The sequence below is a fragment of the Leucobacter massiliensis genome, from assembly GCF_002982315.1.
Lineage (GTDB): Bacteria > Actinomycetota > Actinomycetes > Actinomycetales > Microbacteriaceae > Leucobacter > Leucobacter massiliensis.
In genome coordinates, this window is sequence record NZ_MWZD01000022.1 from 57,672 (window position 1) to 114,890 (window position 57,219).

48 protein-coding genes, 1 tRNA gene and 1 pseudogene (2 of these 50 running past the window's edge) are annotated in these 57,219 nt (G+C 71.7%); 36 read left to right on the forward strand and 14 right to left on the reverse strand.

Annotated features, from left to right (window positions below; genetic code table 11):
* Together rfbD and rfbB are read right to left on the reverse strand one after the other, a co-directional pair.
* Positions 1-618: the start of a dTDP-4-dehydrorhamnose reductase gene (gene rfbD, locus B4915_RS12500; protein WP_105806151.1), read on the reverse strand. The gene continues 783 nt to the left of window position 1, outside the view; the window shows 618 of its 1,401 coding nt (coding positions 1-618); its start codon is at positions 616-618; the stop codon falls past the left edge of the window.
* A 2-nt stretch (positions 619-620) separates the two neighbouring features.
* Positions 621-1,610 (reverse strand): dTDP-glucose 4,6-dehydratase, encoded by a 990-nt coding sequence (gene rfbB / locus B4915_RS12505; RefSeq protein ID WP_105806152.1) that lies wholly within the window; start codon positions 1,608-1,610, stop codon positions 621-623.
* Positions 1,611-1,756: 146 nt separating this feature from the next.
* Between rfbB and rfbA the strand changes: the two genes are divergently transcribed.
* Positions 1,757-2,620: a glucose-1-phosphate thymidylyltransferase RfbA gene (gene rfbA, locus B4915_RS12510; RefSeq protein ID WP_105806153.1), complete on the forward strand. Its 864-nt coding sequence runs from the start codon at positions 1,757-1,759 to the stop codon at positions 2,618-2,620.
* Positions 2,621-2,702: 82 nt separating this feature from the next.
* On the opposite strand, the gene B4915_RS12515 is transcribed toward rfbA, so the two are convergent.
* Positions 2,703-4,610 carry a DUF6541 family protein gene (locus B4915_RS12515; RefSeq protein WP_105806154.1) on the reverse strand — a complete coding sequence of 636 codons (1,908 nt, stop codon included), beginning with the start codon at positions 4,608-4,610 and terminating at the stop codon, positions 2,703-2,705.
* A 157-nt stretch (positions 4,611-4,767) separates the two neighbouring features.
* Between B4915_RS12515 and glf the strand changes: the two genes are divergently transcribed.
* Positions 4,768-5,907, forward strand: coding sequence for a UDP-galactopyranose mutase (glf, locus tag B4915_RS12520; protein ID WP_105806265.1), 1,140 nt, complete (start codon positions 4,768-4,770; stop codon positions 5,905-5,907).
* A gap of 156 nt (positions 5,908-6,063) precedes the next feature.
* On the forward strand, positions 6,064-8,400 hold the full coding sequence (locus tag B4915_RS12530; protein ID WP_146120112.1) for an S-layer homology domain-containing protein: 2,337 nt from the start codon (positions 6,064-6,066) through the stop codon (positions 8,398-8,400).
* A 220-nt stretch (positions 8,401-8,620) separates the two neighbouring features.
* On the opposite strand, the gene B4915_RS12535 is transcribed toward B4915_RS12530, so the two are convergent.
* The 3 genes from B4915_RS12535 to B4915_RS12545 form a co-directional block, all read right to left on the reverse strand.
* Positions 8,621-10,525, reverse strand: a complete 1,905-nt coding sequence (locus B4915_RS12535) for a glycosyltransferase (RefSeq protein ID WP_105806157.1) — start codon at positions 10,523-10,525, stop codon at positions 8,621-8,623.
* 134 nt (positions 10,526-10,659) lie between these two features.
* Positions 10,660-11,016, reverse strand: coding sequence for a hypothetical protein (locus B4915_RS12540; protein WP_105806158.1), 357 nt, complete (start codon positions 11,014-11,016; stop codon positions 10,660-10,662).
* A gap of 2 nt (positions 11,017-11,018) precedes the next feature.
* Positions 11,019-12,401 carry an O-antigen ligase family protein gene (locus B4915_RS12545; RefSeq protein WP_105806159.1) on the reverse strand — a complete coding sequence of 461 codons (1,383 nt, stop codon included), beginning with the start codon at positions 12,399-12,401 and terminating at the stop codon, positions 11,019-11,021.
* A 71-nt stretch (positions 12,402-12,472) separates the two neighbouring features.
* Here B4915_RS12545 and manA point away from each other — a divergent pair, with 71 nt between their 5' ends.
* The 18 genes from manA (at position 12,473) to B4915_RS12635 (ending at position 32,457) form a co-directional block, all read left to right on the forward strand.
* On the forward strand, positions 12,473-13,777 hold the full coding sequence (gene manA / locus B4915_RS12550) for a mannose-6-phosphate isomerase, class I (RefSeq protein ID WP_181158589.1): 1,305 nt from the start codon (positions 12,473-12,475) through the stop codon (positions 13,775-13,777).
* A gap of 142 nt (positions 13,778-13,919) precedes the next feature.
* Positions 13,920-14,333: a hypothetical protein gene (locus B4915_RS12555; RefSeq protein WP_105806267.1), complete on the forward strand. Its 414-nt coding sequence runs from the start codon at positions 13,920-13,922 to the stop codon at positions 14,331-14,333.
* Positions 14,333-15,271: a bifunctional riboflavin kinase/FAD synthetase gene (locus tag B4915_RS12560; protein WP_105806160.1), complete on the forward strand. Its 939-nt coding sequence runs from the start codon at positions 14,333-14,335 to the stop codon at positions 15,269-15,271. Before B4915_RS12555 ends, B4915_RS12560 begins: the two co-directional genes overlap by 1 nt.
* A gap of 204 nt (positions 15,272-15,475) precedes the next feature.
* Positions 15,476-17,686, forward strand: coding sequence for a DEAD/DEAH box helicase (locus tag B4915_RS12565; protein WP_425436374.1), 2,211 nt, complete (start codon positions 15,476-15,478; stop codon positions 17,684-17,686).
* 91 nt (positions 17,687-17,777) lie between these two features.
* Positions 17,778-18,815 (forward strand): 6-phosphofructokinase, encoded by a 1,038-nt coding sequence (locus B4915_RS12570; protein ID WP_105806161.1) that lies wholly within the window; start codon positions 17,778-17,780, stop codon positions 18,813-18,815.
* Positions 18,816-19,045: 230 nt separating this feature from the next.
* A complete protein-coding gene (locus B4915_RS12575; RefSeq protein ID WP_105806162.1) occupies positions 19,046-20,368 on the forward strand; it encodes an inorganic phosphate transporter in 1,323 nt (440 codons plus the stop codon).
* Positions 20,365-20,664 (forward strand): hypothetical protein, encoded by a 300-nt coding sequence (locus B4915_RS12580; protein WP_425436376.1) that lies wholly within the window; start codon positions 20,365-20,367, stop codon positions 20,662-20,664. Before B4915_RS12575 ends, B4915_RS12580 begins: the two co-directional genes overlap by 4 nt.
* 84 nt (positions 20,665-20,748) lie before the next feature.
* Entirely contained in the window at positions 20,749-22,149 is a 1,401-nt protein-coding gene (locus B4915_RS12585; protein WP_105806163.1) for an aldehyde dehydrogenase family protein, read from the forward strand.
* Between the two features lie 70 nt (positions 22,150-22,219).
* A complete protein-coding gene (locus B4915_RS12590; protein WP_245907496.1) occupies positions 22,220-23,425 on the forward strand; it encodes an AI-2E family transporter in 1,206 nt (401 codons plus the stop codon).
* Entirely contained in the window at positions 23,422-24,666 is a 1,245-nt protein-coding gene (ilvA, locus tag B4915_RS12595; RefSeq protein ID WP_105806164.1) for a threonine ammonia-lyase, read from the forward strand. The genes B4915_RS12590 and ilvA overlap by 4 nt, the downstream gene beginning before the upstream one ends.
* Before the next feature lie 63 nt (positions 24,667-24,729).
* The gene (locus B4915_RS12600; RefSeq protein ID WP_105806165.1) at positions 24,730-25,410 is read left to right on the forward strand and encodes a response regulator transcription factor; all 681 of its coding nucleotides are present in this window, start codon (positions 24,730-24,732) and stop codon (positions 25,408-25,410) included.
* A gap of 166 nt (positions 25,411-25,576) precedes the next feature.
* Positions 25,577-26,950, forward strand: a complete 1,374-nt coding sequence (locus tag B4915_RS12605; protein ID WP_105806166.1) for a sensor histidine kinase — start codon at positions 25,577-25,579, stop codon at positions 26,948-26,950.
* The gene (locus B4915_RS12610) at positions 26,947-27,915 is read left to right on the forward strand and encodes a TAXI family TRAP transporter solute-binding subunit (protein ID WP_245907497.1); all 969 of its coding nucleotides are present in this window, start codon (positions 26,947-26,949) and stop codon (positions 27,913-27,915) included. The genes B4915_RS12605 and B4915_RS12610 overlap by 4 nt, the downstream gene beginning before the upstream one ends.
* A gap of 225 nt (positions 27,916-28,140) precedes the next feature.
* Entirely contained in the window at positions 28,141-28,887 is a 747-nt protein-coding gene (locus B4915_RS12615) for an amino acid ABC transporter ATP-binding protein (protein WP_105806167.1), read from the forward strand.
* 103 nt (positions 28,888-28,990) lie between these two features.
* The gene (locus B4915_RS12620; RefSeq protein ID WP_105806168.1) at positions 28,991-29,884 is read left to right on the forward strand and encodes a glutamate ABC transporter substrate-binding protein; all 894 of its coding nucleotides are present in this window, start codon (positions 28,991-28,993) and stop codon (positions 29,882-29,884) included.
* 67 nt (positions 29,885-29,951) lie between these two features.
* Positions 29,952-30,608: an amino acid ABC transporter permease gene (locus B4915_RS12625; RefSeq protein ID WP_105806169.1), complete on the forward strand. Its 657-nt coding sequence runs from the start codon at positions 29,952-29,954 to the stop codon at positions 30,606-30,608.
* Positions 30,605-31,543 (forward strand): amino acid ABC transporter permease, encoded by a 939-nt coding sequence (locus tag B4915_RS12630; RefSeq protein ID WP_105806170.1) that lies wholly within the window; start codon positions 30,605-30,607, stop codon positions 31,541-31,543. The genes B4915_RS12625 and B4915_RS12630 overlap by 4 nt, the downstream gene beginning before the upstream one ends.
* A gap of 161 nt (positions 31,544-31,704) precedes the next feature.
* Positions 31,705-32,457 (forward strand): TSUP family transporter, encoded by a 753-nt coding sequence (locus tag B4915_RS12635; protein ID WP_105806272.1) that lies wholly within the window; start codon positions 31,705-31,707, stop codon positions 32,455-32,457.
* Between the two features lie 86 nt (positions 32,458-32,543).
* Here B4915_RS12635 and greA read toward each other — a convergent pair whose 3' ends face one another.
* Positions 32,544-33,029: a transcription elongation factor GreA gene (gene greA / locus B4915_RS12640; RefSeq protein WP_105806171.1), complete on the reverse strand. Its 486-nt coding sequence runs from the start codon at positions 33,027-33,029 to the stop codon at positions 32,544-32,546.
* A gap of 260 nt (positions 33,030-33,289) precedes the next feature.
* Entirely contained in the window at positions 33,290-33,802 is a 513-nt protein-coding gene (locus B4915_RS12645; RefSeq protein ID WP_245907498.1) for a DUF4307 domain-containing protein, read from the reverse strand.
* Positions 33,803-33,887: 85 nt separating this feature from the next.
* Between B4915_RS12645 and mca the strand changes: the two genes are divergently transcribed.
* The 3 genes and pseudogenes from mca (at position 33,888) to recQ (ending at position 37,210) form a co-directional block, all read left to right on the forward strand.
* On the forward strand, positions 33,888-34,754 hold the full coding sequence (gene mca / locus B4915_RS12650; RefSeq protein WP_105806173.1) for a mycothiol conjugate amidase Mca: 867 nt from the start codon (positions 33,888-33,890) through the stop codon (positions 34,752-34,754).
* Entirely contained in the window at positions 34,751-35,092 is a 342-nt protein-coding gene (locus B4915_RS12655) for a hypothetical protein (protein WP_146120113.1), read from the forward strand. Before mca ends, B4915_RS12655 begins: the two co-directional genes overlap by 4 nt.
* A 7-nt stretch (positions 35,093-35,099) precedes the next feature.
* A pseudogene (gene recQ, locus B4915_RS12660) lies at positions 35,100-37,210 on the forward strand (DNA helicase RecQ).
* Between the two features lie 78 nt (positions 37,211-37,288).
* Here recQ and B4915_RS12665 read toward each other — a convergent pair.
* Entirely contained in the window at positions 37,289-38,227 is a 939-nt protein-coding gene (locus B4915_RS12665; protein ID WP_105806176.1) for an NAD-dependent epimerase/dehydratase family protein, read from the reverse strand.
* A 129-nt stretch (positions 38,228-38,356) separates the two neighbouring features.
* On the opposite strand from B4915_RS12665, the gene B4915_RS12670 reads away from it, so the two are divergent.
* A complete protein-coding gene (locus B4915_RS12670) occupies positions 38,357-39,061 on the forward strand; it encodes a TetR/AcrR family transcriptional regulator (protein ID WP_105806177.1) in 705 nt (234 codons plus the stop codon).
* Here B4915_RS12670 and trhA read toward each other — a convergent pair.
* Positions 39,049-39,837, reverse strand: coding sequence for a PAQR family membrane homeostasis protein TrhA (gene trhA / locus B4915_RS12675; RefSeq protein ID WP_105806178.1), 789 nt, complete (start codon positions 39,835-39,837; stop codon positions 39,049-39,051). The genes B4915_RS12670 and trhA overlap by 13 nt on opposite strands.
* Positions 39,838-39,951: 114 nt before the next feature.
* On the opposite strand from trhA, the gene B4915_RS12680 reads away from it, so the two are divergent.
* The 3 genes from B4915_RS12680 to B4915_RS12690 all read left to right on the forward strand — a co-directional run bounded on the left by B4915_RS12680 (position 39,952) and on the right by B4915_RS12690 (position 43,060).
* Complete coding sequence (locus B4915_RS12680) at positions 39,952-40,737, forward strand: isoprenyl transferase (protein ID WP_105806179.1); 786 nt, start codon at positions 39,952-39,954, stop codon at positions 40,735-40,737.
* Between the two features lie 35 nt (positions 40,738-40,772).
* Positions 40,773-41,615: an SDR family NAD(P)-dependent oxidoreductase gene (locus B4915_RS12685; RefSeq protein WP_105806273.1), complete on the forward strand. Its 843-nt coding sequence runs from the start codon at positions 40,773-40,775 to the stop codon at positions 41,613-41,615.
* A 98-nt stretch (positions 41,616-41,713) separates the two neighbouring features.
* Positions 41,714-43,060, forward strand: a complete 1,347-nt coding sequence (locus B4915_RS12690) for an amidohydrolase (protein ID WP_105806180.1) — start codon at positions 41,714-41,716, stop codon at positions 43,058-43,060.
* A gap of 80 nt (positions 43,061-43,140) precedes the next feature.
* On the opposite strand, the gene B4915_RS12695 is transcribed toward B4915_RS12690, so the two are convergent.
* The gene (locus tag B4915_RS12695) at positions 43,141-43,632 is read right to left on the reverse strand and encodes an S-ribosylhomocysteine lyase (RefSeq protein ID WP_105806181.1); all 492 of its coding nucleotides are present in this window, start codon (positions 43,630-43,632) and stop codon (positions 43,141-43,143) included.
* 105 nt (positions 43,633-43,737) lie between these two features.
* Positions 43,738-44,040, reverse strand: a complete 303-nt coding sequence (locus B4915_RS12700) for a hypothetical protein (RefSeq protein ID WP_105806182.1) — start codon at positions 44,038-44,040, stop codon at positions 43,738-43,740.
* Between the two features lie 272 nt (positions 44,041-44,312).
* Here B4915_RS12700 and B4915_RS12705 point away from each other — a divergent pair, with 272 nt between their 5' ends.
* From B4915_RS12705 to B4915_RS12720, 4 genes are all read left to right on the forward strand, one after another.
* Complete coding sequence (locus B4915_RS12705; protein WP_105806183.1) at positions 44,313-44,891, forward strand: phosphorylase family protein; 579 nt, start codon at positions 44,313-44,315, stop codon at positions 44,889-44,891.
* Positions 44,888-45,901 (forward strand): DUF808 domain-containing protein, encoded by a 1,014-nt coding sequence (locus B4915_RS12710; RefSeq protein WP_105806184.1) that lies wholly within the window; start codon positions 44,888-44,890, stop codon positions 45,899-45,901. The genes B4915_RS12705 and B4915_RS12710 overlap by 4 nt, the downstream gene beginning before the upstream one ends.
* 35 nt (positions 45,902-45,936) lie before the next feature.
* On the forward strand, positions 45,937-47,664 hold the full coding sequence (locus tag B4915_RS12715; RefSeq protein ID WP_105806185.1) for a bifunctional 3'-5' exonuclease/DNA polymerase: 1,728 nt from the start codon (positions 45,937-45,939) through the stop codon (positions 47,662-47,664).
* A gap of 106 nt (positions 47,665-47,770) precedes the next feature.
* Positions 47,771-48,433: a phosphatase PAP2 family protein gene (locus B4915_RS12720; protein WP_105806186.1), complete on the forward strand. Its 663-nt coding sequence runs from the start codon at positions 47,771-47,773 to the stop codon at positions 48,431-48,433.
* Between the two features lie 135 nt (positions 48,434-48,568).
* Here B4915_RS12720 and B4915_RS12725 read toward each other — a convergent pair.
* Positions 48,569-48,656, reverse strand: a tRNA-Ser gene (locus B4915_RS12725).
* A gap of 27 nt (positions 48,657-48,683) precedes the next feature.
* The gene (locus B4915_RS12730) at positions 48,684-51,251 is read right to left on the reverse strand and encodes a helix-turn-helix transcriptional regulator (RefSeq protein ID WP_146120114.1); all 2,568 of its coding nucleotides are present in this window, start codon (positions 51,249-51,251) and stop codon (positions 48,684-48,686) included.
* A 345-nt stretch (positions 51,252-51,596) separates the two neighbouring features.
* Between B4915_RS12730 and B4915_RS12740 the strand changes: the two genes are divergently transcribed.
* The 4 genes from B4915_RS12740 to B4915_RS12755 all read left to right on the forward strand — a co-directional run.
* The gene (locus B4915_RS12740) at positions 51,597-54,869 is read left to right on the forward strand and encodes a choice-of-anchor G family protein (protein WP_245907506.1); all 3,273 of its coding nucleotides are present in this window, start codon (positions 51,597-51,599) and stop codon (positions 54,867-54,869) included.
* 173 nt (positions 54,870-55,042) lie between these two features.
* Positions 55,043-55,939, forward strand: a complete 897-nt coding sequence (locus B4915_RS12745; RefSeq protein WP_245907499.1) for a DUF5819 family protein — start codon at positions 55,043-55,045, stop codon at positions 55,937-55,939.
* On the forward strand, positions 55,936-57,063 hold the full coding sequence (locus B4915_RS12750; protein ID WP_105806190.1) for an HTTM domain-containing protein: 1,128 nt from the start codon (positions 55,936-55,938) through the stop codon (positions 57,061-57,063). The genes B4915_RS12745 and B4915_RS12750 overlap by 4 nt, the downstream gene beginning before the upstream one ends.
* 73 nt (positions 57,064-57,136) lie before the next feature.
* A protein-coding gene (locus B4915_RS12755; protein WP_105806191.1) for a DNA repair protein RadA crosses the window boundary here: on the forward strand, positions 57,137-57,219 show its 5' end (the start). It continues 1,300 nt past the right edge of the window; 83 of the gene's 1,383 nt are visible here — the first part of the coding sequence; the start codon lies at positions 57,137-57,139; its stop codon lies beyond the right edge, outside the window.

Here is a 57,219-nt window from a genome sequence, read left to right on the forward strand (position 1 = left end):
GAACTCCGCCGCGAGCGCCCGCCCGAGCTGGCCGTTCGCGCCGAGCACGAGGGTGCGGCGCGGCCGCATCGGCACGACGTCGGGCAGGAACGGGTGCGCCAGGTCCTTCTCCGAGCGCTCGGCCTCGTCGAGCGGGATCGGCCACGGGATGGCGGCCGTCGGATCGGCGAGGTTGAGGAAGGTGTACTCGCTCTGCGCCTCGGCGCTCCAGTGGTCGTTCACGAGGTAGACGTAGGCGGTGTCGTCCTCGAGGGTCTGGTAGGAGTTGCCGACCCCGCGCGGGACGAAGATCGCGGTCGAGGGGTCGAGCTCGGCCGTGAAGACCGTGCCGAAGCTGGGCCCCTCGCGCAGATCCACCCAGGCGCCGAAGATCCGGCCGCTCGCCACCGACACGTACTTGTCCCACGGCTCCGCGTGGATGCCGCGCGTCGCGCCCCGCGCATCGTTGAAGGAGACGTTGTTCTGCACGGGTCCGAAGTCGGGCAGCCCGAGCGCGAGCATCTTCTCCCGCTGCCAGTTCTCCTTGAACCAGCCGCGGTTGTCGCCGTGTACGGGGAGGTCGAGCAGCAGCAGGCCCGGGATCGTGGTCTCGCGCAGGGCGAGCGGCTTGGCGGCCACCCCTACTGCCCCTGCTCGCGGTACTTCGCCTCCGTGGCGGCCTTCTGGGGCCGCCACCAGTCCTCGTTCGCCCGGTACCAGTCGATGGTGGCGGCGAGGCCGCGCTCGAAGTCGCGGTAGGCGGGCTCCCATCCCAGTTCCTCGCGCAGCTTCGTCGAGTCGATGGCGTAGCGCAGATCGTGTCCGGGGCGATCGATCACGTGATCGTAGGCGTCGGCGGGCTGCCCCATCGCGGTGAGGATCAGCTCGAGCACCTCGCGGTTGTTCTTCTCGCCGTCGGCACCGATGAGGTAGGTCTCGCCGATCCGGCCGTCCTCGATGATGCGCAGCACCGCGGAGGAGTGGTCGTCGGCGTGGATCCAGTCCCGCACGTTGAGCCCCTCGCCGTAGAGCTTGGGGCGCTCGCCCACGAGGATGTTCGTGATCTGGCGGGGGATGAACTTCTCGACGTGCTGGCGGGGGCCGTAGTTGTTCGAGCAGTTGGAGATCGTGGCCCGCACGCCGAAGGAGCGCACCCAGGCGCGGACGAGCAGATCCGATCCCGCCTTCGTCGAGGAGTAGGGGCTCGACGGGTTGTAGGGCGTGGACTCGGTGAAGCGCTCGGGATCGTCGAGTTCGAGGTCGCCGTAGACCTCATCGGTGGAGATGTGGTGGAAGCGCGTGTCGTGGCGGCGCACGGCCTCCAGCAGCGTGTAGCTGCCGACGATGTTGGTGTCGAGGAAGGGGCGCGGATCGTGCAGCGAGTTGTCGTTGTGCGACTCGGCCGCGTAGTGGACCACCACGTCGGCCTCCGCCACCAGCTCGTCGACGAGTGCGGCGTCGCAGATGTCGCCGCGCACGACGCGCACGCGATCCGCGGGGAGGCCCGCGAGCGAGGCCTCGTTGCCGGCGTAGGTGAACTTGTCGAGCACGGTCACCGTGTCGTCGGTGCGGGCGGCGAGGTAGTGCACGAAGTTCGAGCCGATGAAGCCGGCGGCTCCGGTCACGAGCATGTGGCGAGTCAAGCGATTCCTCCAGTGGTGCGGGGCTGCGCGGAGCGTGATCTGCACGGGCGGCGCTCCGCCGTCAGTGTAGTCGCCCGCCGTCGCGCGTTGCGTGGAATAGGCTGGAGGGCAATCGACGAAAGGCAGTGTCTCGCGTGAAGGGCATCGTTCTGGCCGGGGGATCCGGCACCCGGCTGTGGCCGATCACCAAGGGCATCTCGAAGCAGCTCATGCCCATCTACGACAAGCCGATGATCTACTACCCGCTGTCGACGCTGATGATGGCGGGGATCCGGGAGATCCTGATCATCACCACCCCCGAGCACCACGAGCAGTTCCGCGCGCTGCTCGGCGACGGATCGCAGCTGGGGATGCGCCTCGACTATGCGGTCCAGCCCTCGCCGGACGGGCTGGCCCAGGCCTTCACGATCGGCGCGGAGTTCATCGGCGATGACCGCGTGGCGCTCGTGCTCGGCGACAACATCTTCCACGGGACCGGCCTCGGCACGAACCTGCGGCGGCACACCGACGTCGACGGCGCGGTCGTGTTCGCGCACCACGTCGCGAACCCGCGCGCCTACGGGGTGGTCGAGTTCGACGAGCAGATGCGGGCCGTCTCCATCGAGGAGAAGCCGGAGCACCCCAAGAGCAACTACGCGGTACCTGGCCTCTACTTCTACGACAACGAGGTGGTGCGGATCGCGCAGACGATCGAGCCGAGTGCGCGCGGCGAGCTGGAGATCTCCACCGTCAACGAGGAGTATCTGCGAGCGGGGCGGCTGCAGGTGCAGACCCTCGACCGGGGAACCGCCTGGCTCGACACCGGCACCGTCGACTCGATGATGCAGGCCGCGGAGTACGTGCGCGTGATCGAGGATCGCCAGGGCTTCAAGATCGGCTGCGTGGAGGAGGTCGCCTGGCGCAACGGCTGGATCGACGACGCCGGTCTCGCCGCGCTCGCCGCCCCGCTGCGTAAGAGCGGCTACGGCGCCTACCTCGACCGCCTGCTCGGGGAGTAGCAGCCCTTCCCTTCCCCGCCCGTCCTGCCCCGGCCGCCCTGCCCCGGGGAAGGATTGGGGGGTCGCTCCGGCCCCGGCGTGATCAGTCGCAGGCGGTGAGGCGGAAGAGGCGGGCGTCGCCCTGCTGGTCCACCAACTCGAAGGCGCCCGAGTCCTCGAGGTTGTCGATCCCGGCGTAGTCGTGGTCGCCGCCGTGCACCTCGCGGTCGCCGAAGTCGAGCACGAAGCGCACGCCGAGCCGGTCCGCGGCGTCGCACACTGCGGGATCGCTCTTCGCGTCGTCGAGGTGCTCCATGACGAGGCTCCGGTCCTTCCCCACCTCGTTCATGAGAATGTGCGGCAGCACCACGCGGCGCTCGGCGAAGGCGAAGGCGAGGGAGGTGCCGGTCCACGGATTCCCGGCGATCACCTCGTCCTCGCCCACCTCCTGCGGCAGGCGCTCCAGCAGCTTCAGTTCGTCGGTGGAGAGGAGCGCCGAGTCGGCCTTCGCCGTGTAGCCGTCGCGCATGCCGCGCAGCAGTTCCGGGTATCCCGCCGTGGAGAGCGCCACGGCGGAGACCACGAGCAGCACCACGGCCTCGGGCACCCAGGCGCGCGGCGCCCGGCGCGAGACGAGGTCCACGAGCCAGCGGACCGCGAGCACCGCCAGCGGGACCACCACGATCGGGTAGAGCGCCGCCAGCCGGGGCGCGTCCCCGTACCACACCCACGTCGGCAGGCGGAGCCAGTAGTTCGACAGGCCCGCTGTCACGAAGAACAGGACCGCGGCCACCAGCCACATGCCCACCGCCGCGGCCCCCACCCGGTCGCGGCGGCGCACCGCGAGCACGATCCCGAGCACCATGAGCGCAGCCGTGAGCAGCGGCATGCCGTACCCCCACAGCGACAGCGACACGGTCTGCCAGGCCGCCTCCGCCGGGGACATGCGCGCCCCCCACCAGTCGCCCTGCCGCAGCCCGATGAGCATCGCCAGGCCGATCGCGAAGAACACCGCGTATCCGGCCGCGCGCCACAGCCGCCGCCGCGTCCCGATCCCGCGCCAGCCCGCGCACAGCGCCACGGTCGCAACCGGCACGGTCACCGCGAGCACCGCGAGCATCGCACCCGGATGCGCGATCGAGATCGCGAAGGCGACGCCCGCGAGCAGCACGATCAGCGGCGCGATCGTGCTCACCCGCCGTTCGCGCGAGGTGCCCAGCAGGTTGAGCACCACCGCGAGCGTCGCCGGCGCCAGCGCCATGCCGAAGAAGAAGGGGTAGAGCACGCCGTAGTGCAGCAGATTGACCGGCACCGCGGGGAAGGCGGCCGCGAGCACGCCCGTCGCGAGCGTCGCCGTGCGCGAGGATCCCGCGACCTGCCGCGACAGCAGCAGCATGCCGAGCGGCCAGACGATAGCGACGACCGCGAGATTGAAGGCGTTGATCGCGAGCGGGATGCTGCCGCCGCTGAGCTGCTGCGTGAGCTGCACGAGTGCGTGCCAGCCGTTCGGGTAGAACTCGCCGCCACCGTCGGGTGAGGTGAGCCGGGCGATCTCGAAGGGCGAGGCGTTGCCGGTGTCGCCGATGAGCGCGATCGCATTGAGGTGGAAGACGTTGTCGAAGGTCTGCGAGAAGTTCGACGGCGCGCCGATGCCCGAGACGGTGATCCCGAGCAGCATCACGGCGCAGAACGCCCACGCCACCACCGTCGGCCAGCGACGCCCGCTCTCGGCCTCGGGCGCCGCGAAGCGCGCGCGCAGCACGAATCGGAAGAGCAGCACCACGAGCGCGCCGAAGACCGCGGCGAAGAGCAGCGCCCAGAGCGGAGTCCACGAGAGCCCGAGCAGCGGCAGCACTACCGAGCCCGCGCACAGCAGCGTCACCGACACGGCGGGCGCGAGCGCCCACAGCCAGAGGCGGCGCAGGCCGATGCACCAGCCGGTCAGAAGGCCCGGCACGAGGAGGAGCGCGGCGGCCGCGAGCGCGGCGAGGACGGCGGTGAGCCAGGTCATGGGGGCGATGGCCTTCTTCCGTGATGCGTACGAGGTTTCGAGTGTACCGGCGTACATGAGCATTGAGGTTGCGACCCGGAGGATGCTGCGATTCCGGCGGTGAGGGTGCCTCGCCCTGAGTTCTACGCGCTTCGGTCGCACCCGTATGCTGGTCGGCATGGATCTTCTTGTCGTCGGGTCGGGTTTCTTCGGGCTTACCATCGCCGAGCGCACAGCCAGCGCGGGCAAGCGGGTGGTCGTGATCGACCGGCGCTCGCACATCGGCGGCAACGCCTACTCCGAGGCGGAGCCCGAGACCGGGATCGAGGTGCACCGCTACGGCGCGCATCTCTTCCACACCTCGAACGAGACCGTGTGGGAGTACGTCAATCGCTTCACCACCTTCACGAACTACGTGCACAAGGTGTACTCGAACTTCAAGGGCGAGGTCTACCCGCTGCCCATCAACCTCGGCACCATCAATCAGTTCTTCCGCGCCGCATACTCGCCGGACGAGGCGCGCGCGCTCATCGCGGAGCAGGCGGGCGAGTTCGACACGAAGTCGGCCCGCAACCTGGAGGAGAAGGGCATTTCGCTGATCGGCCGCCCCCTCTACGAGGCGTTCATCCGCGACTACACCGAGAAGCAGTGGCAGACCCCCACGACCGAGCTGCCCGCCGAGGTGATCTCCCGCCTCCCCGTGCGCTACACCTACGACAACCGCTACTTCAACGACACCCACGAGGGCCTACCCACCGACGGCTACACGGCGTGGCTGGAGCGCATGGCCGACCACCCGAACATCGAGGTCCGGCTGAACACCGACTTCTTCGACGAGAGCCAGCCGCTGAACAAGCGCGCCGTCGTGGGCACCGTGCCGATCGTCTACACCGGCCCCGTCGACCGCTACTTCGACTACGCCGAGGGCGAGCTGGGGTGGCGCACGCTCGACTTCGAGCAGGAGGTCGTGCCCACGGGCGACTTCCAGGGCACCAGCGTCATGAACTACGCCGGATCCGAGGTGCCGTACACGCGCATCCACGAGTTCCGCCACTTCCACCCCGAGCGCGACTACCCGAAGGACAAGACCGTCATCATGCGCGAATTCTCGCGCTTTGCGAGCCGCGAGGACGAGCCCTACTACCCGGTCAACACGCCGGAGGATCGCGACCGCCTGCTGAAGTACCGTGAGCTCGCCGCCGCCGAGGATCGCGTGCTGTTCGGAGGCCGGCTCGGGACGTACCAGTACCTCGACATGCACATGGCCATCGGCTCGGCCCTCTCCATGTGGAGCAACAAGCTCAGCGAACTGCTCTGAGTCGCGGCGTCGCCACACCGGGCCGAGCGGACGCCGGGTCGGCTCGTCGGCACGGGCGCCGGAACGGAATCTTGGTCGCCGGCGCCGGGGCACCCTAGGATGAACGCAGTGCGCGCATAGGGTGCGCTGTGGTGCCGGTGAGGAGACCCGACGACCATGACCAAGCATTCGATCGTGAGGTCCGCATCGGCAGCGCTGATGGTGCTGCTCCTGTCGGTGAGCGCCTCGCCCGCCGGGGCGCTGGAGTCACCCGTGGCCCCGGACCCGGGCACCGTGGCGGAAGAGGGGGGCGCCGCCGAGCAGCAGGCGCCGGAGACCGACGGAGAGCCCGGCGCGGGCGACCCCGCGGCGGAACCCGAGGCTCCCGGCGGCGAGACGCCCGCCCCATCCGAAACGCCGGCTCCCGAGCCCGAGGGAGATCCAGCGCCCGAGGCTCCTGCCGTCCGCGAGGCGCCCGGCCACTCCGCGGAGGCGGACCCCGAGGAGCAGCAGCCGCTGACCGAGGCGCCGGAGGCCATCGACGTCACCGGCACGGTGGTCGTGATCCCCGACGAGGCCGAGGCGATCACAGCGGACGCACTCGGCGGGGAGCCCGCTGAGGAGCCCGGCGTGCGCCCCGGGACGGTGCTGGTCGCCACCGACCAGGCCGGGCTGGTGGAGCTCGACACCACGAACTCGGGTGGCGTGCTCGAGGCGGGGAGCGCCTTCAGCGGTGAAGTCGCGCTGCCGCAGCCCGCCATCGAGGCCGTCGAGGAGCAGATCGCGGCCGAGGGTGAGCTCTCGACCGAGGAGGTGGCCGAGACGGCGCACGAGGCGGCGGCGGCGGCCGGCACGGCCCTCGAAGCCACGGGGACCGGGATCGACGCCCCTGTCGCCGAGGCGGCGGCGGTGAAGAGCCACCCAGTCGATATCCGGTACATGGGCGGATCGGCGCAGGCGACGCCCTCCCGTTCGGCCCTCCAGAAGATCATCACCGATTCGGGGGCGTTCTGGAAGGCTCAGAGCAATGGTGCGATCAGCTCCATGCCCATCGCGAGCTACAGCACACTCTCCCCGAATGGGAGCCGCTGCGACGCCGCAGGGCTCTGGAACCAGGCCATCTTCAGCATGGGGTGGACGAACGCCAACGACTATCTGAGGAGCGGGCGGCACCTGGTCGTCTTCGTCAACCAGGGCTGCGGCGACGGCGTTGCCGGACTCGGAAGCATCGGCTCGCTGCACAGCGGCGGCGTCACCTGGGTCAACCTGGGCCTGAGCGGGGAGGCGGGTCACCTCACGAACGCGACCGCCCACGAGCTCGGCCACAACCTCGGCCTCGGTCACGCCGATGCCCGGCTGTGCGCCAGCCCGGCCGTCGACTCCAGCACCAACTCCTCCGGTCTGCCGACCGCCACGGGGTGCTCCGACCTCGAGTACGGCGATCTGTGGAACGTGATGGGCATCTCGGTGCTGACCGAGGACGGGAAGATCCCCGCGCTCGGCCTGCCGCAGAAGAAGATGCTCGGGGTGCTCGCGAGCGGGCAGATGCGCGAGGTGCGAGTCGACGCCGGATCCTCGCAGACCTTCACGATCAACGCGGCGAGCGCGTCCAGCGGCCTGCGCGGCCTGCGCGTGTCGACGCTGAGCCCCGGCACGACCTTCTTCGTCGAGTACCGCAACGGCACGGGAACCGACAGCGGGCTGCCGTGGTCGGACGGGAGCACGAGCTGGTCGGTTTCCGGGTATCCGAGCCCGGCCACGGGCGTGCGGGTGCTCAAGGGCTATGATTCGGGGGTGGCTGCGGGCGCCAAGCGCAGCGCGGTGCTCTCGCGGTGGAGCAACGGCAGGGCGCTCCAGTACCTGAGGGCCGGCGACCGCATCACCCCCTACGGCGGCACCGCTCGCGTGGTCGTCCAGGCGGCCTCTGGGTCCACGGCCCGCGTGACGATCCAGGGCCCGCCCTTCACCGACGTCCCCTTCGGGGCGAAGTTCTTCAAGGAGATCGACTGGATGAAGTCGGAGGGCATCTCCACCGGCACGAAGACCAGCAGGGGGCCGAAGTACCAGCCGAAGTCATCGGTGACGCGCGAGGCGATGGCTGCGTTCCTCTTCCGCATGGAGGCGCCGGGCAACTTCAAGGCCCCGGCCAGCTCGCCGTTCGCCGATGTGCCGACGAATCACAAGTTCTACAAGCAGATCGCCTGGATGCGCGAGGCCGGGCTGTCGACGGGCACGGTCAGGAACGGAAAGCGCTACTACGATCCCTCCGCCGGGGTGACGCGCGAGGCGATGGCGGCCTTCATCTACCGCCTGGAGGACTCGAACGCGAAGGGGCCGGCGTCCTCGCCCTTTGCCGACGTTCCGCGCACCCACAAGTTCTACAAGGAGATCGCGTGGATGCGCTCGGCGGGTCTGTCCACCGGGACCGTGAGGAACGGAAAGCGCTACTACGATCCGAGCAGCAAGGTGACGCGCGAGGCGATGGCGGCCTTCCTGTACCGTCTCAAGCACTAGGGCGTGCTGCCAAACCCCGCGCGCGCTGCGGCGCGCCCGTGACGCGCTCGCCGCGTTGTCGTCGGTCATCGATGCTTCCGGCATCGACTCCCTCCTCCGCCTTGCGATCACGCGCCCCGGACACGTCCTCGCTACCCGCACGGGGTTTGGCAACACACCCTAGCGGGGCCGGGGGCCGGGCACCGACGGTCCCGGTCCCGGCCTCGGCGCTTCCCCGGCCTCAGCGGCCGTCGAAGGTCTTGCGCCACTCCTCCACGGAGGTGATGCGCGGCAGTGCGGCGCGGTAGCGCTGAGCGAGATCGTCCCAGTGCTTCTCGATCTCCGCCGTCAGCTCCCGGCTCTCGCGCAGCAGGCGGCGGAACTTCGTCCGATCGTAGCGGTACCAGGCCTTGCCCGCGCCGTCCGCGGTGCCGACGATCACGCTGCGGTGGTGCGGGATCCGCCACCAGTGCGCGTCGCGCTTGGCGTACTCCAGCTCCGGATCCGGGGCGTCGCGCTCGTCGCCGTCGCGGCGCCAGTGCTGGGGCACCATCTTGAGCGTGAACAGGGCGAGGCTCAGGCCCTTCGGCGATTCTGGTGTATCGCCGAGGAAGGGCAGGGCACGGCCGCCGCGCGCGACCGGGGTGTCCGGGTCGCCGGGGCGGTACACGCGGGTCTCCGGGAAATCCGCGGCGAGGGCGCGTGCTCGCGGCATGTCCTCCGAGATGCTGCGGTGCAGCGCCTCCGGGCCGTCGAGCACGGAGCGCAGCGCGTCGACGGCGAGCTGCACGGCGTAGTACTGCATGTTGAGCAGCTTCTTGAGGTCCTGCCGTCCGCTGTTCTGCATGAGACGCCCGCCGCGCCGCTGCGTCGAGTGCAGCAGTCCCGCGATCACCCGGTTGCGGGTGTGGAAGAACGCCTGCCAGTCCTGCGTGTCGTCCTTGTCGAGCCACGACACGTGCCACAGCGCCACGCCCGGCAGCGACACCGTGCGGTAGCCGGCGTCACGGGCGCGCAACCCGTACTCCGCGTCGTCCCACTTGATGAAGACGGGCAGCGGCAGGCCGATCTCGGCGATGATCCGCTTCGGGATCATGCACATCCACCAGCCGTTGTAGTCGGCGTCGAGACGGGAGTGCATCCACTTCGTCTGGCGCAGATTCTGCTTGCGGAAGTCGTGCCGGTGCTGTTCCTCGAAGGAGGGCCCCCACAGGAAGGGCTCGGGACGGACGACCTCCGCCCAGGCATGGATGACGGGCTTGTCGAGCAGGTCGAACATGTGCCCGCCCACGATCACCGGCTCACGGCTGAAGCGACCGAACTGGTGGGCGCGCAGGGCGCTCTCCGTCTCGAACTCGACGTCGTCGTCGAGCAGCAGCAGGAAGTCGGTGTCGTCGAGTTCGAGGGTCTCCGCCATCGAGCGCGCGAAGCCGCCCGAGCCGCCGAGGTTCGGCTGCTCGATCACGCGCAGCTTCTCGCCGAGCCGCGCCGCCACCTCGGCGAAGCCGGTCTCGTCGCGCACCTTCTGCGTCCCCTGGTCGACGAGCAGGATCCGGTCGATGGCTTCGGTGAGCGCCGGGCTGTCCGCGATGTTGCCGAGCGTCGCCACGCAGTAGTCGGGCTTGTTGTAGGTGGTCATGCCGAGGCTGAGCTTGCCGGGGGTGGCCGGCTCCGCTTCGGTCGTCCAGCTGCCCTCCTCGAGCACGAGGTCCTCGTCGCCCGCGATGAGATCGAACCAGTACCAGCCGCCGTCCCCGAACGCCGTGAGCGGCAGCTCGAAGCTCGTGGTCTCGGAGCCGCCGACGGGGTGCGAGGTGACCCGCTGCTGCGCCCCGCTCGCGTTGGAGCGATAGACGAGCACGGTGCCCGGTCCGGTGGTGCGCAGCGTGAGGGTGACGCTCGTCACCACCGTCCACCGCTGCCAGTACGCGGCCGGAAAGGCGTTGAAGTAGGTGCCGTAGGAGACGCGTCGCCCGGCGCGCACGCGGACGCTCGAGCGGGAGAGCACATTGTCGATGCTCGCCACCGCGCTGAGCCGCACGGGCTTCCCGCCGATCGACGACCAGGTCTCGGGGTCGGCGTAGAGCGGGAGCACGTCGGGATCCTGATTTCCCGGGAAGACGACGTTCTGCAGTGTGGTCGGCATCGAAAGCGCGCCTCTCTGAGTGACGGAAGCCGGCGGACCCGGCGCGTGAACCGCACTCAGTCTACCGATCGCAGGATCGGCGGAGCCCGGGGAGGCGGGCCGGCCGCCGGGCTCCGTGCCGCGGATCTCGCGTCTCAGCCCACGTCGAGACGGTGGCTCAGCCGCCACACCGCCACCGTGAGCGAGGGGGCTGCGGCGGCGATCTCGCGCATCAGCTCGAACTCCACCCGGTCGGCGTTCCGGCGGTGCACGCCCGCATCCGGACTCTGCGAACCACCCGCGAGCCGGGCCAGGCCGAACTCGGCGAGCTGGCCGCGATCCTCCAGGAGCTCGTCGCGCAGCGCGAGCACCACCAGCTCGTCGATCTCCGGCACCTCGGCGTAGGCGGTCGCGGGATCTTCGCCGTCGCGCACCCGGTGCTCCAGCATCGTCTCCCGCTCCAGCCGCGCCTCGCCGCGCAACTGCAGCAGGTGCTCCGTGGTGAGGTGCACGCTCAGCTCCCCGCCACCGCGACCGTCGCCGTGTCGCGCGGGATCGGCACCCGCCGCCAGGGCAGCTTCGTCGGCTCGGTGTCGGGTGAGGGCAGCTGGAAGTCGAAGCGCGACTTCACGGCGAGCAGGATCAGCAGCACCCAATTGCCCTCGATCAGCAGCCGGCTCTCCGTGAGCGACTGCACGAGCAGCGCCACCATCACGAGGAACGGCCACAGCGCGCTCGTCGCGTAGGGGAGGGGCGGGCCGTAGCCGCGGCGGGGCGGGTCGACCGCGCGGAACCACACGCGCCACATCGTCAGCACCACGATCGGCGCGAAGGCCAGGACGCCCACGATCCCGAGCTGCAGCCACACGTCGAGCCACGCATTGTGCGCGCTCATCACCGTCACGCCGGCCTTCACGTCGAGCGAGGCGAAGGGCTCCGCCCACGGCGCCCAGTAGCTCACCCAGCCCCAGCCGAACCACGGCCGCTGCTCGGCGAGTTCGATGACCTTGTGCCAGGTCTCCAGGCGCCCGGTCAGGTCGCCGCTCTTGCCGAGCAGCCCGAACACCGTGTCGCGCGCGAACAGCACGAGCCCCGCCGCGGCGAGCAGGATCGCCGCGCCCGTCGCGTACAGCGGCACGCGCCGCTCCGGGCCGAGTCGCCGCGCCCACAGCGCGAGGGCCAGCGCGACCGCCGTCGCCGCGAGCGCCACCCACACGGTCGCTCCGCGGGTCAGGGCGATCACCGCGAGCGCCGCCACCAGCCAGAACCAGCCCGCAAAGGGGCGCACCAGTCCCGCCCGCAGCTGGATCCCGAACACGATCACGCCGAGCAGGCCGATGAAGCCGAACAGCACCGAGCTCGCCACGATGCCCTGGACAGGCCCGCCCGCGAAGAGCAGGTCCCGGCTCCAGTAGAGCAGCTTGGGCACCTTTCCCGAGTCGGGCGCCTCGGCGATGGGCTGCAGCACCGGGTGCCGCACCACGAGCGCCACGAACAGCTCGAAGGCGAAGGAGACGCCGATGAGCCAGCGCAACGCCGAGGCCAGCGTGCGCAGCACCTCGTGCCAGCTCAGCACGAAGGCGAGCACGACCGCCAGCAGCGTTGTGGCGAGCTGTGCCAGCACGCCGAGCACGCTCTCCCAGCGGTACTGAGACCACAGGATCGACAGCGCCGCGAGGGTCAGGAACCAGTAGATCGGGGCCGGCAGCCGGTACCAGCGGAAGCGCTCGGGCTTGAGCCGCACGAACAGCACGATCCCCCACGCCGTCAGCGCCACGGCGACCGCGAGAAACCCCCACCAGCCGAGTGCATTGCGCACCCCGTTGGCGCCGAGCGTGACGAAGAAGACGGAGATCGCGTACGCGCTCACGCCGAGTCTGGTCTTGCTCTCCGCCATAGTGGGTATGGTAGAGCATCGCTATGGAGAGCCCGGGGCGCTGCGCCCGGTCCGAGGCCGTGAGGAGTGACGTGCTGGTCTTCATCGAGAACACCCCGCGCGCCTATGCCTGGGGCTCGAAGGACGCACTGCCCGATCTGCTCGGGACCGAGCCCACGGGGCAGCCCCAGGCCGAACTGTGGCTGGGCACCCACCCCGGCAATCCCGCGCATGTCGCCAAGGCCGGACCGCGCGAGCGCACCCTCATCGATCTCGTCGAGAGCGACCCCGAGCGGTACGGCGTGGACGGCGGTCCGCTGCCGTTCCTGCTGAAGGTTCTGGCCATCGGGGCACCGCTGTCGCTGCAGGTGCACCCGGATCGCGAGCAGGCCGCCGCCGGATACGCCGCCGAGGAGGCGGCCGGGGTGCCGCGCGATGCCCCGCACCGCAACTACGGCGACCCTCGCCACAAGCCGGAACTCCTTGTCGCGCTGAGCGAGGTGCTGGCGCTCAGCGGTTTCCGCTCGCTGAGCGAAGCGCGCCGGGACCTCGCGGCCCTCGCGGCTGCGGCCCGCGGCTCCGACGCCGCGGGCGCGGCCGCCCTGGATGCGGTCTCGGTCCGCCTCGCCGGGGCGGAGCCGGGAGAACTGCGGCGCGCATTCCTCGACTGGGTCCTCCACGGCGATGCGCCGGTGGTGCCGGCGCTCGGAGCGATTGCGCGGGTGTGCGCAGGCGCGCACCCGGACGCCGCAGCGGACGGTGCGGAGCCCTGGCCGCTGCCGGACGGCCTCGATCCGGAGCGCGCCGCGGTGCTGCGCGCGCTCGCGGCCGAGCATCCCGGAGACCCGGGCGTGCTCGTCTCGCTGCTGCTGCACCTCGTGCGCCTGCAGCCCGGGGAGGCGATCTTCCTGGGCGCACGCCAGCTGCACGCCTACCTGAGCGGCATCGCCGTGGAGGTCATGGCCTCCTCCGACAACGTGCTCCGTGCGGGGCTCACGCAGAAGCACGTCGACATCGCCGAGCTGTGCCGGGTGGTCGACACGGCCGAGCTGGACGAGCCGCGCTTCCCGTGCCGCCCCGTCGCGCGCGGACTCGTCGAGTGGTGCCCCGACGTCACGGACTTCCGCCTGCTGCGGGCCCGCCTGTGCGACCCGGAGGAGGGGGCCGGGTCCCGCGTGGACGGCGGCGCGCCCGCCGTGGAGGTGGCCGCCCGCCACCCGCTCGTGCTCGTGATCACCGCGGGCCGCGTGCGCGTGGAGCGCGCCGACGATGCGGGACTCGCCGAGGTGGCCACCGCGCGGCGCGGCCAGTCGCTCTACGTCTCCGCCGGCGAGCCCGTGCGTCTCACGGGACACGGCGAGGTCTTCATCGCGACAGTGGGCGAGAGCGCGGGCTGAGCCGTACGGGCGGGCGTCCGCGCGGCGGGCGAAGACGCGCGCTGAGGCGCCCTCGCGGGCGAGTACACTGGTGCGCGTGTCGAACCCCGAAACCCGTGAGTCCCGTGCCGGCGCCGCAGCGGAGACCGGTTCGGGCGAGCGGATGAGCGGCCTCGGACGAGTGCTCATCGCCGTGTACATCGTGCTCGCGCTCGCCGCCACCTTCCGCTCGCTGTACCAGATCATCACCAAGTTCGAAGAGGCGCCCCTCGCCTACGTGCTGTCCGCGCTCGCGGGAGTGGTGTACATCGTGGCCACCGTGGCCCTGCTGCGACGCGACCGCGGCTGGCGGCCGGTCGCGTGGGCCGCCCTCGGCTTCGAGCTCGCCGGCGTGCTCGTCGTCGGCACGCTCAGCCTCGTGGCGCCGCAGCTGTTCGGCCACCCCTCCGTGTGGTCGTACTTCGGCAGCGGCTACCTCTTCATCCCGCTCGTGCTGCCCGTGCTCGGACTCGTGTGGCTGCGACGCCTCGGCCGTCCCGTCCGCCCCGGCGTCGCCGCGCCGGAGGCCGCCGTCTGATGCGGGTGCTGGAGACCCTCGCGGCGGTGCGGGCCGAGGACTTCCCGGGCGGCAGCAGTGTCGCCGTGGGCAAGTTCGACGGGCTGCATCGCGGACACCAGGCGATCCTGCGCACCGCCCTGGGGCTTGCGGAGCGGGAGGGGCTCAGCTCGGTCGTGCTCACCTTCGCGAACAACCCGCTCAGCGTGCTGCGGCCCGAGCGGTGCCCGCTGCCGCTCATGAGCCGCGAGCAGCGACTGGAGGCGTTCGCGGCCGCCGGCGTCGACGTCTGCGTCATGCTCGAGTTCGATGAGGCGCTCGCCGCGATCCCCGCCGACCGCTTCGTGACGGAGGTGCTCGTCGCCCGGCTGCGCGCCAGGCACGTGGTGATGGGGGCGGACTTCCGCTTCGGTCACGGCGGCGCCGGTGACGGAGCGCTTCTGCGCGAGATGGGCGCCCGTCACGGCTTCGCCGCCGACGTGCTGCGGCTCGTCGAGGACGGGGACGCCGGTCAGGTCTCGTCGTCGCGCGTGCGCGCCGCCGTGCTGGCGGGCGAGGTCGATGCCGCGGCGCGGATGCTGGGCCGCCCTCCGGCGGTGCGCGGCACCGTCGTGCACGGGGACGCGCGTGGCCGCGAGCTCGGCTTCCCGACCGCGAACCTCGGGGAGGGGATCGAGGGGCTCGTGCCGGGCGAGGGCGTCTACGCCGGGTGGGTGGTGCTCGGGTCGGAGCGGCTGCCCGCGGCCATCTCAGTGGGTGCGAACGTGACCTTCGACCCGGAGGGCGAGCTGCGCGTCGAGGCGTATGTGCTCGACTTCGATCGTGACATCTACGGCGAGCGCATCGAGGTGCAGTTCGCCCGGCGTCTGCGGGGCATGGTGCGCTTCGACTCCCTCGACGGGCTGCTCGCGCAGATGCGCGCCGACGTCGATGAGACGCGTGCGCTCCTGCAGGGCTAGGGCCGGGGCGCCGCCCCGGTGCCCGCTTCCGGAGCCCCTGTCAATCCCCGGTGAGGCGCCCCGCCGCGGATGATAGGATGATGACCACGGTCGCGCGATCGCTTCCGGAGCCCCATGCCGCGCATGAGGTCAGGCTCCCAGCCCGCGAGCGGCCCGCGCCTCGGCACGCACGCCGGGGCCGCACTACGCCGATCAGGAGATCCATTGGCAACCACCACTGCCGCGCTGCAGCCCGCCGTGAACCCCGAAGCCGCGCCGAAGCGCGCCAACGCCGCGAAGGGCCGCCCCGCCCAGTCGCGCGGCGCCGACGCTCCGCGCGCGAACGGGCGACGCAAGCACACCCACAATGAGGGCATCATCCCGCTGCTCGCACGAGCCGTGCGTGAGGTGGAGGCCTCGGCGCAGCGGGGCAAGGCGAGCCCGGCCGGGCGGACGAAGTTCCACGTGATCGCGCTGCTGATGCGCGAGGAGCGGGCGCGCGTGAAGACCGACGAGTCGGTGAGCGACGCGGAGCGCACCGAGACCCTGAAGCGCCTCGACGGGGTCGCCGCGATCCTCGCCAAGGCGGCCGCGCGCGACACGAGCCTCATCACCTTGCTCGAACCCGCCGCACCGATCACGGAGGCGACGCGCCTGCTCAAGCGCAAGATGCTGGCGCAGGCGGGCATCGAGCTGCCCGAGGAGGAACAGGCGGCGCCCGAGCCCGCGCGGGCCTACGTGCCGCCGGAGCTCGCCGAACGGCAGGTGGAGCCTGCGGGCATCGAGTCGCGCATGCTCGCGAACCCATTCCTCGCGCCCGTGCTGCAGCCGCCGAAGTCGCCGACTCCGGTGGTGCGCCTCGCCAACTGGGAGCTGCTGAGCCCCCTCCTCAAGTCTTTCGAGCAGGGTGGCGGCGGCTCCGCCTGCATGGCCCTGCCCGAGCCGCCCGTGCCCGACCGGCTGGCCCCCGCCGGCCGCGAGCTCATGCCGCACCAGGCGCGCTTCCTCGCGGGGGTCGCCGAGGGGCACCGCAGCTTCCTCCTGGCCGATGAGCCGGGCCTCGGCAAGACCGCCCAGTCGGTGCTCGCGGCCTCCGTCGCCGGCGCGTACCCGCTGCTCGTCGTAGTGCCCAACGTCGTCAAGATGAACTGGGCGCGCGAGGTCGAGCGGTGGACGCCGCAGCGCCGCGTCACCGTCATCCACGGCGACGGGCAGGACATCGACGCCTTCGCCGATGTCTTCGTGGTGAACTACGAGATCCTTGACCGTCACCTCAGCTGGATCTCACGCTTCGGCTTCAAGGGCATGGTCGTCGACGAGGCCCACATGATCAAGAACGTGCAGTCGCAGCGCTCGCGCAATGTGCTCGCGATCGCGGAGAGCATCCGCGAGCGGACCCCCGGGGTCTCGCCGCTGCTGATCGCGCTCACGGGCACGCCGCTCATCAACGACATCGACGACTTCCGCGCGATCTGGCGCTTCCTGGGCTGGATCGACGCCGAGAAGCCCGGGCCCGAGCTCATGGCCCGGCTCGAGAGCAACGGGTGGACACCGGCGGATCCCGCGTTCTACCCGGAGGCCCGGCAGAGCGTGATCGACATGGGGATCGTGCGCCGGCGCAAGCTCGACGTCGCCGCCGACCTGCCGGCGAAGCGCGTGGTGGACCTGCCCGTCGAGCTCGACGACGAACTCGGCCGCGGCATCCGCGACGCGGAGGCGCAGCTGGCGCGCAAGCTGCGCGAGCGCTTCGTGGCGGTCAAGAACGGCAAGCTGGGTCAGAAGCTCAGCGACGAGGCCATCGTCCGCATGGTGTGCGCCCAGGAGCTGGAGGAGTCGAACGCCTCGGCCGACGGCATGAACGTCTTCACGATGGTGCGCCAGATCGGCCAGGCGAAGGCTGCGCTCGCCGCCGACTACACCGCGCAGCTCGCGCGCTCGGTCGGCAAGGTCGTGTTCTTCGCGAAGCACATCGACGTGATGGACCGGGCGGAGGCGCAGCTCGCCGAGGCGGGGCTGCGCACGGTGTCCATCCGCGGTGACCAGACGTCGGCGTTCCGGCAGGAGCAGATCGACGCCTTCAACAAGGACCCTGAGGTGTCGGTCGCGGTGTGCTCGCTGACGGCGGCGGGCGTCGGCGTGAACCTGCAGGCATCCTCGAACGTGGTGCTCGCTGAGCTGAGCTGGACGGACGCGGAGCAGACCCAGGCGATCGACCGGGTGCACCGCATCGGCCAGGAGGAGCCGGTGACCGCGTGGCGGATCGTGGCTGCGCAGACCATCGACGCGAAGATCGCGGAGCTGATCGACGGCAAGGCGGGGCTCGCCGCTCGGGCTCTCGACGGCGCTGCGGCTCCAGCGGAGGACGCCGACTCGGTGCAGCTGCTCGCGCTCATGGGCGTGCTGCAGCGTACGCTCGCGCAGCACCCCGTCGACTGAGCGTCCGCGCGTCCGGCGTGGCGTGTTCCGTGCCAATTCTGGCCGGATCTCGCGTGTTCGCCCCGATCCTGCCACGGCTACGATGGGTCGCATGCGAATCGGTGTGCTCTGCTCGGGGGGCGACAGCCCGGGGATGAACGCCGCGATCCGCGGCGCGGTGCTGCGCGGGGTCGAGGTGCACGGCTTCGAGATGCTCGGATTCATGGACGGCTGGCGCGGCTTCCACGAGGGCGACGCCGTCCCGCTCGACCGCAGCGCCGTGCGCGGCATCTCTCCGCTCGGCGGCGTGATCCTCGGCACCAGCCGGGTGCCGCCGTTCCCGGGAGGCCGCGCGGAGCCCGAGGCCCTCGATCGGCTGCGGTCGCGCGTCGCCGAGTACGGTCTCGACGGTTTCCTGCTGATCGGGGGCAACGGCACGCAGACGGTCGCGAAGATCCTCGCCGATGCCGGCATCCCCGCCATCGGACTGCCCAAGACCATCGACAACGACCTCGGCGGCACCGACTACACCTTCGGCTTCGACACCGCCGTCTCGATCGCGGCGGAGGCGATCGACCGGCTCCGCACCACGGGCGAGTCGCATCGCCGGTGCATGGTGCTCGAGGTCATGGGCAGGAACGCCGGCTGGATCGCGCTCCACGCCGGCATGGCCGGCGGCGCGCAGGCGATGCTCATCCCGGAGCACCCCGAGTCGATCGAGCAGATCGCCGAGTGGGTGCTGAGTGTGCGGGACCGGGGCCGCTCCTCGCTCGTGGTCGTCGCCGAGGGCTTCACGCTCGAAGGCTCCGACGGCGAGGTGACCCGTGGCGGCGACGACGGATTCGGGCGGCCGCGACTCGGCGGGATCGCCGAGGTGCTCGCCCCGCTCATCGAAGAGCGCACCGGGATCGAGACGCGCGCGACCGTGCTCGGGCACGTCCAGCGCGGCGGCTCGCCGACCGCCTTCGACCGGGTGCTCGCGACCCGCACGGGCCTCGCCGCGGCCGACGCCGCGCACGAGGGGCGGTGGGGGACCATGGCTGGCCTGCACGGCGACCGCATCGAGATGGTGCCGCTCGCGGAGGCCGTCGGCCGGCTGAAGACGGTCCCGCCGGAGCGCTACGAGGAGGTCCGCCTCAACTTCGGCTGAGCGTCCGCGCGGAGCGCTCGCGGCTCCCGCAGCGGCCGCCCAGCGGGGGCTGCGATCGAAGCGCAGGTGAACGGACGGTGAACACCGGGGTCTGGCTTGACCTGCCGGAACCGAGGTGAAACCATGAGTACGGCGCGCCAGCAGGCACCCGATCTCACCGGCGGTCCGGTGAACGGAGGGTGTCTTCCGCGGGTGTTCCAAGGACCTGTGTTCCCGAACGAAAGACGCCGGTGGAAATCACCCTCATCGTGCTGCTGGTCATCGTGCTGGCACTGTTCTTCGACTTCACCAACGGCTTCCACGACACCGCGAACGCGATGGCGACCCCCATCGCGACGGGGGCGCTGAAGCCGAAGACGGCGGTCCTGCTGGCCGCGATCCTCAACCTCGTCGGCGCCTTCCTCTCGACCGAGGTGGCGAAGACGATCTCCGGGGGCCTGATCAACGAGGGCGACGGGGGTGTCCTCATCTCGCCCGAGATGATCTTCGCCGGGCTCATCGGCGCCATCGTCTGGAACCTCGTGACCTGGCTCTACGGGCTGCCCTCCAGCTCCTCGCATGCCCTGTTCGGCGGCCTCATCGGCGCCGCGATCGTGGGCGCCGGGATCAGCTCGATCAACGGCGGCGTCTTCCTCTCGAAGATCCTCATCCCCATGCTCGCGGCGCCGCTGACCGCCGGCATCGTCGCCTTCACCGCGACCCGCGTCGCCTACGCGATCACCCGTCGCCACGACGGCAAGAAGGACGGCCGCGGGCGATTCCGCTACGCCCAGATCGCCTCGTCATCGCTGATCGCCCTCGCCCACGGCACGAACGACGCCCAGAAGACGATGGGCGTCATCACCCTCACCCTCGTCGCGGCGAACCTCCAGGAGCCCGGCACGGGCCCGCACCTCTGGGTCATCGCCGCCTGCGCCTTCGCGATCGCGCTCGGCACCTACTCCGGGGGATGGCGCATCATCCGCACCCTCGGCGCGGGTCTCACCCAGGTGAAGCCCGCCCAGGGCTTCGCCGCGGAGACGAGCACCGCGGCGACCATCCTCGCCTCCAGCCACCTGGGCTTCGCGCTCTCCACCACCCAGGTCGCCTCCGGCTCGGTGATCGGTTCCGGCCTCGGCCGTCGCGGATCGAGCGTGCGCTGGCGCGCGGTGGGCCGGATCGCGCTCGGCTGGCTGTTCACCCTGCCGGCCTCCGGCGCCGTCGCCGCCGTGGCGGCGCTCATCGCGCACATCGGCCCGGTCGGCATCGTGATCGACGCGCTCGTCGGCCTCGGCTTCATCGTCTTCATCTTCTGGCGTTCGCGCCGCAACCGCGTCGACGCCTCGAACGCGATCCCCGTGCCCGATGTGGCGGAGTCGGGGTACGCCGTGCGCGTGCGCAAGGGCAAGGTGAAGCCCGTCAAGACGAAGACCGGCACGATCCCGCCGCTCACGCCCGTCGCACAGGCGGCCGTGCGGGACGATATCGCGGCTCGGGAGGCGGAGCGTGCCGCCAAGGAGGCGGAGGCCCGCGGGCAAGCGGGAGACGCCTCGGATGAGGGGGCAGGACGATGATCATCGACTGGATGGCGTTCCTGATCGTCTTCGGCGCTGCGCTCGGCTCAGCCGTGTTCGTGGTCGCCCTCTACTCGCTCGGGATCCGCTTCCTCGCGACGCCGCCGCCGCCCGTGCGGCGTGCGGACGGCACCTTCGAGCCGGGCGGGCCCTCGCGCGACGACGAGGACGACGACGTCGACGACATCGGACGGCCCCGCTGGGCCACCTTCGCCGCGAACCTCTGCTTCGGCCTCTCCGGCCTGGCGGTCCTCATCGGGATCTTCCTGATCGTGCCCGTGCTCCACTTCTGGTGATCGTCCCGCGACGGTCCTGCCCGCACACGGCCCTGCCCGCACACGGCCCTGCCCGCACACGGCAGAGAAGCGTAGGGTGGGCGCATGAGCGAGAGCGTCGAACGGATTCCGGCCATCGTCGCGGGCCTGCGGCACGGCTTCGCGCGCGGGGTCACGCGCCCCGAGGGCTGGCGCCGTGAACAGCTGCGGCGGCTGCGCGCCCTGCTGCTCGAACGCGGCGCGGACTTCGAGGAGGCGCTGCGTGCGGACCTTGGGAAGTCGGGTGTCGAGGCGCAGCTCACGGAGATCGGCTTCCTGATCTCCGAGATCGATCACGCCCTGCGTCACCTCTCGGGGTGGATGCGGCCGAGGCGCGTGCCGGTGCCGCCCGCACTGCTGCCCGCCACGGCGAGGATCGTTCCGGAGCCGCTCGGCGTGGTGCTCGTCATCGCCCCCTGGAACTATCCGCTCATGCTCGCCCTCTCGCCGGTGATCGGCGCGCTGGCGGCCGGCAACGCGGTGCTCATCAAGCCGAGCGAGCTCGCGCCGGCCACCTCGTCCCTCATCGCCCGGCTCGTGCCCGACGCGCTCGACCGGCGCGCCGTGGCCGTGGTCGAGGGCGCCGTACCCGAGACCACGGCGCTGCTGCGTGAGCGCTTCGACCACGTCTTCTACACCGGGAACGGCCGCGTCGGCCGCATCGTGGCGCGAGCCGCCGCCGAGCACCTCACCCCGGTGACGCTCGAGCTCGGTGGCAAGTCGCCCGCCTACGTCGACGGCACCGGGCCGCTGCGCGACATCGCGCGGCGCATCGCGTGGGGCAAGTTCGTGAACGCCGGGCAGACCTGCGTCGCCCCCGACTACGTGATCGGCCCCCCGGCGGCCCTGCGCCGGCTCGTTCCCGCGCTCGCAGACGCCGTGCACGAGCTGTACGGGAACGCCATCGAGCGCAATCCCGACTACGGGCGGATCGTCACCGACGCCCAGTTCGAGCGCCTGATCGGCTATCTCGGCGAGGGGCGGATCGAGTTCGGCGGCGAGTACGACGCCGCGAGCCGCTTCATCGCGCCCACGGTGCTCAGCGGGGTGCCCCGCGACGCGACCGTGATGCGGGAGGAGATCTTCGGGCCGATCCTGCCGCTCGTCGCGGCGCGCGACCTCGACGACGCGCTCGCCTTCGTCACCGGCCGCGACAAGCCGCTCGCCGCCTACGTCTTCACCGAGGACCGAGCCGCGCGCGATCGCTGGGAGCGCGAGACCAGCTCGGGCGGGCTCGCCTTCGGGGTTCCTGTCATGCACCTCGCCGTGCCCGGCCTGCCGTTCGGGGGAGTGGGCGAGAGCGGCTCGGGGGCCTACCACGGTGAGCGCTCCTTCCGCGTCTTCAGCCACGAGAAGTCGGTGCTCGACAAGCCGCTCCGGCCCGACACCCTGGGGCCCACCATCATGCCGCCGTTCACCCGCCGCAAGGAGGCGCTCGTGCGGCGCTGGCTGCGTCGCGCCATGTGAGCCGGTGCGGGCGGGTCCCGCACGGCCCGCCATCACCGAACGGTCATCTCCGCGTGAGTAGGATGATGCCGTGGAAGAGCGCAACAGCGTGCCGGAGGGCGGCGCATTCGAACCGGGGGACGATGCCGCTCGCGAGCTGCCCATGGGGGTGCGGGTCGCGGCAGCCTGGTCATGGCGGCTCATCATCATCGGCCTGGCGTGCGCCAGCTTCCTCTGGCTCATCGTGCAGGTGCGGATCATCGTCATCCCGCTGCTCATCGCGATCCTGCTGACCGCGCTGCTCGCGCCCGTCGTGCAGTGGTTCGAGCGGCAGGGCGCCCCCCGCTGGACCGGGGTCGTCACCGCGCTCGCCATGTTCGGCATCGCCGTGTGGGTGCTCGTCACCCTCATCTCCACGCAGTTGCGCGACGGCTACGAGGATGTGGCCCGCCGCTCCGAGGAGGTGTGGTGGCAGGCGCTCCACTGGGCGGAGGCGAGTTTCGGGGTGTCCGCCTCGGAGCTCGAGGCGCTCACCGGCCAGGCCTGGAAGACGGTCGAGGAGCACCAGTCCGAGATCTGGAGCGGGGCGCTCGGGATCGCCACGACCGCCGGGCAGCTCGTCACCGGCGCGCTGCTCACCATCTTCTCGCTGATCTTCATGCTCATCGACGGCAAGCGCATCTGGTTCTGGGTGGTCGGCTTCCTCCCCGCCAAGGCGCATGCGCCGGTCGACGCCGCCGGCCGTGCCGGGTGGATCTCGGTGGGCCAGTACGTGCGGGTGCAGATCTTCGTCGCCTTCGTCGACGCGGTGGGCATCGGCGCGGGCGCTGCGCTGCTCGGCGTCCCGCTCGCGATCCCGATCGCCGTGCTCGTCTTCCTGGGATCCTTCATCCCCTTCCTCGGCGCCATCACCACCGGCGCCCTCGCCGCGTTCATCGCGCTCGTCTACAACGGGCCCGTGAACGCGCTCATCATGCTGGGCGTGGTGATCCTCGTCAACCAGATCGAGGGCCACGTGCTGCAGCCGCTCGTCATGGGCAGCGCCGTGAAGGTGCACCCGCTCGGCGTCGTGCTCGCCGTGTCGACGGGCGCACTGCTCGCGGGCGTGCCCGGAGCCCTGTTCGCCGTGCCGATCGCGGCCTCGGCGAACTCCATCGTCAACACGCTGGCGCATCGGCAGTGGCAGTCGGGTTCGGACCCGGTCGCCGACTACCACCGGCGCGAGAAGATTCACCACCGGGCCCGTCACCGGGCCCGTGCGCTCGCGAAGTCGCGGCGCAGGGAAGGACAGTCATGACACTCACCCAGCAGGCCCCCGCGCTGGAAGACTTCGAGCGCGCCCTCGAAGTGGTGCACCGGGTCACCCAGCGCACCCCGCTGGAGTCGTCCAGGTTCCTCGCGGAGATCCTGGGCGTGCCCAAGGTGTACCTGAAGTGCGAGAACCTGCAGCGCACGGGTGCCTACAAGCTGCGGGGCGCCTACAACCGCCTGATCCAGCTCACCGACGAGGAGCGCGCGCGCGGCGTGGTCGCGGCCTCGGCGGGCAACCACGCGCAGGGCGTCGCCTTCGCGGCACGGGAGCTCGGCATCAAGGCCACGATCTTCATGCCGATCGGCGTGGCGCTGCCCAAGCTGCAGGCCACCCGCAACTACGGAGCCCAGGTCGTGCTCGAGGGGGAGACCTTCGACGAGACGAACCGTGCCGCGCAGCGTTTCGTGCAGGACACCGGCGCACTGTTCGTGCCGCCCTTCGACGACGCCTCCATCATCGAGGGTCAGGGCACGGTGGCGCTCGAGATCCTCGACACGGCGCCCGAGGTGGAGACCATCGTCGTCCCGATCGGCGGCGGCGGACTCGTCTCCGGGGTCGCTGCCGCTGCGAAGCAGTGGGCGGCGCGCGAGGGCCGGCCCATGCGCATCGTCGGCGTTCAGTCCGAGAACGCGGCGCCGTTCGTGCCCTCGCTGCAGGCCGGACGTCCCGTCACCATCGAGACGCGGCCCACCATCGCCGACGGGATCGCGGTGGCGCGTCCCGGCGAGCTGAACTTCGCCGCCGTGCGGGAGTACGTCGACGAGATCGTCACCGTCAGCGATGACGACATCGCCCGCGCCATCGTCGTGCTGCTCGAGCGCGCCAAGATGGTCGTCGAGCCGGCCGGCGCAGCCGGGGTCGCGGCCATGCTCGCCGGCAAGGTGCAGGCGAAGGGGGCCACCGCCACGATCCTCTCCGGCGGCAACATCGACCCGCTGCTGCTGCAGCGGGTGATCGGTCACGGCCTCGCCGCCTCGGCGCGCTACATGAAGCTGCGGATCCTGCTGCCGGACATTCCGGGGCAGCTCGTGCGCACGGCGTCCATCGTCGCCCAGCAGAACGCGAACGTGGTCGAGGTGATCCACACCCGTCACGCGACCGAACTGCCGATCAGCGAGGTCGAGCTCGAACTGCACATCGAGACCCGCGGGCACGAGCACGGCGACGCCGTCGCGCAGGCCCTCCGTGACGCCGGGTACACCGTGCGGGTGGGCGAGCGCTACTGACTTCATTCCGGCGCTACGCTGGGTCCGGGAGGGGGACGCCCGCGGACCGGGCGGCGGAACGGAATGAAGATCCTGATAGTCGAGGACGACGAGCGCGTCTCCGAAGTGCTCGGCGCCTACCTGCGGCAGGCCGGCTACACCACCGCCTGCGCGCCGAACGGCGCCGCGGCGCTCGAACTGCTCGGCTCCGACACCGAGGCCGTGCTCCTCGACCTCGGGCTTCCCGACATGGACGGCATCGACGTGTGCCGGCGCATCCGCGGCTTCTCCAGCGTTCCCATCATCGTCGCCACCGCGCGCAGCGGCGTCGAAGAGCGCATCCGGGGGCTGCACGCCGGCGCCGATGACTTCGTCGTGAAACCCTACGATGTGCGCGAGCTCGTCGCACGCATCGAAGCCGTCACCCGGCGCACGCGCGCCCTTCCCCCCGAACCGGGCGCCGAGGCCGGCGTCACCGTCGACGGCGTCCGCATCGACCTCGCCCGCCGGCGCGTGCTCGTGGACGGCGAAGCGACGGAGCTCACCCCCAAGGAGTTCGACATCCTCGCCGTGCTCGCGCGCTACCCCGGCGTCGTCGTGCCCCGCGACCGCATCATCCGCGAAGTCTGGGGCACCGACTGGGGCGGCTTCAAACGTTCCCTCGAGGTGCACCTGGGCTCGATCCGGCGCAAGCTCGGACGCCCCGAGCTGGTGGAAACGGTGCGAGGCGTCGGCTATCGCCTGGCCGGGGAGTCGCGGCCGTGAACGGGAGCGGTGCAGGCCTCGGCCGAGACGGCCGAGGCGCGTCCGGCGGACAGCGAGAAATCGCTGTCCGCTGCTCGGCCGCGGGCGTCGGCTATCGCCTGGCCGGGGAGTCGCGGCCGTGATGGCGAGCGGTGCAGGCCTCGGCCATCGCACGGCGGAGTGACCCATGCGCACCCGCCTCATCATCGTGTTCCTCGTGCCGATGGCCGTCGTGCTGCTCGCGCTCGGCGGAGCCTACGCCTGGAGCGTCGCACGCAGCGTGCAGCAGGAAGCCTCCAACCAGCAGCTCGCCGACCTCGGCTACTTCCTCACCGGAGCCCGGCAGGCGCTGCGCGCCGGCAGTCCCGCCGTGATCGAGCCGGAACTCCAGCGCTACGGTGAGCTCTACGGCACGGAGGTCGCCGTCTTCGACCGCTCCGGGACGCTGTGGGCCTCTGGCGGGCCCCGCCCCGAGCGCGTCGACGAGGAGCTCGCCGAGCAGCTCAGCCTCGCCCTCGCAGGCCGGCGCAGCGAACCGGCGCCCACGACGCTGCCCTGGGCGCTCGGGGAGTCCGTCACCGTCGAGCCCGTCTTCGACGACGGCAGCGTCATCGGCGCCGTCGCCCTCTCGGCGAGCACCGAGGCGCCCAGAAGCGAGATCCTCGCGCACTGGGCGGCGCTCGTGCTCGTCTGCGCCCTCGTGCTCGCGCTGCTCCTCTTCGCGGTGGTGCGTCTCGCGAACTGGGTGCTGCGGCCGATGCTGCGCGTCGACCGCGCGATGGCGGCCATCGAGCACGGCGAGATGCACGCCCGGATCGACGACGACACGGGTCCGCCCGAGATGCGCCGTATGATCCGCATGTTCAACCAGATGGCGGAGGAGATCGAGCGGGTCATCTCCCGGCAGCGCGAGTTCGCGATGAACGCATCCCATGAGCTGCGCAACCCGCTCGGCGCGCTCCTCATGCGGGTCGAGTACCTCTCGACCGGACTCGACGACGCCTGGGAGGCGGAGATCGAGAAGACCCGGGAGGAGGGGCGGCGGATGACCCGGATTCTCGACACCCTCCTCAGCATGGCGCGCGCCGGCCGCGCGGACTCCGAGTTCGCCGTGGTCGACCTCGCCGAACTCGCCGAGGGCCGGGCGGCGGCCTGGGCGGAGGTCGCGGCGGAGCGCGGCGTCCGGCTCGCCGTGCAGAGCGACGGGGCGGTGCCGAGCCTCACGGACCGCACCTCCGTGGAGAGCGCACTCGACGCCGTCCTCGACAACGCGCTGAAGTTCGCGCCCGCGGGCAGCGCCGTTGAGGTGTCGGTGCGCCGCGACGCTGAGGCGTGCTCGATCGCCGTGCGCGATCACGGCCCCGGCCTCGAAGCCGAGGAGCTCGACCGCGTCACGAGCCGGTTCTGGCGCAGCCCCCGGGACCAGAACGTCCCGGGCTCCGGCCTCGGCCTCGCGATAGCCAGCGATCTCCTCGACACACTGCGCGGAGCCGTGCGGGTCACGGCGCCCGAGGACGGCGGCCTGTGCGTCGAGCTGCGCCTGCCGGGGGAGCAGCCGTGAGGGGCCGGCGCCGCGCCGCGCGACGGCTGCTCGGGGTCGCGATGCTCTGCGGGGCGCTCGCGCTCAGCGCGTGCACCGCCCCCTCGGCCCGGCTCGGGCCCGGGGAGCAGCGCATCGCCGGCGGAGTGACCGCCGGCATCTACTACGGCTACGGCGAGCATTTCGCCGCCGAGTTGCGCGGCGAACTCGGCCTCGACATCGCCGTGGACGAGACGCACGGATCGGTCGACAATCTTCAGCGGGTGGGCGCCGGCGAAGCCCTCCTGGGTTTCGCGCAGGGCGACACGGCGGCCGACGCGGTCGCCGGGTCCGGCGACTTCGACGAGCCGCAGGCGATCCGTGCCGTCGCGCGCGTCTACGACGAGTACGTGCACGTCGTCGTGCCGGCCGACTCGCCGATCCGCCGCGTCTCCGAACTCGCCGGCCATCGCGTCTCGCTCGGCGCTCCCAACTCCGGCGTGCAGGTGATCGCCTCCCGCGTGCTCGAGGCCTCCGAGGTGCCGGCAGACGCGATCGAGAACCCGGCGCTCGGCCTCGCCGCCTCCATCCAGGCCCTGCGGGCGGGGGAGATCGCCGGCTTCTTCTGGGTGGGCGGACTGCCCACGCCCGGCCTCGCCGATCTCGCGGCCGAGTCGCCGATCCGGCTCCTCCCCATCGAGGCCGGCACCGTCGAGCGAGTCAACGCCGGTCACGCCGGCGTGTATCGCGTCTCCGACTTCCCCGTCGGCGTCTACGGCGTCGAGGCCCCGAGCGCGACGATGACGGTGCCGAACCTGCTCGTCACCCGTGCGTCCGCTCCCGAGGAGCTCGTGCACGACATCACCCGCGTGCTCTTCGAGCGGCGCACCGAGCTCGCGAGCCGCATCGCGGCCGCGGAATACCTCGACCGGCGGCAGGCGATCTTCACCGGTCCCATCGCCCTCCACCCCGGTGCCGCGCGGTACTACCGGGAGGCGCACCGCTGACGCCCCGGGGGCACGCCCGGTATTCGGAACGGCTTCCGGCGAAGCCTCAAGATACGCTCAAGAGCCGTGACACACCGCACGAGGGCTTCTAGGGTTGGGTCCTGATCGATTCAAGGGTGAACGACACCTCACGGAGTCCCGGTTCCCCCCGGATCGGCGCAGCCAGGCCAGACGCCGCGGCGCGAACAGCCGCGACGCGGGTCACGACCCAGAGGTGGAGACATCATGAGCGCGAGCGAACCGCTTGTCGTCGTGGAGAACGTGCAGAAGCACTACGGCGACTTCCAGGCACTCACCGACATCAATCTCACGATCGACCGGGGCGAAGTGGTCGTCATCATCGGCCCGTCCGGCTCCGGCAAGTCCACGCTCTGCCGCTCCATCAACCGTCTCGAGACGATCACGAGCGGTTCGATCCGCGTCGACGGCAAGGAGCTGCCCGCCGAGGGGAAGGCGCTCGCGAAGCTCCGCGCGGAGGTCGGCATGGTGTTCCAGTCGTTCAACCTCTTCGCGCACCTCACGATTCTGGAGAACGTGACCCTCGGCCCGATCAAGGTGCGCGGGATCAGCAAGGCCGAGGCCGAGCGCGAGGCGATGGAACTGCTCACGCGCGTTGGCGTCGAGAAGCAGGCGGCGAAGCTGCCCGCGCAGCTCTCGGGCGGGCAGCAGCAGCGCGTCGCCATCGCCCGCGCCCTCGCCATGCACCCGAAGGTGATGCTCTTCGACGAGCCGACCAGCGCCCTCGACCCCGAGATGATCAACGAGGTGCTCGACGTGATGATCGGCCTCGCGAAAGAGGGCATGACCATGATCGTCGTCACCCACGAGATGGGCTTCGCGCGCAAGGCCGCGGACCGGGTCGTGTTCATGGCCGACGGCCAGATCGTGGAACAGGCCACCCCGGAGGAGTTCTTCACGAATCCGCAGACGGCGCGCGCGAAGGACTTCCTCTCGAAGCTCATCACGCACTGATCCCGGCCCGGGACGGCCGGCCCGGACACCGGGATCGCGCAGCAGACCGGCCCGGATCCGGCCCGGCCCATCCGACCACACCACCGATGGAAAGGAACACCCCATGCGTTTCAAGAAGTCAGTCGCGGCGCTCGGCTTCCTCGCCGCAGCGGCGCTCACGCTCACCGGCTGCAACAGCGGCAGCCCGGCAGGGGAGGCCGGCGGCGACGATCCGGTGGTCACCGACGTCGCCGAGGGCGTGACCCTCGAGGGCAGCCCCACCTTCGACAAGATGACCGAGCGCGGCAAGGTCGTCATCGGCGTCAAGGAGGACCAGCCCGGGCTCGGCTACCTCGACAACGTGACCGGCGATCGCAGCGGCTTCGACGTCGACATCGCCCGCTGGATCGCCGCCTCGCTCGGCTTCGACGAGAGCGAGATCGAATTCAAGGCCATCGCCTCCGCGAACCGCGAGCAGGCCATCAAGAACGGCGACGTCGACTACTACGTCGGCACCTACTCCATCAACGACAAGCGCAAGCAGGACATCGACTTCGCCGGTCCCTACTTCATCACCGGCCAGGGACTGCTCGTCAAGAAGGGCGACACCGACTACCAGTCGCTCGATGACCTCGCCGGCAAGACCGTCTGCTCCGCGACCGGCTCGACGCCGATCCAGAACATCAAGGACAACTTCCCGGACATCAAGACGCAGGAGTTCGACCTCTACTCGGCCTGCGTCGAGAGCCTGATCAACGGCCAGGTCGACGCGGTCACCACCGACCAGGCGATCCTCATCGGCTACGCCGCGCAGGATCCCGACAACCTGATGGTCACCACCGGCCCGCTCCTCACCGAGGAGAAGTACGGCGTGGGCCTGCCCAAGGGCGACGACGTGCTGCGCACCCACATCAACGAGCTCTTCACCGACGGCGGCGCCGAGTGGCAGAAGATCTTCGACAAGAACCTGGGCGACTCCGGCATCACCGTCGAGCAGCCCCAGGTGGATGCCTACTAACCGCTGACGGCACCCGGGGGCGGCGCGCGTGCCGCCCCCGGACCCCGCACACAGGAGAGGAAGACGCATGGACGTCATCTTCGGGAACCTCGATCTCTGGGGAACCGCGATCAAGAACACGCTGCTCGTGTTCTTCGGGGGCGGTGCGCTCGCGCTGGTGCTCGGCATCATCGTCGGGGCCATGCGGGTCTCGCCGGTGCCGATCGCCCGCGGCGTAGGCACCGTCTACGTGAACATCATCCGCAATACGCCGCTCACGCTCGTCTTCTTCTTCTTCGTCCTCGGATACCCCGCGCTGGGGATGCCGAAGCTGAGCCCGCTCGTGCTCGGCATCCTCGCGATCGGCATCTACACCGCGACCTACGTGGCGGAGGTGCTTCGCGCAGGCATCAACACCGTGCCGGTCGGGCAGGCGGAGGCGGCCCGCGCGATCGGCCTCCCCTTCGGACAGGTCATGACCCTTGTCGTGCTGCCGCAGGCATTCCGCTCGGTGGTGCCGCCCATGATGAGCGTGTTCATCGCGCTGCTCAAGAACACCACGGTCGCCGCCGGATTCTCCGTCGCGGAGCTCGCCGCGCTGCGCGCCACCGTCAACGACGCGGCCGGACGGCCTGGCAGCCCGATGGAGGTGCTGCTCTGGGTGGCGTTCGTGTTCGTCGTGCTCGTGCTGATCCTGAGCTTCATCCAGAACCGTCTCGAGAAGAAGTGGAGGATCGTCCGATGACTTCCGTGCTCTACGACGTCCCCGGTCCGAAGGCGATCGTCCGCAACCGCATCATCGCGGTGCTCACGGTGCTGCTCGTCGGCGCCGTCCTGGGATTCATCCTGTACCGCTTCGCCCTCTCCGGGCAGTTCTCAGCGCAGAAGTGGGGCATCTTCACCTACAGCGCGATCTGGGCGCAGATCTTCCAGGCGCTCGGCAAGACGCTGGCCGCCTTCGGCCTCGCCGCCGTCGGCAGCATCGTCCTCGGCTTCGTGCTCGCCATCGGGCGGCTCTCGGATCACCGCTGGGTGCGGATCCCGTTCATGGCGACCACCGAGATCTTCCGTGCGGTGCCCGTGCTCGTCATGATGATGCTGCTCTACTACGGCCTGCCCTCGGTCGGCGTGAAGATGGAGCCCTACTGGGCGGTGGTCATCGCGCTCGTCGTCTACAACGGCTCCGTGCTCGCCGAGGCGCTGCGCGCCGGCATCGAATCGCTGCCCCGCGGGCAGAAGGAGGCGGGCTACGCGATCGGGCTCCGCAAGAGCGGGGTCATGCGGCTCATCCTGCTGCCCCAGGCGGTGCGCGCCATGCTGCCCGTGATCGTGGCGCAGCTCGTCGTGACCATGAAGGACACCGCGCTCGGCTTCATCATCACCTACCCCGAGCTGCTGTACCTGGCCAAGCAGCTCAGCAGCAACGTGCAGTTCGGACGTCCGCTGCTGCAGTCGGCCTTCGTGATCGGCGGCATCTACATCATCATGTGCCTCATCCTGTCGGGCATCGCGAAGTGGCTCGAGGTGCGCATGAGCAAGAACCCGCGTGCGCGCGGCGGCGCGGCCGCCGCCGACACCAGCACCGTGCCGATCCAGCCCGGCGATCCGCGCCTCCACACGGAGGGCACGATGACCGAGGTGATCGTCACCCAGGGCGACGAGCCGCGATCCCGCCGCTGAATGGTGCGGGACAGCTTCGACGAGCACCGGCGCCCTCCCCTCGCTGATCCGCGAGGAGGGCGCCGGTGCTGAGCGCATCCCTCGGCGGTGTCCTCGCCGCCCCGGCCGCCTCGTCCGGCCCGTTCGGGCCGAGCGGCGGCGTCGACTGGGCGGCCTTCGGCCTGCTGCTGCTCGCGGCCTTCGCCGCTGGCTGGATCGACGCCGTGGTGGGCGGTGGCGGGCTTCTGCAGCTGCCGGCGCTGCTGCTCGTGCCCGGCATCACGCCCGTGCAGGCGCTCGCCACGAACAAGCTCGCCTCCGTGTTCGGCACGGCGACGAGCAGCGTGACCTACGCGCGCACGGTGCGGCCCAGCCTGCGCACGGTGCTGCCCATGGCGGCGATCGCGCTCGCCGCTGCGTTCGGCGGTGCCTCCCTCGCGGCCTTCCTGCCGGCTGCGGTGTTCAAGCCGATCATCGTGGTCGCGCTGATCGTGGTCGCCGTGATCACGCTCGCGAAGCCCGCGCTCGGCGCCGTCACGCGCCTCAAGCACCGCGGGCGGCGCCACTTCGGCATCGCCGCCGTCACGGGCGCGGCGATCGGCTTCTACGACGGCCTGCTCGGGCCGGGCACGGGCACCTTCCTCGTGATCGCGCTGGTGGGCCTGCTCGGATACGACTTCCTGCGGGCGAGCGCGAAGGCGAAGATCGTGAACTTCGCGACGAACCTCGGCGCGCTGCTCTTCTTCATCCCGCTGGGCGCGGTGCTCTGGCCGCTGGGACTCGCGATGGGGGCGGCGAACGTGCTCGGCAGCTTCGCCGGCTCGAAGATGGCGCTCGCGCGCGGCGCGCGCTTCGTGCGGGTGATCTTCCTCGTCGTCGTCGCGGTGCTCATCGTGAAGCTCGCGGCCGACATCTGGGCCGAGCACGCCGGCTGAGCGGGGACCGGGGCCGGGGCCGGGCGCCCGCGCCCGCGCCCGCCTGGCGGCCGCGACCCGGTCCCGGCCCCGGCCGCCCGGCCGGATCAGACGGCGTAGGTGTCCACGGCGAGGATCTTGACGGTGATCCGGTTGCCGTTCGGTGCGGCGTAGCTCGTCTCATCGCCGACGGCGAGGCCGAGGATCGCGGCGCCCAGGGGGCTCTCGGCGCTGTACACCTCGAGCTCGCTCCCGTCGGCGAGCTCGCGGTTGCCGAGCAGGAAGCGCTCCTCGTCGCCGAGGATGTCCGCGGTGACCACGGTGCCGATCTCCACCACGCCGTGAGCCTTCGGCGCCTCGCCGACGACGGCGTGCTTCAGCAGCTCCTGCAGATCGCGGATCCGGGCCTCCATCTTGCCCTGTTCGTCCTTCGCTGCGTGGTAGCCGCCGTTCTCCTTGAGGTCGCCCTCCTCACGGGCGGCCTCGATGCGCGCGGCGATCTCTTTGCGCCCCGCGCCCGACAGCTGCTCCAGCTCGGCGGAGAGGCGGTCGTAGGCCTCCCGGGTGAGCCAGGTCTGGGTCGTCTCGGCCATGTCGGTCCTCGTTTCGTCTCTGCGGTGCCCGCTCCGATCGCGTCGGGCTGACGTCGTGTGTCGTGGGTGCGCGTCCGCCGCGCGGGCGGCGGGCGTTCCGAGCGCTGCATCGTTCGCTGCCGGCGTCAAGCCTCGCGGGGCATGCGTGCCGTGGGAACACGGAACGCCCCGAAGGGATCAGGGCGCGAACTCCAGGATACCAGGAAGCCGCTCCGAAGTCGCGGGCGAAGGAGCTGCGAGGAGCGTTCGCCGGGCGGCGCTCAGCGCTCGATCACCCAGCACGTGCGCACGGTCGTCGCCGTGGCCGGATTCGTGGTCACCAGCGGGGTCGTGACGGTGTGGGTGCGGGCTTCGGTCACGGGAAGCTCGACGACCTTCCACCCGACGGTCGCCTTCACCGTGTTGAGGGCCTCGACCGCGCAGGCGATCGGGGTGTTCGCGGGCCCCGTGACCTCGAACTTCACCTCCAGGTTCAGCTCGTCGGTCTTCGTGTATCCGATGTCCTGCCAGGACACCCGGTTCGCGTCCTGCCAGCCGCTGAATGCCAGGAATCCGACGCCGCCGAGCACCAGCAGCCCGGCCGCCGTCCAGGCGAAGCGGCGATCGAAGCGGCGACGACGACCGGCGCCGTAGCGGTCCTCCAGGGAGCCGGATCCCCCTTGCGCCGCTGCTGCCGGATCCACCTCGGCCGCGCGCACCGTGCGCTCCGGATGTGCCGCGCGACCCTCATCCTCGGCCTCAGCGGCCCCGGCGGCGGCGCTCGTCTGCGGCACGGGAGTCTCCGATCTGCGCTGGGTAAAATGGGGATTCGTTGCCAGACTACCGGGAGGCTCCCGGGAGGCACGTGAGAGGACCCGCATGACGCTCAGGTTGATCGCGGTGCATGCGCACCCCGATGACGAGTCCAGCAAGGGCGCCGCGACCTATGCCCACTACCTCGACCGGGGCGTCGAGGTGATGATCGTCAGCTGCACCGGAGGCGAGCGGGGAGACGTGCTCAACGAGTTCGTCGCGCGTGATCCGATGAGTCGCCGTGATCTCGCCGGGCTGCGCCGGGACGAGATGGATCGCGCGCGCCGGATCATCGGCTTCGAGCACCGCTGGCTCGGCTACCAGGATTCGGGGCTGCCCGACGAGGGGGAGCCCGTGCCGGCAGGCTCCTTCGGCGACATTCCCGCGGAGGTGTCGGCCGAGGCGCTCGTGCGGGTGGTGCGCGAGTTCCGCCCCCACGTCATGATCACCTACAACGAACAGGGCGGATACCCCCACCCCGATCACATTCGTTGTCACGAGGTCAGCCGCATTGCCTGGGAACGAGCAGGGGATCCCTCGGCGTACCCCGAGGCAGGCGAGCCGTGGGCGATCAAGAAGCTCTACTATGAGGAGATCTTCAACGCCGCGCGGGTGACGAAGGTGGCCGAGTGGCTGGAGCAGCACGACCCCGAGTCGCCGCTGCTCAGCCAGTTCGCGGAGATGCGGGAGTGGATGACCCGCCGCGAGTACCGCGGCACGGCGAAGATCGAGGTGGGCCGCTTCTTCGAGCGGCGTGACGAGGCGCTGCGGGCGCACGCGAGTCAGGTGCCCCCCGACAGCCCGTTCTTCTTCTGGCCGAACGAGCTGCAGCGTGAGGCGTGGCCGTTCGAGGACTACCGGCTCGCGGCGTCGCGCGTTGCGACGAGCGAGTTCGAGGCCGATCTGTTTCAAGGAATCGAGGAGGACGCGTGAGCGCAATGGAGACGGTCGTGCGGATCGCCGAGGACACCGAGTTCGATCCGAACCAGGTGACGCCCGGCTGGGAGGGCTTCGCCGCTACCGGCGCGATGGCCGTCTGCATCATCCTGCTCGGCTTCCTGCTGGTGCGGCGACTGCGGCGCAACGCCTACCGGGTCGAGGCGCGCGAGCGCATCGCGGCCGAGCTGGCGGAGCAGGAAGCCGCGGCAGCCGGGACGGCTGCGGGAGCGGCCGCGGGGTCCGCAGCGACGGACGCGGCGGGTGCCGCCGGGGCGCCGGGGACGCCGTCCGTCGAACCGGGATCCGGTCGCGATTCCGGACCGCGGGCCTGATCCTGCCGTGAACGGCGGCGACGGCTTCGCTGACCCCGGCTTCGCGGACCCCCCTTTCGGCGCGGCCGACGAGGAGCGCTGGCCGGGCGAGTCGTGGGGAGCGCCCGCGCCCGAGGACGTCGATCCCCGGGCGGAGTTCGCGGCCTCCCGGGCCGCCGCCCCCGCCCGTGCCGCCGCGCCGGCGAATCCTGCCGGGCACCGCGTGCCCGGGCCCTTCGCCACTGCGCCGGCGCGGCGGCCCGGGCGCCGGCCCCTATACCCACCTGACGCAGCGTCCGGCCCGGCACCCCGCTTCAGCTGCTCTCGGAGGTCTTCGGCTACGACGCGTTCCGCGGCGAGCAGGCTGAGATCATCGAGCAGCTGGTCGGCGGCGGCGACGCCGTGGTGCTCATGCCGACCGGCGGGGGCAAGTCGATCTGCTACCAGATCCCTGCGCTCGCGCGCGAGGGGACCGGGGTGGTGCTCTCTCCGCTCGTCGCGCTGATGCACGATCAGGTCGCGGCGCTCCGCCTCGCCGGGGTGCGCGCCGCCGCCCTCAACTCGGCGATGCCGCGCGAGGATCGCCTGGAGGTCGAGCGCGCCTACCGCGCCGGGGAGCTCGAGCTGCTCTACCTCGCGCCCGAGCGGCTCTCGGCTCCGGGCACCGTCGAACTGCTCTCGCAGGGCCGCATCGCGCTCTTCGCCATCGACGAGGCGCACTGCGTCTCGCAGTGGGGCCACGACTTCCGCCCCGACTATCTGCGTCTCGGCGCGCTCGCCGAGCGCTGGCCGGAGGTGCCCCGCATCGCGCTCACGGCGACCGCCACCCCGGAGACGCACCGCGAGATCACCGAGCGCCTGCATCTCGAAGGTGCCCGGCACTTCGTGTCCAGCTTCGACCGGCCCAACATCCGCTACCGCATCGTCTCGAAGCAGAACGTGCGAGCTCAGCTCGTCTCCTTCATCCGCGGCGAGCACGCCGGCGAGGCCGGCATCGTCTATGCGCTCAGCCGCAAGCGGGTGGAGCAGACGGCGGCGGCGCTGCGCGAGGCCGGCATCGACGCGGTCGCCTACCACGCGGGGCTGCCCGCGCACGAGCGGCTGGAGGCCCAGACCCGCTTCCTGCGCGAGGACGGCGTGGTGGTGGTCGCGACCATCGCCTTCGGCATGGGGATCGACAAGCCCGATGTGCGCTTCGTCGCCCACATCGACCTGCCGAAGTCGATCGAGGGCTACTACCAGGAGACCGGCCGCGCGGGCCGAGACGGCCTGCCCTCGGAGGCGTGGCTCGCCTACGGCCTGCAGGACGTGGTGCAGCAGCGCCAGATGATCGAGTCGGGCGACGGCGACGCCGCGACCCGCGCCAACCAGACCCGCCACCTCAACCAGATGCTCGCGCTCTGCGAGGGCGTGGAGTGCCGCCGCCGCTTCCTCATCCGCTACTTCGGGCAGGACGCGCCGGAGCGCTGCGGCAACTGCGATGTCTGCCTCGACCCACCGAAGCTGTGGGACGCCACGATCCCGGCCCAGATGCTGCTCTCGACGATCATCCGCACCCAGCGCGAGCGCGGCCGCAGCTACGCGGCGGGCCAGCACATCGACGTGCTGCGCGGCGTCGGCTCCGAGCGCGTGACGCAGATGCGGCTGGACGAGCTGTCGACCTGGGGCATCGGCAAGGAGTGGTCGGTGGCGCAGTGGCGGGGACTGGTGCGGCACCTGCTCGCGGTCGGGCTGGTCGAGGCGCGCGGTGAGTGGGGCGTGCTCGCGCCCACGGAGGCCGCGAAGCCGGTGCTGCGCGGCGAGGAGACGGTGCACATGCGCGAGGAGCTGGTCTCGCGGGCGGCGGGCCGGGGCTCCGGAACGCGCGGGGGCCCGGGATCCGGTGCCAAGCGCTCGGCAGCTGCGGCCGAGCTCACCGCGGAGCAGGCGGAGGTCTTCGAGCGCCTGCGCGAGTGGCGGGCGGGGGAGGCCCGGACGCAGGGGGTCCCCGGCTATGTCGTCTTTGGCGACGCGACGCTCGCCGCGCTCGCCGTGCACCGCCCCGCCACCGACGAGGAGCTGCTCGCGATCTCGGGCATCGGCCAGGTCAAGCTCGAACGCTACGGCGCCGCCGTCCTCGAGGTCCTCGCCCGGTCCTGACCCCTTCCCTCCCGTCATCGAGTCCGGCCTGATCGATCAGGGTTCATGGGCGCTGAGCCCGTACCGGCCGGGCCGCATTCAGTGAGGTCGAGGAGGTGCGGGGGTGAGCGAGCCCGCCCACTCGCGCAGCACCTCGGACCAGGGCGTGGGATCGAGCCCGAACTCGGTGGTGAGGCGCCCGGGCTGGAGTGCGCTGGGGGAGTCCCAGAGATAGCGCTGACGGAAGATCTCGCGGAAGGCGGGCGAGAACGGTGCGCAGGCTCCGAGCGCGGCGCTCGGGATCCGGCTCGCTCCGGCCGGCTTCCGCCCCACGGCCCGGGCCGCGTCCTCGGCCATCCGCCGCTGCGAGAGCGGCGGACCGGTCGGGGCGTTGAGCACCGTGCCGCCCGTCCGTGCGAGCGAAGCCGCGGCGATCATGGCGCGGCTGAGATCGGGCAGGTAGGTGAGGGCGTGCGGCGCGTCGGGGTCGCCGAGCACCCAGGCGCGGCGTCCCGCGGCGGCCGGGGCGAGCACCGTGCCGAGGATCACCGAGGATTTCGCGTGGGCGGTCGGCCCGACCAGGTCCGAGGCGACGAGCGATGCGGTGCGTGCCGGGTGGGCGCTCCGCGCCGACAGCAGCTCCGCGCGCACCTCGCCGAGGGGTGACGCCGGTGCGATGGGGCTGGTCTCGCCGAGATCGACGGCCCCTCGGCCGAAGGCGTACACGGACTCCGGAAAGATCACCGGGATGCCGAGTTCTGCCGCGACGTCCATTACGGCGAGCTCGCGCCGGGGGAGCTCGCGACGCCACACGGGTGCCGAGTATGCGGCGTGGATGCAGTGGAAGACGACCGCGGCGCCCTCGGCCGCCGAGCGGATCGCATCCCGGTCGCCCGCATCGCCGCGGATCACGCGGGCGCCGGTCCCGGGCATCGATCCGGCGCTGCGGCGCAGCACGGTGACCTGGTGCCCGTCTGCGGTGAGGTCCCCGGCGAGCTGGGTTCCGATCTGGCCTGCTCCCGTGATGAGCGCGTGCATGGTTCTCCGATCATTTGTGAGCAGTGCTCGCTAAATTTCCGTTCCTTACGCTAGCGCTCGGGGCGGAGAATATCAAGAGCAGTGCTCACAGAATTGCCTCGGCCGCGAGGCGGTGCCAGACTTGCCTCCATGGAACGCCAGCGCCGCACCCACGCCGAGGCCCGCACCCGGATGCGCGAGGGGATCCTCCGTCTCGGCAATGAGCAGCTGGCGGAGGTGGGGGCGGCGGCGCTCTCCGTCCGCGGGATCGCGCGGGGCCTGGGCGTCGCCTCCTCGGCGATCTACCGGCACGTGAGCAGCCGGGACGAGCTCCTGACAATGCTGCTCGTCGACGCCTACACCGAGCTGGCCGACGCCGCGCTCGCCGCCGACGATCCGGCCGCGCCCCCAGCGGAGCGCTTCGCGGCGATCGCTCGGGCCACCCGGGCATGGGCCGTCTCGAACCCCGCTCGCTGGGCGCTGGCCTACGGCTCGCCCGTGCCCGGCTATCGCGCGCCGGCCGAGCAGACCACCGGGCCGGGAACCCGCGTCATGGGGGCGTTTCTCGCGCTGCTCGCGTCCGGCGGGCAGGGGGAGCACGGATCCCGTTCCGCTCCCGTCTCCGCGGCACTCGGCCGCGAGCTCGCGGCGGGAGCCGCCGAGATCGGCGTCGACGCCGGTCCCGAGCTCGCCGCCGCGGCGATCGAGGCCTGGACCGGGCTCATCGGCCTGATCAGCGCCGAGGTCTTCGGCCAGCTCGGGCCGGATCTCTCACCCCACGGTCCCGAGTTCCTCGACCGCTGGATTTCCCGCACCACCACCCGCTTCGGCCTCAGCCCCGGCTACCGCAGGTAGACGGGGTTGAGGGCGACGAGCAGCGCTGCGGTCCAGTGGCAGAGGAATGCGAGCACCGTGAGCGCGTGGAAGATCTCGTGGAAGCCGAACACGCCGGGCACGGGGTTCGGCCGCTTGATCCCGTACACGACGGATCCGAGCGTGTAGAGCAGGCCGCCCGCGATCACGAGCACCATCGCGGCGGGGCTCGCGCGGTAAATGTCGACGATGTACATCACCGCCGCCCAGCCGAGCAGCACGTACAGTGGCACGTACAGCCAGCGCGGCGCCCCGATCCAGAACACCCGGAAGCCGATGCCGAGCAGCGCGCCGCCCCACACGAGCGTGAGGAGCAGCACGCCCTTGCTCAGCGGCAGCGCGAGCAGCGCGATCGGCGTGTAGGTGCCCGCGATGAGCAGGAAGATGTTGGCGTGGTCGAGGCGGCGGAAGATCTGCTTCGTGCGGGGCTGCCAGTTGAATCGGTGATAGAGCGCCGACACGCCGAAGAGCAGCATGCTCGCGATCATGAACACGGCGGCGGCCCACTTGGCCACCGGGCCGTGCGCGAGCGAGATGAGCACGATGCCCGAGGCGATCGCCACCGGGAAGGTCCCCGCGTGGATCCATCCGCGCCAGCGCGGTTTCGCCTCGGGATCGATGCCGCCCCTCCCGCCCTCCGGCTGCGGCTGATCCTCGGCGTGCTCGATCGCGTCGGACAGCAGCGGGAGGGACAGGCGGTCGGGATCGGGAAGGGGCCGCTCTGCGGATCCGGTTCCGTGCTCGCCGTGAGAAGTCATGTCTTCGAGTGTAGACTCCGCACAGTTTCGGAGGGGCATATGTGTGGATGATCCCCAGCTGAAGCGATCGTCCATCCCCGGCTCGGGCCGCGCCCCGGACGATACACTCTCAGGGTGAACTCCCGAGCCACGACGCCGCGCACCGGCCTGCTGTACCGGCTCTACCAGCGCCGCCTGCGGCGGGAGATCGACCCGGCGAGCGTGCCCGGCCACATCGCGGTCATCGTCGACGGCAACCGCCGCTGGGCCAAGCAGCGCCTGCAGGAGCGCGCCTCCTTCGGGCATCGCGCCGGAGCGCGCAAGGTGCTCGAGTTCCTCGAGTGGTGCGAGGACGCCGGTATCGGCACGGTCACCCTCTATCTGCTCTCCGCCGACAACCTCAACGCGCGCGACCGGCAGGAGCTGGAGGACCTCTTCGGCATCATCGCGCAGCTCGCCACGGAGATCGCCGAGAATCCGCGCTGGCGCGTCAAGCACGTGGGATCGTGCGAGGGGCTCTCGGCCGAGCTGAGCGAGGCCCTCGCCGCCGCTGAGCAGGCCACCGCCGGCCGCAGCGGCCTCCACATCAACCTCGCCGTCGGCTACGGCGGCCGCAGCGAGATCATGGCGGCGATGCGCAGCGTCATCGCCGAGCACCAGGCCGCCGGTGGCTCCATCGAGACCCTCGCGGATCGGCTCACCCCCGAGATCATCGGCGAGCATCTGTGGACGCGGGGCCAGGCGGATCCTGACCTCGTGATCCGGACCTCCGGCGAGCAGCGGCTCTCCGACTTCATGATCTGGCAGTCGGCCCACTCCGAGTTCTACTTCGTGGAAGCGCTCTACCCGGACCTGCGCGAGGTGGATTTCCTGCGCGCCCTGCGCGACTATTCGAGCCGGCAGCGCCGGATGGGAGGCTGACCGTGGCGGCGAGTGCGGAGATACCGGTGCCGGGGATGCCCGCTCTCGGCGGCATGCGGGTGCTGGTGACCGGCGCCTCGGGCGGGATCGGTGCGGGGATCGCCCGGCGCTTCGCGGCCGCGGGCGCGCGCGTCGCGCTGCACTATCGGGGGGCCGGCGCCGGCTCCGTTGCCGCCGTCAGGGCGCTGCGTGACGAGCTGCGGGCAGCGGGGGCCGATGCCACAGCCGTGCGGGCCGAGCTCGCAGAACCCGGTGCCGCCGCTCGGCTGGTGGCCGCGGCGGCCGATGCGCTGGGCGGGCTCGACGGGCTGGTGAACAACGCGGGGATCCAGCCGCTGGCGCCGCTCGCCGAGACCACGCGCGCCGAGTGGGACGAGGTGCTGGGCACCAACCTGGGCGCCGTCTTCGAGCTCTCGCGCGAGGCGGCTCGGGTGATGTGCGCGGGCCGCGACGCAGCGGGGGAGACCGGGGCCCCGGCCTCGGCGGCCGCTGCCGGCGCGCCAGAGGCGCGGCGCGGCGATCGCTGGATCACGCATATCGCGTCGATCGAGGCGCGTCGTCCGGCCCCCGCGCACGCGCACTACGCCGTGGCGAAGGCGGGGGTGGTGATGCACGCGCGTGCGGCGGCGCTGGAGCTCGGACCGCTCGGCATCCGGGTCAACACGGTCTCGCCCGGGCTGGTGGACCGCCCGGGTCTCGCGGAGGCCTGGCCGGAGGGGGTGGCGAGCTGGCTCGCGCACGCGCCCCTCGGGAGGCTCGCGACGCCCGAGGACGTCGGCAACGCCTGCGTGCTGCTCGCCTCGCCGCTCGCCTCCTTCGTCACCGGGCAGGATCTGGCGGTGGACGGGGGCATGCTGGCGACGCCCGGCTGGGGCTAGCCGGCATCGGATCGGGGATCGCTTCGCCCCGTTCCGGCCGCCGCTGCGTCGGCGTCGGCGGTGCTCGATACAGTGGGCGTGAACGAAAAGGAGACGCGATGAGCGAGACCATTCTGCGGGCCGATGCGATGCTGACGCCGGAGGGGGCGGTCGCCGGCGCCGAGCTGCGCTTCGACCCGAGCGGTCGCATCACCTATGCGGGGCCGGCGCAGGCCGGGCACGATGGGGCCGGCAGCGCAGAGGGCACGGTGCACGAGCTGCGCGGCCACGTGCTCATGCCGGGCCTCGTCAACGGACACACGCACTCGGCGATGACGCTGCTGCGGGGCGTGTCGGACGACGAGGGCTTCATGCCGTGGCTGGCGGCGGTGCAGGCGCTGGAGCAGCACCTCACCCACGACGACGTCGCGACCGGTCTGCAGCTCGCCATGGTCGAGATGATCGAGACCGGCACCGTCGCCTTCGCCGACATGTACCACTGGGACGCGCGGCTGATCGAGCTCGTGCGCGGCGCTGGCATGCGCGCGATGGTGGCCCTCGCCTCCTTCACGCCCGAGGCGGTGGGCTTCCCCGGGGTGTCTCCGTGGAGCGGCGCGGAGGCCACGGACCAGACCGAGGCGCTGGCAGAGCGCTACGCGGGCGACCCCCAGATCCGGCTCGCCTACGGGCCGCACGCCCCCTACACCTGCCCGCCGGAGTTCTTGCGCGAGATCGCGCGGCGCGCAGTCGAGCGGGGGATCCCCATCCACACGCACATCTCGGAGTCGGCGGCCGAGGTGGAGCAGATCCGGGAGCGCTACGGTGCCACCCCGGGCGAGCACCTCGCGTCGCTCGGGCTGTTCGAGGCCGAGGTGCTGGCGGCGCACTGCGTGCACCTCACCCCCGGCGAGATCGACCGCTTCGCCCGTGAGGGGGTGGCGGTGAGCCACAACCCGGTCTCCAACCTCAAGCTCGGCTGCGGCATCGCCGCCCTGCCCGAGTGGCAGGAGGCGGGACTGCGGATCGCGCTCGGCACCGACTCGGTGGCGAGCAACAACACGCTCGACCTCTTCGAGGAGATCAAGACGGCGACGGTGCTGCACCGCGGAGCGCGGCAGGACGCCGCGATCGTGCGCGCCGCCGATGTGCTCGACATCGCGACCCGCCGCGGCGCCGAGGCGATCGGCTTTCCCGAGTCCGGGGCGCTCGAGGCCGGGCGTCTCGCGGACGTGATCGCGCTCGACGTCACCGGCTCCGCGGCGACCCCACTGGAACTCGCCTCGGATCCGGCGGCGCTCACCTCGCACCTCGGTTTCGCGGCGAGCGGACGTGATGTGCGGCACGTGTTCATCGGCGGCCGTCACGTGTACGCGGACGGCAGGCATCTCACCCTCGACGCCGACGCCATCCGATCCCGGGCCGCCCGGGCCCGCACCCGCCTGGCGGCGGCTGCGCGGGAGCGCTGAGCGCCGGGCTCCTCGCGCGAGCCGAACCCGGGCGAGACAGGCGCAGGCGGGCCGGGAAGCCTCAGGGGAGGCGGGATGCCTCAGGCGAGGCGGGACCGGTCGAAGGGGTCGAGGCTGATGCCCTGGTCGAGCACCTGCTTCGACCACTCCTTCGCCGAGTGCAGGCTGTGGTCGCGGTAGTTGCCGCAGCTGACGGCCTCCGTGCCGGGCACGTCGTCCCAGGCGATCCGATCCACCAGGTCCTGCAGCGAGCTCTTCACCGCGGCCGCGACCGTCTCGACGCCCGGCTCGCCCCAGGCGATCAGGTGGAAGCCCGTGCGGCAGCCGAACGGCGAGAAGTCGATCAGGCCGTCGAAGCGGGTGCGCAGCAGCGCCGCAAGGGTGTGCTCGATGGTGTGCAGCCCCGCGGTCGGAATCTCGCCCGCGTTCGGCTGCACCAGTCGCACGTCGAAGTTCGAGATCGCGTCGCCCTTCGGGCCGTGCTCGACGCCGATCAGGCGCACATAGGGGGCCAGCACCTTCGTGTGGTCCAGGGCGAAGCTCTCCACCTCGGCAAGTTCGACGTCACTCATGCGGCCAGTGTAGCGAGCGCCCGGCCGCGCGACCCCGCGGTGACGCGAGGTGACGCGGCCGGGCGCTCGCCGGCGGGCATCTGCGGCCGGGCGATCCCGGAACGCTCAGGCGGCCTGCGCCAGCTCGCGTCGCGAGAGCGCGATGCGGGCGCGGGAGCCGGGTGCCTCCGGGTCCTCGGCCACCCGCACCTCCCAGCCGGCGCGGTCGAGCCGGGCCAGATCGCCGTGGGCGTCGCTCAGACGCTCCGTGTCGACGAGGTAGAGGGTACGGCCCGAGCTGCGGTAGACCGAGCGGTGCTGCGCCCAGGAGGGAACGACCATCTCGGAGCCGTCGCCGAGCGAGTGGTAGGGGGTGCGCAGCGGGCGCACCGGGTACTGCGGGTGCAGCGGGGTGACAGTGGTGTTCATGATGAGTCCTTTCGTCGCGCACCACCGTGGTGCGCGTGAATCGCGCGGCGCCCTGTCCTCGTCGGTCGACGAGCGGTGGCCGTGCGGCAGAGCCGTGCGCGGTTGCGCGGAGTTGATCTGCGACGCCCCGGATCCTGTTCCCAGAGGATCCCGACGGGCGGAGACGCGTGCCGTTTGCAGGCTCGACTCACTAGTATAGAACACGTCTTCGAAAAGCGCCAGTGTCCGGCGGGATCGGCAGTGAAGGGCGCAGCAGCGCCGGGGAGGAACCCATGACCCAGCCCAGCACCCTGCTCGTGTTCGCGCACCGCGACGAGGCGCATGCCTTCTCGGACCTGCCGCACCTCGTCACGGGAGTCGGGAAAGTGAGTGCGGCCGTCTCGCTGTCGGCCGCGCTCGCGGGCGGCGGCGTGGAGCGGGTCGTCGTGCTCGGCACCGCCGGCGTGGTGAGCGACGGCCCCCGGCGCCCCAGCCTCGACGAGGTCTACCAGATCGAGCAGGTCGTGCAGCACGACTTCTCACTGCCCTCTCCCGCGCTGCGCCCAGCGGGTGAGACGATCCTGCCCGCGCCGTCCCGCACCGTACTCGCCACGGGCGACGTCTTCGTGCAGAACGACGCGCAGCGCGCCCGCATCGCCGCTCTCGGCGCCGAGCTCGTCGATATGGAGGCCTACGCCTACGCGCGCGTGTGCGAGCAGTTCGCCGTGCCGCTGCAGATCTTCAAGGTCCCCTCCGACTTCGCCGACAGCTCCACCACGGATGCCGAGTGGGACACCATCGTGTTCCGCAAGAGCGAGCAGCTGCGCGAGTTCTGGGAGACGGGCCTGCGCGGAACGGAGGCCGCCGCGTGAGCGCCAGCTTCTTCGCCCTCTTCGACGACATCGCGGTGCTCGCGAAGGCGGCGGCCGCCTCGATCGACGACGTCGCCGCCGGGGCCGCGAAGGCCTCTGCGAAGGCCGCGGGCGTGGTCATCGACGACGCGGCGGTGACCCCGCAGTACGTCCGCGGCATCAACCCGAAGCGGGAGCTGCCCGTGATCTGGCGCATCGCCCGCGGCTCGTCGGTGAACAAGGCGATCATCATCACCGCGATCATGCTGCTCAGCATCTGGGCGCCCTGGGTGTTCCCGTGGATGCTCCTGCTCGGCGGCAGCTACCTCGTCTACGAGGGCGCCGAGAAGGTGTGGCACTGGATCGAGGCGGCACGCGGCCACGCGCACGAGCCGTCGGTCGAGGAGGTGCTTGAGCGTCCCGAGTCCGACGAGAAGCAGATCGTCGGCAGCGCCGTGCGCACCGACCTGGTGCTCTCGGCCGAGATCATGCTGATCTCGCTGGAGAGCATCGAAGCCGACACCTGGGTGATGCGGCTGCTGATCCTGATCGCGGTCGGGATCGCGATGACCGTGGCCGTGTACGGCGCCGTGGCGTTGCTCGTGAAGATGGACGACGCCGGCCTGTGGCTGATGCGCCGCCGCGCCGCCGCGGCCCGCCGCTTCGGTGCGCTGCTCGTGCACGCGATGCCCGGAGTCTTCCGCGTGATCGGCGTGGTCGGCGTGATCGCGATGCTGTGGGTCGGCGGCCACCTGCTCATCGTGAACCTGCACGAGGTTGGGGTGCATCCGCCCTACGAGATCCTGCACGCCGTCACCCACGCGGTGCACGGCCCCGCAGCCCTGAGCTGGGTCGTCGACAGCGCGCTCTCCGCCGTGTTCGGGCTGCTGTGCGGTGCGGTGGTGGTGGTGCTCGTCTCGCTCGCGAAGCGGCTGCTCGGACGGGATCGCGCGCGCGGTGACGGAGCCGGCGACGGGAGGGGTGCGGCTCGCGCCGCAGACCCGGGCGATGCGGACGCGGGGCATCTCTGAGCGAGAGACCCGAGCGCGCTCCGGCGCACTGGTGCGTGCTCGGCCGCCCTGGCGACGGACAGGACTCCCGGGGCGGCGTCGCCGCGGTCGACATCGCCGCCGGGGGAGCCCGCTCGCCGCGGCTCGCGCTCACCGAGGAGGAGCTCCCCGCCTACGTTGCCGAGCGCGAGGCCGGCGACCGGCCCCGCTGGGTGTGGAGCGACACGGCCGCCTGGTACCCGCCGCTGCTGGCGGCCGGGGTGCGCGTGGCGCGCGCGCACGAACTGCGGCTGAGCCACGCCATCCTCGTGCGCTCGGCGCTGGTGCCCGAGCCGGCTGCGCTGCGCGCCGCCGTCGAGTGGGATGCCGCGCAGGCCGACACCGACCCGGCATCCGCCGCGGCGACGCTCTTCGAGGTGGATCCCGCGGCGTCGCGGCATCCCTCGGCCCCGCTGGGGCTGGATGCCGCGCTCGCCGAGTTCGATCGTCAGCGGGCAGCCGTGGCCGGCGCGGGCGCCGGGGCGGGAAGGCTCGGCCTGCTGCTGGCGGCCGAGTCGGCCGGGGCGCTGATCGCGGCGGAGATGCGCGCCGCCGGGGTCCCGTGGGACGCCGCCGAGCACGACCGGTTGCTGCATGAGGCGCTCGGACCGCGTCCGCCCCGCGGCGGGAAACCCGCCAAGATGCTCGCGCTCGCAGACGAGGTGCGGGCCGCGCTCGCGGATCCCACCGTCTCGCTCGACTCCCCGCCGAAGCTCCTGCGCTCCCTCCGGCGTTCCGGGATCGAAGTGACGAGCACCTCCCGGTGGGAGCTGGAGGAGCACGATCACCCCGCCGTGCCGCCGCTGCTCGGCTACAAGAAGCTGGCACGACTGCTCTCCGCGAACGGCTGGGAGTGGATCGACGAGTGGGTGCGCGGGGGCCGCTACCGCCCGGTCTACGTCCCCGGGGGCGTGGTGACCGGACGGTGGGCGTCGAGCGGCGGCGGAGCCCTGCAACTGCCGCGCGCGCTGCGTCCCGCCCTCCGCGCCGATCCCGGCTGGCGGCTCGTCTCGGCCGATGTCGCTCAGCTGGAGCCGCGCGTGCTCGCCGCGATGTCCGGGGACCGGGGCATGGCTGAGGCCGGCCGCGGGAGGGACCTGTACGCGGGGATCGTCGACAGCGGGGTGGTGGCGAGCCGCCAGGAGGCGAAGACCGCGCTGCTCGGCGCCATGTACGGCGGCACCCGCGGAGACAGCGGGCGGCTGGTGCCGCGACTGCGCCGGAGCTTCCCGCGGGCCATGGCGCTGGTGGACGAGGCGGCCGCCGCGGGGGAGCGGGGCGGGGTCGTGTCGACCTGGCTGGGACGCAGCTCGCCGCCCCCGGCTCCCGAGTGGCGTGAACTGCAGGCGCGTGCGAGTCTGCCCGAGGCGAGCGGGCGGGAGCAGGATCACGCGCGGCGCGCAGCGCGGGAGTTCGGGCGCTTCACCCGCAACTTCGTGGTGCAGGGCACCGCGGCGGAGTGGGCGCTCGCCTGGCTCGCGGAGCTGCGCAGGCGCCTGGCCGTGCTCCCGGCCGCCGATGTCGCGGCCCCGGCTCGCGCCTCCGGCCCGGTCTTCGAGCGGCACGCGCACCTCGCGTTCTTCCTCCACGACGAGGTGATCGTGCACGCCCCTGCCGAGCGGGCCGAGGCGGCTGCGTCCGCGGTCAGCGAGGCGGCCGTCGCGGCGTCGCGGCTGCTCTTCGGAGACTCACCGGTGGACTTCCCGCTCGATCTGCGCGTGTCGGAGCGCGCGGAGAAGGGCTGAACCCCGTGGTGCCTCGGACGTGCTCCCGGCGGATCGCACCGGGGTACCACCGCGACAGTACCCCGGTGCGATGCCGAGGGCGCCGCGGCTCCGGCACGGTTGAGGGATGCAGAGTCCACGCCCCGCCCGCGTCCCCGTAGTCCCGCTCGGTGCGGCGCTGCTCGCGCTGCTCGTCCTCCTGATCCCGCTCTCCTCGGAGAGCCTGAGCGTCGTGGTGACGCGGGCGGCGATGCGCGCGGGCTTCGGCGTGCCGGGCGCGACCGTGATCTCAGATCTCGCGCTCCTCCTGCTCGCCGTCGGCACGGCGGCGTCACTCGCGTGGGCGTGGATCCGCCGTCCGGCGACGCGGGTGGTGCTCGCGGCTGCGGCGCTCGGCGTCGGTATCGCCTACGTCCTCAGCGAGAGCGCGAAGCTCGTCTTCCAGCAGCTGCGGCCCTGCGGAAGGTGGGAGGGCGTCGGGTCGTGCGAGCTGGCGGACTACTCGTTCCCGTCGAACCACGCGACGCTCGCCTTCGGCGCGGTCTTCGTCATCGCGCTCGCCGTCGGCGGGTTCTGGGCGACCGCGGGGGCCCTGGTCGTGGCGCTGCTCACGGCGGTGGGTCGGCTGCTGGAGGGGGCGCACTATCTGCACGACGTCGCGGCGGGGGCGGTGCTCGGCACCGCGGTTCCCGCGCTGCTCGTGGGGGCGGTGCTGCTGATCGCTCGGCGGCGTCAACGCAAAGACCCCCTCCGCATGGAGGGGGTCTGCCGCGGTGACGGTGGGATTTGAACCCCGGCCGCGCGCTTGGCGCAACGCATCGCGTTGCGCGCGCACGCCGCTGGCGCCGCCTCGGCGCCAGTGCTGGGTTCTGGGGAAATCGCACCGGAGACGCAAAGACCCCCTCCGCATGGAGGGGGTCTGCCGCGGTGACGGTGGGATTTGAACCCACGGTAGGGGGTTACCCTACACGACTTTTCGAGAGTCGCACCTTCGGCCGCTCGGACACGTCACCGCGAACAAGAATAGGGCATGGGCGGGGTCAGCGCGAATCGAGCGCAGCCGGGCGGGCGTGTTGCGCGTCCGGCCGTATCTCCGGTGTCGCCCGTGCGGCACGGGCCTCCGGGCCGAGCCCGAGAGCACTCAGCCGCTCCGACAACTGGGAGCGGTTGGCGACCCCGAGTTTCGCGCGCGCCTGCGCGAGGTGCGATTCGACGGTGCGCGCGCTGCACCCCATCTGCGCGGCGATTTCGGCGTTGCTGAGCCCCGCAGCGGCGAGACGCGCTGTTGCGGACTCGCGCGGGGTGAGCCGCGCGGTGCTCCTGTCGGCGAGCTGGGCGTGATCGAACCAGGGTGCGTGGCGGGAGATCCGGGACTCCAGTTCGGCGAGCTTCGCGTCGGCGGCCGCCACGCTGCCGCTCGCGCGGCGGCGCAGGAAGATGCGGCGCGCCTCCCGCAGCGCGGTGTGAGCGGCAGAGAGGTAGCCGCACTCGGTGAGGGAGTCGGCGGCGCGGAGGAGCGCTGCGGGGTTGCCTGCGCGGTGTGCTTCGAGGTGCGCGCGGATGGATCGCAGTGCCGGGAGCTCCACCAGCTGGAGCTGGATCTCCGGGGCGATCCCTCCGGCCCGCGGAGCAGAGGGCTGCAGGCCGAAGGAGTCGGGACGCACCTCCTCCAGCTTTCCGAAGTAGTAGGCGCGCATGTCGCCGAGGTAGCGCATGGGGCCGGGACTCCGTGGCGCGGAATCGGGATCGGCGAGGCGGAACCGCTCGACGAGGGTGGTGAGCCGCACCGGGACGAAGCGCGGCAGACGCGAGGCGAACAGCGTCCATTCGAGCCGGGCGCGTTCGGTGTCGCCGCAGAGCAGCGCGGTTCGGGCCGCGGCGAGGTGCGTGGCCCAGGCGCGCTGCCGGGCGGCCCCCGGGAGCTTCTCGGTCAGTGCGATGAGGCGCTGGTCTTCGCCGAGCTGCAGCGCGGTCGAGAAACGGAGGATCGCCTGCGCCACCGCGGCGCACTCGAGCACGTCGCGCCGGAGTTCCGTGTCTCCGATGCTCAGCTCGGCGATGCGGCGTTCCGCGTCCTCGGCGTCGGAGGTGCGGAGCCGGAAACCGGCGAAGGCGGCCTCGAGGGCGAGGAGCTGTTCGGCCAGGAGGGAGATTTCCGGCCAGGGGTGCTGCTGAGAGATCCGGAGCAGCTCGACGGCGTCGTCGCCGAGGGCTTCGGAGTCGTTCCAGCGCCGTGCGACGAGCCGCGCGTCGTCCAGGGCGGGGTCGTCGCCCGTGGTTTCCGGACCAGGGGCGAAGGTGAGCCCGGCCCCTGCGCTGAGGCGCGCCGTGAGGAGGAGGCGTGCGATCCTCGGGCCGGGATCGCCGGCGCCGCCCGCGCCGACGTCCGTTTCTTCGTCTCCAGCCGTGTGGAGCAGTTGCAGCGCCGAGTGCGCGTCGCGCAGCAGCGCCGTGAGGCGGGCGCGGGTGAGCAGCGAGAGGCCCTGGGCCGGCGTGCCGAGGCGCAGGAGCAGGTCGCGTGCGGACGCCCCTTCTCCGAATGCCAGCAGGTCGTTCATGACGCGGCGGACGAGCGCGGTCTGGTGGGCGCCGGCCTTCGCCGTTCCGCCCGCGCCGGCGCGGGCGGTGAGGACGCGCGCACAGAATTCCGCTTCGTGCTCGGGGAGGGGCACGCCGAACTCCTCCTGCGTGAGCAGGAGCTCGGCGACCTCGCGACGCGCCTCGGCGAGGATGTCGGGTTCCGTGGACCGTTTGCTGGCCGCAGCATAGAGGCTGGGGACGCCGAAGAGGCCCGCAGTGTAGGGGGCGGGGAGCAGGAACCCGGTCGCTGAGAGCCGGCGCAGGGTTTCGGGGCCGACGAGGTCGGCGACCCCGTTCCAGCTGCGGGGACCGATCTCGGCGAGCACGATGGCGAGCGCGACGTCGCGAGGTTCGAGGTGGCGGCTGGCGATCTCGTCGGGCGCCGCAAGGGAGGGGAGCAGGTGGTCCTCCGGCCTGAGCCTCGCGATTCGCGGGCGCGGCCAGGTGACGAGCGCCCCGTTGCGCAGCAGTTCCAGCAGGTCGAGCGCCCAGCCGGGCCTCCGCCACGAGAGCCGTTCGATCGCGCGCATCGTGTTCGCGTCGATGGAGTATGTCGCGCTGCGGTGGACGAGCCGCGCAAGCGTTTCCGGGGAGAGCGGTTGCAGTTCGATGAGCCGTGCGGCGCGTCTGCGGGCCTCGAGTTCTGGGTGCGCCGAGATGAGCTCAGCGACGTGCTCGCCGTAGCGGGATCCCGGCAGCTGCTCGGCGCCCGCGACCACGATGCCCAGTCCGGCGCCGGTGCGCTCTGCCACCGCCCGGAGCAGCTCCTGCGGTGCGCGCTCATAGTCGTCGAGCAGGAGCACGCTGCCTGTGCGCGCGTTCCGCACCGCGGTCTCCGCCTGATCGCTCAGCGCATCGACGGCCACGGCGACGTCACCGCGTGCGTCGAGCGCGGCCGCGATCTGACGCAGACTGTGGGTCCGGCCCGAGCCGGTCGGCCCTTTGAGGATCACCGGTCTGCCGGCGTCCAGCGCCTCAAGCACGGTGCGTAGCAGACGCTCGTGCGGTACAGCGATCTCCCCCTCCATGAGCTTCCCCCCAGGCTCGTGTGTCCGGGCCTCAGTGGAACGCCCGCGACCCAGCTTCAGCATAGGCGACACGGAGGAGCGGTGTGCTGGAGTGTGACGGGAAGCACACGGGCATGCGCGGGAGTGGCACGTGCCGAGCTCAGCATGTGCGTGCGGATCTCTCAGGGTTCGTCCCCTGATGTTGTGGGGGGTGGGGCTCCCGCTTCGGGAACACCGAGTTGCGTGGACTGGGCCCGTCAGCGTTTGGCAGCCTGTGAGCAGCCTCGACCCGGGGAGATGGGGGAGAGGTGTGAAGTCCGCCCGTCGATCGAGTAACCGGATATGGGGTGTCTCTTGGTGCTGAAGATGAAGAGCGAGGGCTCGGGGAGGCCGCGGCGTCGCGGCCTGCGCGTGCTCGGAATGGGGGCAGCGACCGCGACGGTCGCCGCCGCGGGGCTGGTGACGATGCCGTTCGCCGCATCGGCCGACGAAGCTGCCCCCGGCGAAGACGTCGTCTCCGCCGCCCACGGTCACGGCCTCTGGTCTGAGTTGCTCGGACTGGAGCTCGCGGGCACGGCGCGGACGGACACCGCGTACCCCGACAGCCCCGGCCCGATCTCCGACGAGCTCGACGTGAGCCTGCTGGGCGCCGCGGTCGTCGAGGTCGGCAGTGTGCAGCTGCCGCTCATCAAGGAGCCGGGCGACCCCGATGCCGCCGGCCTGCTGGAGCTCGGCTCCCTCGGCACGCTCTCCAGCTACGCGGAGTCGACGAGCGAGACCCGCTCGCGGGCCTCCTCCGGCCTGCTGACCGAAGAAGGAGCGCTGGCGGTCGATGCGGCGGCTGAACCGGGCTTCGAGCCCGCGCGCATCGACGTCACCGGGCTGCTCACGCAGCTGATCGGGGCGGACGCGACCGAGCAGCTGCTGGACCAGGCGGCGATCGAGGTCGGTGCTCTGGGCTCCGAGGTCGTCAAGGAGAACAGCACGGTCACGAGCGAGTACATGCTCTCCGACATCCGCCTCGACGCGAGCAGCCCGCTCGTCGGGGGTCTCACCGGTACCGTCGACGGCGTGGTGGGAGCTCTGCTCCAGCCGATCCAGGATCTGCTCGGCCCGGACGGCACGGTCGGGTCCGCGGTGTCCGATGTGGTGGACGGGATCGGGGCGCTGCCGCTCGTGGACGCGGAGCTCAATGAGCTCTCCATCGACACGGCCTCGCTCACCGACGAGGTGCGTGCTGCGCTGCTGCAGACGCCGCTGGAGAACGCCGAGGGCAGCGTCTCCGTCAATCTCGCGGACGGGACGATCGGCGTCGACCTCGGCGCCCTGCTCATCGACAGCCAGGACGGCGCAACGCTGAACACGCTGGCGCCCAACACGGAGGTGCTCGACGACGCGATCGTCAACGGCATCCTCGACGGTGTGAGCGACGCCCTGATCGGCAACGGCCCGAACTCGCTCGTGTCGAAGGCTGCGGGCATCGTGACGAACGGAATCCGGGACGTCGAGGTCGTGGTCGACATCCAGGCGGACATCAGCCTGCCGGTGGTGGGGCCGCTCGTCGACGCCCCCGTGACCGTGAGCGGCACGGTCGGCGAGTTCCTGGACGGATCGAGCGATCTGGTCGACGTGAGCGGCATCAACGTCGCGGGGATCCCGGTGGGGACCGTCCTCGACCCGATCACGAGTCTGCTCAGCGGACTCGTCGGGACGATCGGCGGCGCTCTCCAGCCGCTGGTCGACACGGTGGTGGCGCAGGTGCAGCCGAACCTCATCGCCACGGTGTCGCCGCTGGTGACGAACCTCCTGGACAACGCCCTCGAACCGGTGCTGAACGAGATCGTGGAGATCCGGATCAACGAGCAGCCGACCGAGGCGCCCCTCGCCCGAGCGGCCGGTGACCTGGGCGCCGGCAGCTTCACGACGCGGGCGCTGAGCGTCAGCGTGCTCCCATTCGGGGATGGCGGAAGCGCCATCCCGGTGCAGCTGGGGTCCGCGACGGTGCTCGCCGAAGACCTCGCCGCGGGGCTGACCGTGACCCCGAACCCCGTCGAGCAGGGAGGGACCGTCACGATCGACGGCACCGGATTCGCGCCGGGCGAGACCGTCACCGTGACCCTCCCTGACGGCTCCGAGACCCCGGTCATCGCCGACGAGGAGGGGGCGATCACGCTCACCTGGGACGTCCCCGAGACGCAGACCCCCGGCACCGTCGACTTCTCTGCCGTGGGCGAGGACAGCGGATCCACCGCCGAGGGCTCGACGGTCGTACAGCTGGCCCCGGCCGCGCTGACGGCGACGCCGGACCCCGTCGAGCGGGGCGGCACCGTCACCCTGACCGGAGCGGGTTTCGCCCCGGGCGAGACGGTCACCGTGACCTTCCCCGACGGCACGACCGCCCCGGCGACCGCCGACGAGGACGGTGGCTTCGTGACCGAGTGGACGGTCCCCGCCGACTTCGACGCGGATGACGCCGCGTTCACCGCGCTCGGCGACGACAGCGGCCGGACCGGCACCGACACGGTTGCGGTCGCCGCAGCGGGCGACGACGACGCGAACGTGAACGCCTCGGCTTCGGCGTCGGCCTCCGCGGATGCCGACGACGCCAGCAACGCCTCCGCGCAGGTGGCCGCCCAGGCGGCGGCGCTCGCGGATGCGACGAGCAGCGCCTCGGCCGCGGCGGACGTGAGCGCGGACGCTGCCGCCGAGGTCGCGGCCACCGCGGACGCCTCGGCGGAGGCTTCCGCGGAGTCGAACGCTGCGGCCTCGGCCGCCGCGACGGCATCGGCGGATTCCACGGCGGATTCGGCGCAGGACGCCGACACCACTGCGGCGGCGCAGGCGGCGGCGAACGCCGACGCCTCGAGCGCTGCGCAGGCCGCTGCGGCGGTCGCCGCAGACGCCGATGCCTCGGCCACGGCCTCGGCGGACGCCGCTGCGGCGGTGGAGGCCGATGCGACCGCCGACGCGGACGCGAGCGCGGAGGTGAACGCGAACGCCTCGGCGTCGGCGTCCGCCTCCGCCGACGCCGACGACAACAGCAACGCCTCTGCGCAGGTGGCAGCCCAGGCGGCGGCGCTCGCGGATGCGACGAGCAGCGCCTCGGCCGCGGCGGACGTGAGCGCGGACGCGGCTGCCGAGGCCGCTGCGACGCCGGATGCCTCGGCCGAGGCCTCGGCGGAGTCGAACGCCGCCGCTGCCGCTGCGGCGACGGCGTCGGCGGATTCGACGGCCGATTCGGCGCAGGATGCGGACAGCACGGCCGCGGCGCAGGCCGCGGCCAACGCGGACGCCTCCAGCGCCGCGCAGGCCGCCGCCGCAGTGGCCGCTGACGCCTCGGCGTCGGCGACGGCCTCGGCGACCGCGTCCGCAGCCGTCGCTGCGGACGCCACCGCGGCTGCCACGGCTGACAGCACCGCGTCCGCGGCGTCGACGGCTTCGGCGAGCGGCGCGGCGAACGCTGCGCAGGCTTCGGCCCAGGGCAGTGCCTCCGCTTCCGGAGCGAAGCTGCCGCAGACCGGCTCGGCGGTGCCCGCCGGGTTCGCGATCGGCGGTGCGCTCCTGCTTCTGGCCGGTGCAGGCGCCCTGCTGCTGGCTCGCCGGCGCAGCGGTTCCGGGGGTGTCTCCCGGGAGGGCTGAGTCCGCCCGAGATCGCTTCCGCTCGCTTCGGGGGCCGCGCCGCACCGGCGCGGCCCCCGCTGCGGTGGTGGCGCGCGCGGCCGAGCCCTGCGCGAGGCCCCGGGTCTGCGGTACGGTCGTCGCACAGGGAGTGAGTTGAGCAACGCCGGTCGATTCCGTGGGGAGAACTGCAGGTGGCATCGAAGAACGTGAAGCGCGGTAATTCCGCGGCCTCAGAAGCGAGGGCCGAGGATCCGGCATCCCGGGCTCCCTCCGCCGGAGCCGACGGGGCACCGGCGCCGCCCAGACCGCGCGCCTGGGTGCGCCTCGCCGCCCTGGCCGCGACGTTGCTGACGGCCTGGCACATCCTGGCCTCGTTCCTGTGGATCGCCCCGTTCTCGGCGAACGCGCGCGAGATCGTCCCCGGCGGTCAGCAGACGCTGTCCGCCTACATGCTCCCGTTCTTCGGCCAGTCGTGGAGCGTGTTCGCTCCCGAGCCGATCAACGGGGACTACCACTTCAATGTGCGCGCGATCCTCTCCGACGGCACTGAGACGGGCTGGGTGAGCGCCACCGATGTGGAGCTGTCGATGATCCGGTACAATCTGTTCCCGCCGCGGGCAGGCATCCAGTCGACCGAGCTCGCCTCGGCGTACAAGGGGGCTTTCGATGCGCTCGAGCCCCTGCAGCGGACGGTCGTCGGCGGCAACTTCGCGATCGACGGCTGGGAGCCCGGCCTGCGGGCGGCCCTCGAGAGCCAGATCGGCAAGGGCGCGGAGGCGGAGGGGGCCGATGAGCCGGCGAAGCCGAACACGGAGGAGATCGACGAGCTGATCGCCGAGGAGCGTCGCGCCAGCGCGTATGCGACGCAGGTGGCCCGCGCCGTCTGGGGGGCCGACGTCGAGCAGGTCCAGTTCCGGGTGAGCCGGCAGAACATCATCCCCTTCGCGGAACGGCACGATCCGCACGCGGAGCGTCCCGAGCCCTCGGTCGTGCTGCCGGGCTGGCGCCCGCTGATCGTCGAAGAGGGACAGAACGACGGCAACTTCGCGGACGTCTTCCGCCGCCAGTACGAGAGGATCTCCCGATGAGTGGGGAGCACACGCAGACACCGCAGCGGGTCACGCCGCTCGCCCGCGCCCTCGTCTTCCTCGGAAGCCTGATCTCGGGGGCGTGGCTGGCGTTCGCGAACGCGATCGGCGGCGCCGTCGAGTTCTTCGAGCGGTGGCTCTTCTCGGGCAAGAAGGCGCTCTACGGCATCGCCGTCACCCGCATCGTGTTCGGCGTCACCGCGTTCGGGCTGCTCGCCTCCAACTTCGGCACCCGGCTGTACACCTTCGGCTCCGGCTCCGCGTGGAACGGGGAGATCGCCGAGCCGGTGAGCGAGTTCCCGCGGAGCTGGGTGTTCAGCTCGTTCCACGCGGTTGCCGCGAACGACGTCGCCTTCACGCTGCTGTACCTGCTGCTCATGCTGCTCGCCGTGCTGTTCGTGCTGGGGTGGCGGTTCCGGATCGTGCTGCCGCTGTTCTTCGTCGGCTGGGTGAGCTTCATCGAGATGAACGACATGGTGGGCGACCAGGGCGACAACATGTTCCGGATCGCGCTGATCCTACTGTTCTTCACGGATGCCGCGGCTCGCTGGTCGCTCGACGCACGCCGCCGGGCGCGCCACGAGTGGTTCCCGGAGGGATCCTCGCCGCGGCAGCTGGGCACCGCGCTGCACAATCTCGCGCTCGTCGCGCTCACCGCGCAGGTGGCGTTCGTCTACGCCTCCGGGGCGCTCTACAAGGCCCAGGGCGCGCCGTGGGCGCAGGGCTACGCCGTCTACAACCCGCTGCAGACGGCTCGTTTCGGCACCTGGCCCGTGCTCAGCGATCTGATCACCGCCTGGGGGCCCGCCGTCGCGATCGGCACCTGGGGTTCGATCATCCTGCAGGCCGCGTTCCTGCTGGCGCTGCTGTCGCGGCCGACGCGCCTGATCGCGCTGATCGGGATCCTCGGCTTCCATGTGATGATCGGCGTGCTCATGGGCCTGCCGTGGTTCTCCCTGACGATGATCGCGATCGATGCGATCTTCATCCGGGATCGGAGCTGGCAGCGGCTGGAACGGGGCGTGCGGCGGAGGTGGCGGGCGGCTGCGGGCGCCGGGGAGCCCGCTCAGGCCCGCGGCGGCTCCGGTGCGGCGGCCCCGGCGACGGAGCCGGCCGCGGTCTGAGGGCTCGCGCGGAGAAGCCGCGTCCGCCGCGATGGAGCACGTCGATGTCGGTGGTGCTCGGTAGGCTCACCGCATGGTGAAGACGACGAGCGCGTACGCGTGTACCGAATGCGGCTGGCAGACCTCGAAGTGGGTCGGCCGCTGCGGCGAGTGCCA

Excerpts from the sequence above, each read along its gene's own strand:
- B4915_RS12630 (WP_105806170.1), top strand. The coding sequence starts at position 30,605 with ATGACTTCCGTGCTCTACGACGTCCCCGGTCCGAAGGCGATCGTCCGC.
- greA (WP_105806171.1), bottom strand. The coding sequence starts at position 33,029 with ATGGCCGAGACGACCCAGACCTGGCTCACCCGGGAGGCCTACGACCGC.
- B4915_RS12555 (WP_105806267.1), top strand. The coding sequence starts at position 13,920 with ATGAGCGGCCTCGGACGAGTGCTCATCGCCGTGTACATCGTGCTCGCG.
- B4915_RS12670 (WP_105806177.1), top strand. The coding sequence starts at position 38,357 with ATGGAACGCCAGCGCCGCACCCACGCCGAGGCCCGCACCCGGATGCGC.
- B4915_RS12600 (WP_105806165.1), top strand. The coding sequence starts at position 24,730 with ATGAAGATCCTGATAGTCGAGGACGACGAGCGCGTCTCCGAAGTGCTC.
- trhA (WP_105806178.1), bottom strand. The coding sequence starts at position 39,837 with ATGACTTCTCACGGCGAGCACGGAACCGGATCCGCAGAGCGGCCCCTT.
- B4915_RS12530 (WP_146120112.1), top strand. The coding sequence starts at position 6,064 with ATGACCAAGCATTCGATCGTGAGGTCCGCATCGGCAGCGCTGATGGTG.
- glf (WP_105806265.1), top strand. The coding sequence starts at position 4,768 with ATGGATCTTCTTGTCGTCGGGTCGGGTTTCTTCGGGCTTACCATCGCC.
- B4915_RS12730 (WP_146120114.1), bottom strand. The coding sequence starts at position 51,251 with ATGGAGGGGGAGATCGCTGTACCGCACGAGCGTCTGCTACGCACCGTG.
- B4915_RS12625 (WP_105806169.1), top strand. The coding sequence starts at position 29,952 with ATGGACGTCATCTTCGGGAACCTCGATCTCTGGGGAACCGCGATCAAG.
- B4915_RS12560 (WP_105806160.1), top strand. The coding sequence starts at position 14,333 with ATGCGGGTGCTGGAGACCCTCGCGGCGGTGCGGGCCGAGGACTTCCCG.
- B4915_RS12615 (WP_105806167.1), top strand. The coding sequence starts at position 28,141 with ATGAGCGCGAGCGAACCGCTTGTCGTCGTGGAGAACGTGCAGAAGCAC.
- B4915_RS12570 (WP_105806161.1), top strand. The coding sequence starts at position 17,778 with ATGCGAATCGGTGTGCTCTGCTCGGGGGGCGACAGCCCGGGGATGAAC.
- B4915_RS12665 (WP_105806176.1), bottom strand. The coding sequence starts at position 38,227 with ATGCACGCGCTCATCACGGGAGCAGGCCAGATCGGAACCCAGCTCGCC.
- B4915_RS12545 (WP_105806159.1), bottom strand. The coding sequence starts at position 12,401 with ATGGCGGAGAGCAAGACCAGACTCGGCGTGAGCGCGTACGCGATCTCC.
- B4915_RS12700 (WP_105806182.1), bottom strand. The coding sequence starts at position 44,040 with ATGAACACCACTGTCACCCCGCTGCACCCGCAGTACCCGGTGCGCCCG.
- B4915_RS12585 (WP_105806163.1), top strand. The coding sequence starts at position 20,749 with ATGAGCGAGAGCGTCGAACGGATTCCGGCCATCGTCGCGGGCCTGCGG.
- B4915_RS12515 (WP_105806154.1), bottom strand. The coding sequence starts at position 4,610 with ATGACCTGGCTCACCGCCGTCCTCGCCGCGCTCGCGGCCGCCGCGCTC.
- B4915_RS12535 (WP_105806157.1), bottom strand. The coding sequence starts at position 10,525 with ATGCCGACCACACTGCAGAACGTCGTCTTCCCGGGAAATCAGGATCCC.
- B4915_RS12705 (WP_105806183.1), top strand. The coding sequence starts at position 44,313 with ATGACCCAGCCCAGCACCCTGCTCGTGTTCGCGCACCGCGACGAGGCG.
- B4915_RS12720 (WP_105806186.1), top strand. The coding sequence starts at position 47,771 with ATGCAGAGTCCACGCCCCGCCCGCGTCCCCGTAGTCCCGCTCGGTGCG.
- B4915_RS12620 (WP_105806168.1), top strand. The coding sequence starts at position 28,991 with ATGCGTTTCAAGAAGTCAGTCGCGGCGCTCGGCTTCCTCGCCGCAGCG.
- B4915_RS12685 (WP_105806273.1), top strand. The coding sequence starts at position 40,773 with ATGCCCGCTCTCGGCGGCATGCGGGTGCTGGTGACCGGCGCCTCGGGC.
- mca (WP_105806173.1), top strand. The coding sequence starts at position 33,888 with ATGACGCTCAGGTTGATCGCGGTGCATGCGCACCCCGATGACGAGTCC.
- B4915_RS12605 (WP_105806166.1), top strand. The coding sequence starts at position 25,577 with ATGCGCACCCGCCTCATCATCGTGTTCCTCGTGCCGATGGCCGTCGTG.
- B4915_RS12580 (WP_425436376.1), top strand. The coding sequence starts at position 20,365 with ATGATCATCGACTGGATGGCGTTCCTGATCGTCTTCGGCGCTGCGCTC.
- B4915_RS12695 (WP_105806181.1), bottom strand. The coding sequence starts at position 43,632 with ATGAGTGACGTCGAACTTGCCGAGGTGGAGAGCTTCGCCCTGGACCAC.
- B4915_RS12750 (WP_105806190.1), top strand. The coding sequence starts at position 55,936 with ATGAGTGGGGAGCACACGCAGACACCGCAGCGGGTCACGCCGCTCGCC.
- ilvA (WP_105806164.1), top strand. The coding sequence starts at position 23,422 with ATGACACTCACCCAGCAGGCCCCCGCGCTGGAAGACTTCGAGCGCGCC.
- B4915_RS12740 (WP_245907506.1), top strand. The coding sequence starts at position 51,597 with ATGAAGAGCGAGGGCTCGGGGAGGCCGCGGCGTCGCGGCCTGCGCGTG.
- rfbB (WP_105806152.1), bottom strand. The coding sequence starts at position 1,610 with ATGCTCGTGACCGGAGCCGCCGGCTTCATCGGCTCGAACTTCGTGCAC.
- B4915_RS12690 (WP_105806180.1), top strand. The coding sequence starts at position 41,714 with ATGAGCGAGACCATTCTGCGGGCCGATGCGATGCTGACGCCGGAGGGG.